Source organism: Bacillus paranthracis, assembly GCF_001883995.1.
GTDB lineage: Bacteria > Bacillota > Bacilli > Bacillales > Bacillaceae_G > Bacillus_A > Bacillus_A paranthracis.
Window position 1 is genome coordinate 1 of the sequence record NZ_MACE01000068.1, and the last position, 57,671, is coordinate 57,671.

Here is a 57,671-nt window from a genome sequence, read left to right on the forward strand (position 1 = left end):
ACCTCTGGTAAATGGAACTGATTTCTTTTATGATGAAATCAAATCATAGTATATCTTTGTTGTTTTGTAGCATTTTAACGTACAATGAAACTTGCTTAGCAAAACGACCTTGTTGACGTCCATCTAGCTCCTTATAAGCTTTTTGGATGTCAGTAAACTTATTATTAATTTTAATAATGAAAAGAAGAGAGCAAAAGCTCTCTTTTTATTTTATCTATAAATTCCAAGTCCAAATATCATCATTGTGATCAGTTACAATAAAGATGTTTAATTCTACCCTTATAATCACACAAAACACCTTCCAGTTAACCTAGACGGTGTTTTTAATAGTTGTTTAATATCTCTGTATTGTGAATTACATTGCTTAAATTGAATAACAAAAAAGTCGTTTAAAATCAGAGTCTTCTTCAACAATCAAGCGCCCGATTATTGAAGTTCGGTTTTAGACTAATCCACTTCACATATTTACTTTATGAAGCTTCAAGATGAAGACCGCTGCCACGATAAGAAGGGACACCGTCTGAAAAGTAACTGCGAACGCGCTTTGCCCACTTGCGTACAAAGCTGCGGGAGCGACGCCTTCGGGGAGAGAAAAATACCCCATAGAGTGGCTATGACTAGTGGCGTGGCAACCGCAAGTATAATTTTGACCGCTGCCCCTGTCTTGATATGATAACCCCAGTAACTGAACGCAGCCATTGCACCAAGCTCCAGTAGAAAGAATCCGGTGAGGACGCTAACACCTATCCATTTTATTTCCATCCGACTCTTCCTCCCAATAAAAAGAATTAAGAAACTAATGTTAATTTTTTTATATACAATATGTTTCGGTCATATTCTAAAATCCTGCCATTTAACTTAATGACAATCATTTCAAAATTCTGTGATTTTAGCAATCGCTTTATTCTAGAAAATGGACCGATTGTTAAATAAAGGAATGCACTACAAACTAGATCTTTTTATCAAACTTTTTTTACAAATTATCAATCTTTATTATAAATGATTAAACTTTATATTAAATCAACACTTAGCATGATTTTTTTCCGGTTTTTGATTTTCACCTCTTTTATTAGATTGCATGATTTCTAAACATTTCTCTAAAACGGCCTCATTATCAATAATAATATGCAATTTTTTTCTAGCTCTTGTTACCATCTGATAGAGCATTTTTATATTACTATAACGGTAATCGTTTTTGCTTGTTAGTAGATTTTTATCGTAAGTAAAGTTAGAATCTATTACAACAATTACATTATCAAATTCCTGTCTAATAACCTCATGTGCACTTTCATCCTGTTCATTTTGAAATGCTTCATATGGATAATTCACACGAAAACCTGGTGTATAATTTATTGCCTTCCATTCCTTATCTGTATCTGTAAGACCTTTAATATAATCTTTTACCTTAGTACCATCCTCAAAATATTGCATACTAATATTTGAATAAATTTGAGCTGCATTACTTTTTGTTAAATCAAACAAGTTAGTTATGAAGGCAGCTATCTCTTTATTGGTTCTAATTTTTTTGTTAATGGATAACGTATTGGTGAAACCTCCTCTTTTAGAAATTGATGTAAAAAGACAATAAAGCTATTAAATTTTAAAGCCTAAAACAAGCATAACCCCGTTCTAAATTTAGGACGGGGTTAAAATATAGTTGTTTAATTTCCGATATAAGATACTTCACTGTACTCAGAAATATAACAATAAAGTCGATTAAAAATCTAAGGTTTATTCAGCAATAGCGCCCGATTGTTGAACATCACATTAGTCTATTGAATAGTATCGTTGTACTGTGCAGTAAAAACTATGATGTCTTAGTTCTCGAAGAAATATTAATATTTTATACCTTGTTAGTGTTTGGAAAGTTGTCGATAAAACATCTACATCATATATCATTAACTTTCACTCGTAAATACTAACTCTTCAAAATTCTAAACATTTCTTCTTGATGTTTACCTGCTTTTTCTTCAGTCCATTTTTCATCGTCGAGATTGACTAATTCTTTCATGATCTTCAGTTTCAAGCTTTGTTCAAAAATGCTTGGGTAAGAGCTGATTTTCCCTGCAGGTGGCAAATTAGAAAACTTAGAGTTTCCTGACACAGTAATTAACGCAAGATTTCCAAAACCATCAAGGTCATCCGATTCCCAATTTACACCCTCAGCTAGATGCTGTGGTTGGAAGTGTTCTATCGAACTTCTAAATTGAAATTGCCATTCATCACTCATTGTCGGGATTATTTCCTTATCCAAGTAAGAATACCCATCTTTGTATAAAAGATAATCAAGGTAAGTAAATACGATTCTTTCAAAACCAAATCCACTAGTATTCTCAAAATTTGATTTTATAACTTTTATTTTGCAGTAATCTTCAAGAATTTCAATGATATCATATGATTCATTCTCTAGTAACCTCGTTAAAACTAGTGAAATCCAATGCATTGTCTTAGGTGACGTGTAGGTTATGCGCAAGCAGGATTGCAGAGTTCTTATTTGTTTATTATTCTGACTATCATCATTGCCGAAAGTACCTACATATTTGGGCTTTTCCCCTTTCAAATCACTATATTTTTCTAAACGTTGTAACGACCATTTTCCAGTTTCTTTATAGTCTCTAGCATATTCGCGTTTCAAAATATATTTATCAAACAACACACGACATTTTAACATATGATATAAAAAGTTCTTTGCTCTATCAGCATCATTCCAAGCCCATGATAGATTATTCAAAAAGTGTTTATCATCAAGTGTTGAATCTTCTTCTCCTAACTTACCAATGACTGCATTTACCTGTAATAAAAAATTTGGGAATGAAATAGTCGATTCAAAGCGTTCATTCTCACCTTCATCCTTACTTCCTCCATTATTGAGTAGCTTCTTACTTTTTAGAATGTCAATCAAAGGAACAGAATGTTTATCATCTTCATCATTCGGAATACATTCTCTAATTGAATCAAAATCGTCAATATGATCCTTGATGCTAGACCAATCTTTTGTAAAAAGAGCCTTTCTAACTTTGGGATCAAAATTCATTTGGATATATGAGTCCATATCAGAGCATTTTTCCCAAATCAATGCTGCAGTTTTTTTATCGTGTTCTGTATCCAAAACTTCTAAAAACTTTGCCTTTGCTATTTCATGAAGTTCTAGTTGCTCACCCCGAGTATTCATGATTTCAAAATAATGATTTAAATCTATACCTTGCGGAACTTGTACACGAACAAGAAAAACCTTTTCAAGTTTTTTCTTTAACTCATTTTTATCTATTTCTTTCGTTTTTTTAAAATAATTTTCAATGATTTGATAACCCGCTAAGATTTCAACTGATACTAATTCCTCCAGTAATTCACCATTGTTCTTATTGTTTATCATGTGAAGTGTACGGTTTGACTTTTCCCGTGCTTCAAATCTCAACGAATCTTTCGCAAAATTCATGCCAAGATAATTTTCTAATAGAAATAATGTCGTCAACCTTTGTTGTCCATCTATTACTTCATAAACATTATTATCAGTTTGATTAACAATAAGATTTCCAAGAAAATAGTTTTTATTAAGATCGTCAATTGAACTATTAATATCTTCTATCAGTTGTTCAATTTGCATCTCTGCCCAAGCATAGTTCCGTTGATAAATTGGAACTACATAACTGATATTAGTAAAAATGTTTGATACCGGTATGATTTTTAAATGATTATCCATCTCCTACCACCTATTCCATTCACAAAGTAAATCATACACTGCTTTGTACTTCTCTTTATTTTTATTCTCAATATCGGGTTGCTCCAAAACAATGAGCTTTAACTCTTCAGCATGGTTCATATCACTAATTTCTGAAAACAGATCCAAATCTTTGTTCAACCGCTCATGTTTTCCTCGTGCATATTTATTAATTGTCTGAGGATACACAGCATGCATAGTAAGTCGCAAAGAATAGCTCCATGAATATAATTGGTGCATCACACCTTTAGATAGGCTTTCAATACCAAAGCGATCAGCAAAAAACAATAACGCACATTCATATAACTGTTTAATGTAAAGATCCCCAGAACGTCTACTCGGAATTTGTTCTTTCGTGTGAGCTTTATTTATTAAATTTTGTATTTGCTCAAGTTGATTTCCATAGTGACGGGTATAATGGAAAAACCGTCTTCCTGCGATTAGTGGCTGTGTTAATTGAAATTGATTTAATGCTTTTGATGCAAGTAATTCATTGCTTCCGTTTGCATTAAACTGTTCTAAGAAAAGGTTACTTGCTTTATGATAGATAGCATAATTAAATACATTTGTGGTTTTAATCCCTTTGAATACATCAATGTTACTTGCAGAATAGCCTAAACCATTCTTTCCTTTATACCATTGCGTCAACGGGAACAGATAACTTTTAAATAAGTCATTTAAATCATCCTGGTTCGTATTTTCCCAATCGTTAATAATTCTTACTTTCTGCTGTTCGTCTTCATCATCCATCTCACGTAAATGATATGACTTCAATAAATCATGTGGGTCTAACTCTTTGCCACGAGAATTTTGCGAATCAAAGAATTGAAAAGCCTCTTGCTCGCTGTCTGTGACAATTTGAACTGTACTACAATGTTCTAGTAAATATTGTTTGTATTTGTTTTGCTCATCTTCTGAAAGTTCACTTATCCTCTTAGATAAAATTTCATAATTAGTCACTATTACATCATTAGATAATTGATTATATTTTTCTCGTAATAGCCCTTGAGTCTCATCACCTAAACAGTATAGAAGAATTGAAATGGTTGTCAGTCGCTGCTGACCATCTACAATGTTGTATTTTTCATTTTCTTTATGTAAAATTACAGAACCAATTCTGTATTCTTGTGTACCTTCTTGATATGCATGATAAGTATCAAGGAATAGCGTATTTGTAGACCTCACACTCCAACTATACGGACGCTGATATGATGGTAAGGCTAATTTTATTCCAAGTAATTCTTGTATCTTTGTTATTTTTAATTCGTTATGAAGTAGAGCCATCCATAAATCCCCCCTCGACAAAAAATTACTGAGTATTCCATAATTTCCTCTTGTTTTGGAATTCAATATATCGTTTAAGTGTGAGGCGATAATGAGAGTCTTCTGGATACTCCCTATCAACAGATACTATCAAAGAAGGAGTAAGCTCTGTTTCTCCATTATATAAACCTTTGTTAAGGATCCCGTTCCACCGACTAATATAATCTTTTACAGATTTGTCTCCCAAATGATAATTCTTTCTTAAAAATTCCCCAAATTCCATACCATATCCCTCACTCACTATTATTTTCTAATATGCCTATTCCCTACCATCTGCTTCTTTTCCTTTTCAAAGGGAGCATAAAAATCATTAATGAAGAACTTTACTGCGCAGTATGTATCTACTATGTATTAAGAATGATGAGTTAATTCTTGAATTAAACTGCCAGTTAGTTCAAGAAGAAGTCCTAACTTAAAAGCTAATAAGATTTCTTATCGAACTTTTTATAAATAATCAAACTTTGTTTTAAATTATCAACTAAAAGTCTATCATTCATGTATATTGTAACTATATAATAAAATAAGAGCACACCTATAAAGGAATGCTCTTATTTTGTATATAAGTGAATCCGATTTTATGAATTTAATATAGCATGTTATACCCCTACAACATTACATTTTAATACCTATATATTATACTAAATCTCCCTATCATTGACAATTGTTGTTTCTATCCTATGATTCCAACCCATATTTTGAACGCTAAAACACTAAATAATAAATAGTCTATAGTGTATTGGAGAATCCTATTTTTTCACAAAAACTAAATCATCAAGGTTTCAATTAAATTACTCAACTTTTCACGATCCCATAGTTTAGTATTAGTCTTGCTAGCTAACTCGACAGCTCCTTTAGTATATGTACTATTTGTAATTACCCATGATTCGTCAGCACCATAAAACGCCTTTCCAGCTACAACTTCTTGTATTGCCGCTGTCCCAACTGTACTTTTATAACGTTTGGCCTGAATTACATATTTTTTATTTTGTTTAAATGCTAAAATATCTGCACCTTGATCCCCACTACCCTTGGTTAATTCTGTTCTGAAACCAAGACACTTTAGTAAGTCCGCTAGATATTGTTCAAACTCCTCTCCACTAAGTAAATCTATATCTCCAATAGTTATATATTTTTGCGTATGTGCAGTTGTTCTATTCTTGTTAAGGGAAGTCTCTAACTGTATAGCTCTAAAACTTTTTATTTCTTTTTTTATATGTGTGTACAATTTTGTTGTTCCTTGAATGTAATTTATAAAACCTTTTTCTTTTAAAAATACTGCTAGAAACCCTAAATATGTTATTTGATTAATGTTACTTTCACCGACCAGACTAATGTATTTATGTATAACACCAACAGTACTGTTATATACTGGGGATAGATTAAACAATGGGATGAAATCATCACTATGTTCACTATAGTTTTTTAATAAAGCCATCTCCTTTAAAATAAGTACAAAATAATCTTCATAACCATTAATTTTATAGTTTTTGCTTTTTAGAACGTGTAAGAATGGATCGAATAATTCCTCGTGAAAGGAAATTACCCAGTTCCAATTTTGATAATGGCATGACCCCGAAATATTATCTTTCCTTTCTTCCCCTTTAATTAGTGCTAGTAAAAGTTCATCTGAATTAGAATGAATAATTCCTGACACATAATGCAGTTCAACAAAATTTTTAAATAGTTCGTTAAACTCATTATCTTCTTTTCTATATTGCTTTTCTTCTAAACGACGTTGTAGTTTTCCTCTTCGCCCCTCTTGTTAACGAGTTTACGAATCACTTCAGCAAAAAATCTAATCTGGGTTGATTTTTCCTCGCCCAGTAAATCAATATTATTATTACTATTAAGTTCTTATGAGACAAAATCAGTTTCCACTTGTCCCTGCCTCTCGAAGTAAACTTCCATTTTTTCTTTTTGTTTTCTACTCAAACGGGTTTGTTTTATTAATTCCCCCTTTTTTTCCTCAATAATAGAATTATATTTTTGAATTTCTATATTCTTTTCCTCAACCTCTAAAACACAGTTTTGAAGTAATTGTTCTTTAATATGCAATTCTTCAGTTACACGTTTAAGTTGTGCTACTTTAGATTCGATTTTGATTGAAATAGAGTCTAATTCTTAATTTTGCTTATTTACTTTTAAATCAATGGATTTTAGATTTTTTTTTACTTTGACAACCTTTGATATGATTGCTTTTAATTCTTCCTCTACTTCTTCTCTTTGTGTTAATATTTTTGTAATATCTTTAATTTTTTTTAGCACTAATTTACGTCTCACTTTCTGATTTATTATCTTTAGACTGTCTAAATAATAGTTACATAAAGGTATAATGTACATTTTAATATAATGATACTCGGTCTGTTTACGCTAGCACTGACATTGCTGGCGGTCATTTCCAAATTGACAGCGGGATCTATGGAAGGAGCGACAGCTTTCTCGTACCCACTGATTTTCTTGCCGTTTATCAGTTCGGCCTTTGTTCCCACTGAAACTATGCCTAAAATTATCCGTGCGTTCGCTGAGAACCAGCCCGTGACTTCAATTGTGAATGCGATTCGTGCCCTTTTGTATGGAGGGGCTGTTAGCAACGATATCTGGATCGCGCTTGCTTGGTGCATCGGCATCATGATCATTGCATACTTCTTCGCAAGTAAAGCATTTAAACGCCAGTTAAGGTAAGTACACCATCGGTTTGGTGTCTCGTGGCAACTGAATCTTACAAAATAAAATATATGTTTAGAAAAGCGTGGGAAGATTTTCCGCGCTTTAATTATTTGTCATGTAACTCAAATTTTAAAATTGAAAGTCAACCTTTTATCCCGCATTAACGGAAGGTAAGCCCCCTATTGGTTCAACTAACCATCAGTGTTAAAGAAAACCACCACTGACGGAGGCTTCACTTTATCAGTATGGTCAAGATAGCAACAATTCTTACGAAAACAGCTTATATTTCATATCTAAAATATAGTGACTTTTCCTTTTTTAAATTATATAATTTTAATATTGTGTTATTTAAAAAATTAAGATAGGAGAATTTCTTTTATGCAACCCGAACTTACGCAAGACAAAGTGTATTCAGTTTCATGGTGGGGGGTTATTTGGGCTGTACTGTTTGCGTTTTTGGGAACGGATATTATCGTAGGAGTATTTATTGGCATTCCGTCTACGATTTATACAGAGTTAATTACTATGCAAGAACCAACTGCCCTTCACGTATCTGTCGAAGATACGGCGTTTAGATTTGGAAGATTAATTGTATTACTGTTATTCATTTACGCATATGAGCCCATTAAGAGCTTAGTCATACCAACTTTTAACTTCCATGTGTTAAAAAAGATCAATATGTATATATATGTACTTCTTTTCCTTGCAGTAAGTTGGATTATATATTTATATGTTCTTGAACCACTATTTCCTCATGCAGGAGAAGAACAATATGTAGCTTTAAAATCAGAAATGCTAGAACAATATCCCATTCTTTTATTTCTCAGTAGTACAATACTTGCACCCATTGTTGAGGAAATAACCTACCGCGGTATCATCTTACGCTTGTTCCAAGAGCGCTTCCCATTTTGGATTGCCGCAATTGGATCAAGTTTTCTTTTCAGTATCGCTCACTCATATTCAGTTGGTGTGATGATAGATACTTTCATTGGTGGGATGCTCATGGCGATATTATGTAAGAAGACGAATTCCATTATTCCAGCTATTTTACTCCACATACTGAATAATGCACTTGGTTAAGCGGTGACTTCTTTTCACATACACCAATAATTTAAATATAAAAAAGGTAAGTGGATACACAAAAAATTGTACATTTTCACCGGGAGATGCCAATTTTATCGTTTTGGGGTATTTGCTTTTCTTAGCTTGATGGCGATGTGGCGGTACCCCTAATAGTAAGGTCTTTCACTCTAGAATTTCCTTCATTAATATGAGTAAAAGCGTCAAGAAAAGGAATCCATTGATGTAATTCGGGAATAAGATTAGGTAAATCGATATGATTCATTAAAGAATGAGCCTGTTTTCTCAATTTTTTTAATGCTTTTAGCTCTTCTAGTCTGTCTAGTGGAGGAAGAACAATCCTATTGTTTTAAATGCGAAACTCTTCATTCTCCACTAACTTTTTTGAGCCTTTTGATATGTCTCATCTAATTTTATAGCTAGATTCTGTAAGGTTTCTTGTGCTGATGAAGACCAACCAAGTGTTCTTAATATATGTGGTTTGATTGATTCCCAATCTTCATCTTGTAATAGTTGAGCTCTAGGATCACAATACCTTTCACTAGGGGCGGTGAAAATATCATGCCGTTTTAATGCTTCTGTAAATTGTTCAATTGTCCAAAATGTATAAGCACATCGGTCTATTCGATGATTTTCCCTTTTCAGAATCAATGGTACGATATAAATACATCCATTGTCCCTTTAACTATATATATTTCATCTACTCTCCATGAGTTATTCGTTTGTTTGAGATGACGCCGAATTTGTTTATCAAACTCTGACCCATATTGATGTACCCATCGCATAATAGTTGTATGAGTCAGGTATAACCCTCGTTCCTCCATCATTTCACGAAAGCATAAGTTGTACGGTAGGTACCAATGTACTGTTAACAAGATGATGTTAGGTCGATAATGTTTCCACTTAAATATATTCTCCTTTTCCATGCTGATCATACACCTTTTATAGAGTAATACTATCAGTATCGCCAGTTTTAGGAGATTACTTGCAAGAGCTTTAGAGTCTTTTTACCAACCCCTTTTATATATGCGCTTTTTATTTGGCAATCATTTTTCTTAAAATAATTATATATACTATACTAAGAACTGCCCACCGGTTCTACTCATCCGCATAAGATTTATGCTACTTATTGAGCACTGTTAAACAGTGACCTTTTTTTGTTTAAATAAATATCTTATCAAACTTCAACTTCCACATAACGTTAATTGATATATATAATCAAATTTTCCTAACACCTGAAGTAATAAAATGAATGACACCTTCCTTTTTTTTGTGTTTTTCATCATAGGAATCCTGATTTTATTTTCATTACCACTAAATATTTTTGCATTTTTTAATCTGTTATATTTATTCATTGCCTATACCATTTTTAGATGTCTTATCTTCAAAAAATACAGAAAAAACTTGCTGCGTTTTTAATTATTTCAGGCATTTTATATGATTGCACATGCATTCTAGATTTTTATTATTGGTTGGGGATAAAGCTAAATTTTTCTCCTAAACAACGATTTTGTTCACTATTTTGTCACACATATAACTATCTTAATATGTTAGGATAATATAGTCCTTTTTTTAGTATTACCCTCAAAAAAGTCCTAGTCCCCTAGGACCTTTTTTATTTTAAATAACTGTTTGGCATTAAAATTACACAAATCCCAAAAGCATACATACCATATCATGTGGTTTTCTTTTTCAATTTTAGTTTTGGTCAAAATACCTAAATAGGCACTATTTAACTGTAGTTGCGACAGGTAAGACTTGAAGTTATCTCCATCTCTCCCCCACTTCAATTAAAATCTCATCATAATACAATAAAATGCATTCGACTGTGTACGGATACTTTTTGCTAGGAAAAATCCTAGCTTTTTTATTTTTCTATTGATTAATGCTCAATATTTCGTCAATACTGTAAACATCAAACCCTCAATCCCCCTTGGAGATGAGCCGTTAGCTTTTGTTAGCTGTTTTTTTCGAATTCTAATTAATTTCCCCAAGCACATTTATGAAATTTTCGAATGATACAATGTATCCTTTTTTCAGGAAACGGAACTCCTTACGAGTGCACTTTTATGAAGCGCTATTTTTATGTGTCATAGTAATACAAAATGAATTATTTATCCAATTCTCGAATACATACTCTTCAAATCTTTCGATGAAAAAAGATTTTGACCCACCACTGTTTTTCTGTCCAACTTTTTTATACTGAAATATTCCACCCACCACCACTTTTAAATTTATTTTCTAAGTATCCGACATGATGAATTATTGGATACGCGAACACAGAAGATCTTTCCATAACTAAATCCCCAATTTCAATTCCTTTCCTTTTTTCAAACCAGTTTTATGTTCTTGCAAATACTATACTTAAAGTATGACTAAAAGCCATTCTTGCGTTCGCATCGATACTTTCTGCTAATTTTTTGATTTCCACTATCTATTCTCTACTGCCACCAAACTAAGACATAATTTAGGTTTTCTATATGCTGAACAGGATCTTTCTGAAGCAGCTATACGAAACCTAACAACAGCTATTGATACTCCAGAAAAGAGTTATAAAGCTATTTTCCTTATTGCAAGAGAAAACTACAAACTCGGAAATACAGAAGAGTCCGAAAGTATAATCACAGAAGGAATTGAGTACTTTGAACAACAAGGTTTATTAGGGTTCGTTCATGACTACTCGAAACAATTGGCTTTAAAATTCTACTCATCTAACCAGCAAGATAAAGCAAACCAATATTTCTTTAAGTCACACGAAGCCGAAGAAAAACTACGTAAAAAGGAGGCATTAAAATAATGAAGAAAGTAATTCAAGTTTTAGGTATCACTCTAGGATTAGTAGCCGTTTTCGGATTTAGCTTCACTTCAAACAGCATTACTCAAAATGCTGAACATGGAGAAACATTTGCACCAAAAGTACAGGATAGCTCTATCCATTACGTAATGAGAGAACACGGAGAAACATTTTAATACTTAAAAAGAGCCATTCATATATGGCTCTTTTTTCATTACATTAATTTGTAATCTTATGTCTTTAAGTTCATATATTCAGCTAAATCCATCAGACTTTTACTTACGATTGATCTCTCGCCTAACTTCTTTGCTTCGCCCAAATTTATGCTAGGAGTTTCACTAATCACAAATCGCGGGATTAACTATTATTTAGAAAGGGTGTAATTTCTTCTATGTTAACTACACTTCCGATCATTATGACTACCAATGGCCAGAAATTAAAATGTTCATTTACTAGCATTACAGAACGATGTGATTTTGATCATATCTCCTTCGACATGGAATTTCACGACATTGTGAATAATTCCAGGGTCGGAACTGCTTCATGTCGTATACAAAAAGATCCATCAGAAAACAAAATTGAAATTACTATTACAAGTTTAGATGCAAAACATATTGGAACTGGGGTTGGAACAGCTATGATATACTCCATATACAGATGGGCATATTTTAGCTATCCTGGTTATGAACTTCTCTTCAATGGAATGATTAGCATGGCCTTCGATGAAGAATATTTAATAGGTTTTTATACAAAAGTTGGATTTAACGTAAAAAATGGTTTCTTTAATCTAAAAATAGAGCAAAATGATTTTCAAAAGTTCTGTATAAATACTGAAAGTAAAATATCTGAGCTATGTTTCACATTTCTAAGTAAACAAAATGAAAGCTATAACAATGAAATAGCTAATTATCCTGTCACATATTGAAAAGAAATATAATTCAATGTCATTAATTTCATTTATTAAACAACGCTATTTTAGACGTAAACAGTCCTATAATGAAAATACTCCTATGTAGATTTAAAATAAAGTTTGATGAAATTATTATAAATAACCTTCATATTAAATCAAGAACAACGCTAATATGCCAAAAGGGAGAAAATGGTCAAATGGACTTTTATGTTCCTTATTATCCGAAGAAGAAATACTAATTACATATTATGAAGGCGGCTATTTACTTACTAACTATATGACCATCATTGATATAGATCCGTTAAATAGCGCTATCATATGTACGGATGCTTTCTATAATAAGTTGACACTACAATTTTCGGATATACTGGATGTAAAATAGAATAGATTTAAACGTTTGGATTGTTATAAAGGAGTGTATAAAATGCAAGGGAATCAGATAAGAAAGAATACAGCAAGAACAGTTATTCATAACAATATAAATAACTATCCCTATTTAAATATACCTATGATTATTAATGAGAATGATGGAATAACTTACGAGGTTTTAAGCACGGGTTTTCATAATAATGATGCAGTAGCAATAATAACAACGGACGGTTTCACTACAACTAGGGTAAATACACCAATCGTAATAGTAAAAAACGATGATAGTAGTATCCAAGTATTCCGTTTACCCTTAGAATTGGATTATTGGGTGCTTTCATGTATGCTCGATGCTTCAAGAGGAAAAAATCCATTCCCATGTAAAGTTGCTTTTGGAATCATTGATACTAAATGTCATGTGGAATTCAAGTAAAAAAGGAGTAAATTAATTTGTTCCTTTTATAATTTGGGGGACATTTATTTTTCTTAAGTTGATGGGCATGTAGCGTTATCCCTCACTATTAAATTTCAAATGCATGAAAATGAGAAAAAGTTTAAAATAATTTATATACAAATGAAATAATCCAGCGAGAGTATCAAACTGTATACAATTTACCTTTTCACACTAAAAAATGATACTAAGGTCATTGAAAGGCACCTCAGAGTGTCTTTTTCTTAATTCTAATCCGCGGTAACAAATTCATATTTTTTATATAAAAAGCGGAAAAAATATTTTATAATTCTATTTAGATTAATATTACGTTTTTAATATAAAACTTATAGAAAAATGGCGGTGATTGATTTTATGTTTAATATTTCAAAGGGTGCGATGATAGATACAATAAACAATATAATTTACAACATTGCTCTTTATGTCTTTGTATTTATTATTTGCATGTGGATTTTAGTATGTATTGTTCGATTATTTGTAAGGGGATTATCTAGAGTAATACCTATAACGTATACACCTTCGTTGCAATCTAAAGGCAATGGAAAAAGAAAACAAAATAAAAAAAGGAATGCGTCTTATAGAGTTCAATCAGTTGGAAAGAAAGCAAATACAAATAAAGTTATAAATTCTGATTTGGATGATGAAGGTGATTTTAACGACTATTATGACGACTACAGTTCCCCTAGCTATTATAGCTCTTCTAATAGTTCAAGTTCTGAAAGTTCATATAGTAACTCCAATTATAACAGCACTTCTAGTTACAAAAATGAAGATTCCTCTAGGTATGATAGTCCTTCTTATAATTCTAGTTATAATATTAACTCAGATGAAAATGATTATCAATAAAATACTAACTTGCATGATAGTGCATAATCTATTTGTCATAGAAATGCACACATCCATGTATTCAAAATATATTAAATTGCAACAATCATTTTGGTTAGGAATCTTATGTTTAACATTAAACTTAAGATGGTTCCATACGGAGAAAGGCGCCTTTGGTGTCTTTTCTTTGTATGGATCAGTACCAAGCTTCTAATATATTACGTAAGAACTTGACGCTATTTTCAATGGCTCAAAAAATAGACAATGATTTTCACTTCCAACTTCACAAAACAATTTTCCCTTTTTGATTTGCTCTATTTGACGATGTTCATGCAAATTGAATCATTCTATCCACTAAACAAGAAATAATTCTCCAAGAGCTGAATATATCAATCAATAAAGCAATTTTTCATATAATTGATTTCTTGTTTCATCTAAACCTATATCCTTAGACTTCTACGCTTGAAGTATCCTTTACGGATAAAACATTCCTTCACTACTACATCAATTAAATCTATTCTTGCTGCAGTAGTTTTCCTAATTCATGAAGAAATGTATGAGTTTTCTCAACATCCTTTAAGATATCCTCTAGGTTCTCATTTGCTACAAAATCTCTAATAGAATGGTTAAAAACCATTAACCTACCATATCTATGCTCTATTTCTTTAAACCACACTTCTTTTTCCAAAAGCTTAAAATTTTTACGAATGACTTTTCCCCTTTTTGAAGGGATGAACATAAAGAGGCCTCCTAATACATCACCAATTACATCTCCCATGTGAAAACCTCCTTTTTCTCTATTTTAACATTTAGAAAAAACGATATATATTAGCATTTCCAATACACTTCAAATAAAGATTTGTTACCAATTAGAGTGAACGGTAGAACTTGCGTTATTGTTTTTTCTTATCTCGACAGAATACGACATCACCATTTACCTTAATTTGGTATAATCATCTGTGGAATTTTACAATTTTCAAAATGGAGGAATTAAACATGTTCAAAAAGTTGAGTACCATTGCATTAGGAAGTGCTTTAGCGATGAGTCTAGTTGCTTGTGATGATTCGTCAAACAAAGCTTCTACAGAAAAGAAAGATGAACCCAAACAAGAGGCTAAGAAAGAAGCAAAACAAGACCAAAAACAAGAAACGAAAAAGGACGATAAAAAGAAGATAACGGTTGCCGATGTGGATACTATTAAAACTGGTGATCCTGTAACTGGTGAAGGCGGAGATAAATACGAGGATCTAGTTGCTAAATATGGCGAACCTGACATCAAATCTGATTCTACAAGTAAAAATGTAAAAACGTATACTGCTAGTTGGAGTAAAAATGCAAAAGGTGGCACAGGAGCTAATTTCACCGTTAGTTTCATTGAAAAAGATGGTCAAAAATTAGCAGTAAGTAAAACTCAAATAGGGATGGAATAAATAAAATATTTTTAAAATCATCCCTAACACAAGGAATATAGATACTTATTTTACTCTCAAAGGCTGAAACATAAACATAACTGCATAACTACTGAAAACAAACATAAGAAAGACGTTCAAATCCATGTGGATAGAACGTCTTTTCACTTTACTTCATACATATATCAATTTTTCACTTATTCATTTTGCATTACAATTAAAAAATCGATAAATTCATCTTCATTTACAGGTTTACTGTAGTAATAGCCCTGAATTAGATAACATGCATTACGTTGTAACACTGTTAATTGTTCCTTCGTTTCTATCCCTTCTGCTATCACTTTCATGTTTAAAGTATGAGCAAGTGAAATAATGGTTTGTATAATTTCATCTCCATCAGTAGAAGTTCCAATCCTATTAACAAATTCTCTTGGAATTTTCAAAGTATCAATTGGATAAAGAGGCAGATACGCTAGTGAAGAATAACCTGTGCCAAAATCGTCAATTGATAAATGTACACCAAATGATTTTAATGCTTTTAACTTTGATAAAGTTTCTCTTTCATCTACCATTGCAATTCGCTCTGTTAATTCCAAATCAATCGAATTAGCAGGTACCCCTATCTCTTCTATGGTAGATATAATGGTTTGAACAAAATCTTTCTGTTCAAACTCTATAGCTGATAAATTTATCCCCATCTTTAGATTTGAAAAGCCCGCAGAATGCCATTCTTTCAGTTGTTGACACGCTTTCTGTAACGTCCACTTCCCAATTGAAATAATCTGCGTTGTTTCTTCTGCGATAGGTATAAACTCAAAAGGAGAAATCAGCCCAAGCTCTGGATGTTGCCAACGTATTAAAGCCTCTGCACCAATAAACTTACCTGCCTTACTATCAATTTGTGGTTGATACAATAAAAACAACTCATTATTTTCAATTGCATTTGGTAAATCCTGTTCTAATCGTAATCGACGAGTTACTTTTTGAGATAATGTCTCGTCATACATACAAACAGCATTGTTACCTTTTTCCTTTGCGCTATACATAGCGATATCAGCGTGTTGTAAAAGTGTAGTAGTATTTATTCCTCCAAATGGATATACCGCTATTCCTATACTAAGAGATAAGTAAAAACTATGCTGATTTACTACAAATGGTTCTTCAGTTATACGAAATAGAGTTTTACACAAATCCAATAGCTGTTGCTCTGTTTGGTTATGGACAATGATCGCAAACTCATCACCGACTATTCTTGCTAGAGGAATAGTCGGTGACAGACATGTCCTAAAACGTTTGGCAACTTCTTTTAAAACCTTGTCACCAATCGAATGACCCAATGTATCATTAATAGTCTTAAAGCGATTTAAATCAATATACAGGAGCCCAAACTTATCCTGTGTTTTTTGTGCACGCTTAATAGATCTATCTAATTCTTGTTGGAAGAATATACGATTTCCAATCTCCGTCACCGTATCATGGAATGCAAGGTAATTTATCTCTTCCTGTTGTTGTTTCATCCTTGTTATGTCTTTTACCATTACATAGCTCCCAAAGGTTTGTCCTTCTATCATAATAGGAACTATAGTGACATACCAAAAGAGTATATCCTTCTCATTGTTATTTTTCACACGTAACTGTAGTGAAGATGAACTACATCGTTTCCCTTTCTTTATAGCTACTTCCAATTCAGATTTATCTTCATCTAAAAAAATAGAGAAGCACTCTTTCCCTATCAATGCAGCACTTTCTTTTCCTAATAACATACTTCCAGCCTGGTTTATATTTAATACGATACCGTTTGAATCAATCGTTAAAATAGGATCCGGATGATACTCATATAATGACTTAAATCTCTCTTGATTTTTTACTAAATCATTAGATTTATTTATTAAATCCCTTGTTCTTTGAGATACTGTTTGTTCTAATTGATTATTAAACACTTTTAATGTTTTAGTTAACTCTTTGTTTTGCATTCGTACGATTGTATGACGAATCAGTACAAATACAAAAGCAATACAATTTCCCGTAATTAATGTAGCTGAAGAAGTTTGCTCTTTCAAAGTAAAGCCAATTAAGACTGCAACTGCAAGATACGGGAATATACCAAGAAGTTTCTCTCCAAATGTCGGATTAATAATAAAATAATTTCTTTTAGAAGACGTATTCTTTGGGATTGTAGCAGCAATAGCGATAAATAATAGTAAAACTCTATACAAACACCTTAAAAATATAACTGAACGCTCTGACAAATCACCCTGTAAGTAGAAATACAAGTAGTCCGTAATAGCCAATCCAGTTAATACTAGGATAAAAATAAACAATTTACTTTTTGCATTGAAAATAGCGGGTCTAAAGATTAGTGTAACTCCAAGTAATAGAAGTAATAAATCTATAATCGGAAAAATAAATGAGAGAAAAACATCTCCAATTGATAAGAATAAGATATTTGCAGATGGTTTATTAAATAGGTACCACTCTAATGTAAAAATAGCAGTAACAACAATGCATAAATCACAAAGTAAATACGCTTTCTCCCATTTGTTACATTCCATCATAATTTTATAAAAGAACGCAAAAAGAAAGAAGAATAAAAAAACAACAAAAATACATCAGAAATATTAAAATTTTGGATTGGTAATTCTACATTAAATACTTGAAAAGCAGATATGAAATTCCCTATCAAGAAACACCCTATCGCAATAGTAATACAAACCCAGAATACTCCTAACTTAATTTTTCTGGATAATATAGAATACAGTAATGAGATAAATACAGTAGTTTCAACAACTAAAGATGATAGCCGGATATTAAAATCTGATACAAAATAAAGATTCGGAAAAACAAATAAAAATATAACGCAAAAACTTATATAAGCTATTAAAGCCAATAGCAATACATAAAATTGCACATATGCATGTTTACGCAATGAGCTCACCTTCTTGAGTTTTTTCTATACTTTTATTAAAAAGGTCTTGATAGTGGCACAGCTCCTACTAATTAAAATGTGTGCAACCTATTATGTATATTATGACCTTTTTTAAAAGGTTTCTTTCTACATATAACAGTCTTGTTAACTTTTTGTAGATGTTTACAATTTTCAATACTGAGGATTCCAAATAAGATACGTTGAAAAATGTAGTTTTTTTAAGTATTTGAGCATCGTAAATTTGGATAGTACAACTTATCCACTCTTTAAATACGAGATAGAATCTAATTCTCTATTGGATTATAGTTAACCCCCTAACTGTAGCCATTATAGTTACAACCTAGATTCATGTCAATTTCATATTCCCTCCTTTTTAACGAATTTCCGGAAAGAATTCTCCTTCCTCAAGCGTGTGAAGGGCGTAGCCCAACGGTAGGTGGGAGATGAATTTCGGTTTGGCGTAGCCAAAAGGTTTTCCTTTTTATTTTGCCTCTGATATAATCAGTCTTATAAATGATAAAGGCTGGTATATAAATGAAATTAGATAGTAATAACCATTCAGTATTCTTGTTATATTATCACCTTGTGTTGGTCGTGAAATACAGAAGAAATGTGTTTGATGATGATATGTCAGACTATGCAAAAGATATGTTTGTTCGACTATCTGAAAACTATAACATCACATTAGTTGAATGGAATCATGATGTAGACCATGTTCATATTTTGTTCAAGGCACACCCTAATACAGAAATGACAAAATTCATCAATGCTTATAAAAGTGCAAGTTCTCGACTTATTAAAAGAGACTTTCCACAAGTGAAAAAGAAACTTTGGAAAGAGATGTTTTGGTCAAGAAGTTTTTGCTTGCTAACTACTGGTGGTTCGCCAATAGACGTAGTAAAAACATATATTGAAAATCAAAGTGAAAAGTGAGGTGAAATGATATGACAAAGCAGAATAAAGCATATAAATTCCGTTTGTATCCAACAGAAGATCAAGCACATCTTATGCGTAAAACTTTCGGTTGTGTACGTTTCGTGTATAACAGAATGTTAGCTGAACGGAAAGAAGCGTATGAAAAACATAAAGATGATAAGGATCAACTAAAGAAACAAAAGCTTCCCACTCCTGCAAAATACAAAGCAGAATTTGAGTGGTTAAAAGAAGTGGATTCATTAGCTTTGGCAAATGCTCAACTAAACTTGCAAACTGCCTATAAAAATTTCTTTCGTGGTCAAAATGACTTCCCAACATTCAAAAGCAAAAAAGACAGAAAGTCTTATACAACGAATGTAGTGAACGGAAATATTATGTTGCTTAACGGTCATATCAAATTGCCAAAACTGAAAATGGTACGTATCAAACAGCATAGAGACATACCACAAGACCATATAATCAAGTCATGTACGATTTCTATGACACCTACTGGTAAATACTATGTGTCCATTTTGACTGAATACGAAAAAGAGATCGTACAAAAAGAGGTAGAAACAGTTGTTGGATTAGACTTTGCGATGGATCAATTATACGTCAGTTCTGAGGATGAGAGAGCCAATTATCCTAAGTTCTATCGTGAAATGTTAGACCGATTAGCAAAGGCGCAACGAGTATTATCAAGACGTACAAAAGGTTCAGGGCGTTGGAATAAACAACGTATCCATGTAGCTAAGTTACATGAAAAAGTAACGAATCAACGTAAGAACTTCCTTCATCATAAGTCTAAAGAGTTAGCTACTCATTTTGATGTTGTAGCTATTGAAGATCTAAATATGAAGGGAATATCGCAAGCACTTCATTTTGGAAAAAGCGTCGCTGATAATGCTTGGGGTATGTTCACTTCTTTCGTAGCTTATAAACTAAATGAACAAGGCAAACAGCTTGTGAAAATAGACAAATGGTTTCCTTCCACAAAAACATGTAGCAGTTGTGGAAATGTGAAAAATATGTCATTGTCTGAGCGAGTCTATTCTTGTATATGCGGTGTAAATCTCAATAGAGATTATAACGCAGCTATCAATATCAAAAATGAAGCAATACGCCTATTGGCGTTAGCATAGATAGCAATAAAATAACCCTTGGAACAAGGGAGTTAGCTCGGCTGCCTTAGGACGAATTCGTTAGCTACCAAAAGTAACGACTAACCGAGAAGCCCCCACTTCAAACAGTCCGCTAGGACGTTAAGTGGTGGGTAGTTCACTGGACAAAAAGCATGACGTATTTATAAATAAAAACAAAACATATTGAGAAATAAATAATTAGATTGAATATTCTAAGTATTACACATAAAATGAGTATGAGTCGAATAGCAACTAATCTCTAACCCTTGTATGGAAAAGAGATTGAGTATCATGATCTCTTTTCCATACGTAATTTTAGCCTGTGCATACAGGCTCTTTTTATTTGATAGAAAAGAAAAATATTTGCTATACTAAATGCGCACAAATATATGCAAAATCACAAATAAAAAAAGGGCAGCCTGGCATAGCTGCCCTTTTTTTATATTTATTCTCATAAACTACTATATAGTTTAAGTTAATTATAAACCTAGTACACTAACAATCTGGCATGCTTTGGAATTTACAATATGATAGTACATCTCTAACCCTCTTCTTTCCGAGCGTAGAATCTTGCCACGCATCTTAGATAAATGCTGAGATACGGTTGATTGAGGCAATTCTAATAGCTCTGTTAACTGTGTTACATTACAAACTTTGCGACGTTCTAGTTCTTTCACGATTTGTAATCTAACTGGATGAGCCATAATCTTTAATAATTCTACATCTTCTTCTGGAATTTTGCACATTTCATTACTTACTTGTATTGTTGTCATTTTTTATTTCTCCTTTTTCATTTCTTTTTTGTTTTTATTATCAATTTATGAGCATTTTTAGTTTGTTTAAATATATATTTCACAACCACTTTGTTGCTCGATCTTTTGTCTCTCTATCAAGTTTAATATATAGAAGGATTATTATGCCTAAAAATCCAACAAAAGATAGCATAGGAATTGAGATGGAGCCAAACAAATTCAAGTAATCTCCTGTACAAGAAACTCCTACTGAACACATCTTCAATTCACTTGTAGGAAAAGCCTGAATCGTGATTTGATAAACGGCTATTAATAGGCCAATACATGCAAGTGGAAATGCATATGTACTTACTACATACCTATACCTAATATTAATACTAATGGCTACATGGCCATCCTTTGATACCAGCACAAATTACATGGAGGCAACTTCATCCATTCATTAAAAACCAAACTTATGAGCATTGCACTAGTAGCTATCATCCAAGCAATTGCAATGTGATACTTTCGAATGATTGACATCCTATATTCCCCTCACCTGTCTTATTAGAATGTAAAACGTTTACTAATATATGACTAGTTTATTTCCATGTTTGGAGTACCCTGTTTCAATAGACAGTATCCAATCATTGATATCTTTCCAATCATAACCCTTATCTTTTAATTCTATAAACAATTCCCATTCCCGCTCTTTTTTCAGAAACTTATAGAAAACGAAAAAAAGGACACACCAATGGCATATGTATGCGTAGGTGTGTCCTTTTGCAAGATAGATTTAGAAGTATTTTGATACTTTTATCATATTATAAATCTTATTAATTTTATATAAGAATTAATAATTTTAAAATATTCGGTAGTTTTCTTATAAAACGGTTGTAGTTAAGGTTGGTTTAATACTTACATTCATATATACAATTTGTTAATCCAATTGATGACCTGCTACTAAAATAATACCTCTTTACCCATTATTTCTTTCACTATACTAAAAAAATTAACATGTTGAGGATTAACAGAAAAATTATTATGCATAGCGCATACTGATAACTTATACTGATCATCAATATCATATTGTTTAACAAAATATGGGTTTTTTTTTATTATTTTTTATTATTTCAATTTGTTTAAAATCATGTTTTTTAACTAAAAAGGAATTAAGAGGAATTGTTAATCCTTCTCCTAAAACTTTTACATAACTTTCCTTTATAGTCCAAAGATCATAAAAATAATCTAGTTTCCTTAGTGGATCTATAGAAAGCAAATCATTATATTCTGCCTCTGCAAAAAAGCTTTTTGCTATTTCAAATTCAATTGGCTTTATCAATTCAACATCTATACCAATTGAAAATTTATCTACAGCACAAACAACCCAATCGCCCGAATGAGAAACATTAAATTCGAAATTAGAAACATTATGTAAATACGGCTTTCCATAAAGATTATTTTTGAATTCAATTTCTTCATTTGAAATACTATATTTTCTTATAATCAAACTTCTAACAAGAAGGTCCGCAATAAGGCCCCTATAACTATCTTCTTTCCTGTGGAAGTTCTCAATCTTTTTTCGCTTTTCATTAGAAACATAACCTAGTAATTGTTTAAATAATCTAGTTTCTATTTTATTAGGAATTCTTACAATATATACTTCTATCATTTAAATTCCACCACCTTTATAAACCTTTTAAGTTTCTTTAATAGATGTGCGAGTACCAACGTGTAAAACTACGAAAAAAATTGGAGAAGAAACAAGAGAAGTCATTCCCTTTTTGGTGTTTTTCTGATAATTCCCCTATAAAAAACATAGAAATATTAAAGTCTCATTTATAATATTTTACTTTGAAAATCGGATGAACTTAATGTTTTATTTATTACTTTAACAACTTCTTCTGTAAAATCATTAATAAAAAAGTGCCCTCCCAGATATCCATAAAAATAGCATTGTTTACTAGTATAATCAGTCCACTCTATCAATCTTTGATTATCTACTAGCTTATCATCGTAACCGTATAGAATAGAAATATTAAATGTAAAAGGACTTATTTTTCCTTTAAGCTCATAAGTTTCAACTAGTTTAAAGTCTGCTCTAATGATCGGGAGAAACATATCTAATATTTCATCATAAGATTGTAATTCTAATGGAATTCCCCCTAAGTCTACTATGTATTTCTTTAGCTCTTGATCTGGTAAAGTGTAACGCTTTTGCTGATCTATAGTATGAACAGGTAGTCGCCCTGAGAAAAATGCATGTATTGGACTTATTCCTTTGACATCATGGATTTTCTGAATCATTTCATATACTAATAAAGCTCCCACACTATGTCCAAATATCGCAAATGGAGAACCATCTAAATTAGGTTTCATCAAATCGTAAATATCTAATACCGCTTCTTCCATACTTGTGTATACGGGCACTTTCAAACGTTTCCCTCTTCCAGCTAATTCAATAGGGATAATCTCAATATCCTTGTTTAAATAATCCTTCCAATTGTAGTAGGCTGACGAAGACCCACCTGCATGATGAAAACAAAAAAGCTTAATTTTTGAAACCATATGTCATTCTCCTATTATTATTTATCTTTAAATATATTAGATTTATCAACATTAATTCATTTAAAAATTTTATACCTGAAATAGGAATATGCATAACTTAAAATTGCTTATAAGTCTGTGTTATGAGGATTTTTTATGTTAAAATACTTTAATTTACCATATCGCTCCCTCCTCCGTTTCAATAATAGAATTAGTACTTCATTTCTTTACCTAGCATCCTATAATATGAAGAAAAGTTTTCAATTTTGCCAACAACTGCTGGATTTATGAGCCTGCATATTTTTATTAATTACGATAAGCCTGCTTTTTAATTTTGTCGATTTTTTGATTAATTTCGTAAATTTTTGCTAAAATCTCCTCTTGCTCTTCTTCATTTACAGGACTATCTGACAAGTAATTCTGCCTCTTGATTTCCAAATAGAAAAGTTCATTTTGCATTTCTACTGTTAATTTTGATTCTTTATTTTGTTTCTCCCGCTCATAATCAGAATAAGAGCCTTCAAATACTCTTTTGCTTGTGCTTCCTAAATCTAGTATTCTATCTGCAATTTTTCTCAAAAAATATTTGTCATGTGAAACAGCAATTATCGTACCTGGAAATTCTTGAAGCGCCTCTTCAATCGTCTCTCTCGTCTCAATATCTAAATAATTATTCGGTTCATCGAGAATGAGTAAGTCGGCGCCGGAGAAATATAATTTTACAAAGGCGACCCTACATTTTTCACCCATGCTTAAATGAGATATTCTTTTGAGCACATTATCTCTTTTAAACAGAAAACAGCCGAGAATTGTCCTTGCCTCTGTCTGAGTTAAATTAGGAATTTTCATAATATGATCCAATATTGTATCGCTTCCGTCCAGATCACTAAGCTCTTGTGAAAAATAACCAACCTTACATCTAGGATGAAGCTGTACCATTCCTTCTTCCGGCTGCTTCCGTCCTAAAATAAGCTGAAGTAGAGTAGTTTTCCCGGAACCATTTGGCCCAATTACAGCTAATCTCTCGGAGCGTTTCACATCTAAGTTAAAATCCTTAAAAATAGGAATACCATCATATCCAAATGTCATTTGACGTATTTGCAAAAGACGTGAGGCTCCAAAATCTGTTTCATGAAAATCAAGCTTCACTCGATCTGCTTCTTTGTACTTTTCTATTTTATTTTTCTCAAGGCGATCTAATGCTTTTTCAAGCGCCTTAAATCGTGAGGCGCTTTTCGTTGCCCTCGATGAGAAATTGTTTTTTTGCGCAGCAGAATCATCTTTTCCAGATGATTTTTGGGCTTGCTGGAACCATTGCTTATAACGGTTAATTGACTCTAATAACTCTTTCTTTTTTTGTTCCTGTTTGGCGTAAAGTTTCTGATGGGTTAATATTTCATGATCCTTCTGTTTTTTATATGCTGAATAACCGCCTTTGTACTTTTTTGTTCCTCCTGCTGTCAACTCATACGTTACATCAGCCACCTGATCAATAAAATGTCTATCATGAGAAACGAACAATACGGTTGTATCACTAGCTTTAATCCAATTCGTAAGCCATTCAATTGCATCTTTGTCCAAATGATTGGTTGGTTCATCTAAAATTAAAAATTTTGGATTTTTGAGCATCGTCCTAGCTAATTGCGCCCTAGTTTTTTCTCCACCACTTAATTGACTATAAGGCATGTACCAGCTTGCTGGGGGCAACTGTAATTGACTCAGGTGCTTTTCAATTTCCGTTTGAAATTGAAAACCATCCATTGCGATAAAACGCTCATAAAATGTCGTGTATTCCTCCATCAAGCCTTCTAGCTCCTCTTTTGTTACAATCGACATCTTTTTTTGAAGCTCATCAATCTTCTTTTGATAAGTTGCCAGCTCAGGACGAACCAAACTAACATATTCATAAAGAGTCACATCCGCTAGTTCCTCCATCTGTTCAACCCATCCCCAAGCATCTGCAGGATACCTTCTCATAATTTTTCCCTTTTCTAATTGCACCTTACCAAATAGTGCTTTAAGCAATGTCGTTTTACCAACACCATTACTGCCAATAATGGCTACTCTCTGCTTTTCTTCTATATCTAAATGAACGTTTTCAAAAATCACCTTTTCATTTCTAGTAGCTTTACACCCTTCTGCTTTTAACATAAGCATTTTATCGTTCCCCCTTAAAACAATCCCCCCACCTTTCATAAGAAAAGTGAGGGTAATACCTATCCTATTAAATGTTTTTTATATGCATTTCTAAAAAATATCCTTTTTCCCTCATCATTGAAAATAGTTTCTTTATATAATCAACTGAAGGCTCTGGCCATTCAAAACCGCACTGTTTTAAATAGTGAACTGTTACATCACATTTACTTTTTACTACGGCACGATACGCCTCATTCTCCTTCACAATATAATAAGTAAACCCTAAAATCTTTTGATAGTTTTTTTCATTAGCATAGGATTCTACTAGCAATTCATACTCATGATCTGGCACCTTATTTATTTCAATGCCTCCTAAATTAAACATTTTCTGTATATTAATTTTATACGGATTATAAATATGAAAAACAGGTTTATTACTATAAGAGGAGGCAAGTTTTAAAATTGCTTCACTACATAAATCCACTGGTGAAACATCTAATAACTGGCCAACAATTTCCTCTGAAACAGCTCCTAGATGATAGATAGTTTCAAGTGTATTTGCGAATGCATTCTTCCTCAAATTCAATTGGACGCATCCATCCACGTGTCGCCCTGTAATCAATCCTATGCGATAAATAGTTGCATTCACCTCTTTACGAGCAACGGCATGCATGACTTCATGCTCAGCTAAAAATTTACTTTTCACATAAACATTGTCATCTATCTCCTGCTCAATGAAAAAGTCTTCTTCAGTAAAAACTCTTTCCTCTTCACCTTTTGCGACATGACCTGCTACACTCATAGTCGAAATATAATGAAGTTTTTTATTGTCGCCTGCAAATTCCAATATTCTTTTTGTACCATTTATATTGAACTCTTTGAATTCGTTAAACTGTCCAAAGTGGTCCGTTTTAGCCGCGGCATGAAAGATATGCTCTGTTCGTTTTTTAATATCTTCGTATATGTCATAGGTTAAGCCGAATCGTTCTTTTGTTAAATCTCCGGCAACAATACTTAATCTGTCTGATGCTTGTTCTATCAAGTCAATATCCTTCGGAAAGTATTGTAAAAAGACTTGTTTGAGCCACTCTTCTGCTGTATATTGCTTATTTCTCCTTACTAAACAGATAATATGACCCTGTGTTGTACGTAGTAACCTTTCCAGCAAATGAATGCCTAAAAATCCTGTTGCCCCGGTCAAAAATACACCACTTTTGCTATGCAGCCTTTTATCATCAATCAAACTAAGCTCTGCTGGACGGACATATACACTATCATCGATTTGATTTTCTTCTATTTCCGTTTGATCACAGATAGCAGCTATCGTTTTTCCGTCAAAAAAGTCTTGAATCGATATCTCCCAGTCCTTATCCATCGTTAAGGCAAGAATCTTTAAAATATTGATAGAATTTCCGCCAAGTTCAAAGAAATCATCATGAATCCCTATAGAAGTAGAAGGTATATTTAGAACTTCTCCCCAGATCTCTCTCATTTCGGTTTCAAGTTTCGTTCTAGGCTCTATTTGCTGCTCTGCATCATTTTTTACTTGTATCGGTTTTGGCAGTGCTATCTTATCTATCTTTCCATTTTCAGTTAAAGGAAAGTAATCCAGCTTTATAAATTGTGAAGGAACCATATAATCTGGAAGCCTTTCTGAAAGCTGACTTTTTATTTCGTCAACGAAAAATGGCTGATCACAAATAATGTAGGCAATTAATCTTTCAGCTGTCGTACCCATATTATGTTGTAAAAGATAGACGTCCTTTATGCCGGGCAACGTTTTTATAGCATGTATAATTTCCTGCAATTCGACACGATATCCGCGTATGTTAATTTGCTCATCCGCTCTTCCAATGTATTCAATTGTTCCATTTGATGTCCATCGCCCATAATCTCCTGTTCTATATAAACGTTCTTTTGTAACCGGATGATGTATGAAACGTTCTTTCGTCTCTTCACGACGATTCCAGTATCCTCTTGCTAATCCAGCTCCTGCAAGACAAATTTCTCCCGTTACTCCTATTGGTTGCTCTTGGAATTGATCATTGACAATGAATACCCGGCAATTATCAATTGGGATTCCAATAGTTATGTTAGAATCGCTTTCAATTACACCACTTGTGGAAACAACTGTATTTTCTGTTGGTCCGTAATTATTGACAAGTTTATAAGAATGCGATTTACAAGTCTTCAACGCTTCACCGCCAGTTAAAAGGATGCGAAGTGAGCTGTTTGTCAAATGAGAAAATTGTTCGTAATAGGCCGTAGGCATAAATGCAATCGTAACTTGGTGACGTTCAATAAAATCATTTAGCTGATATATGTCCTGTCGTACATGAGCATCGACGATGTAAAGAGATGCCCCATAAGACAAACAAGGGAATATCTCCCATACAGAGGCATCAAATCCAAAACCAGCAAATTTCAAACAACGATCAGCCTCTGTTAATTGGAATCTCCTTTGATGCCACTGAACCAAATTCATTAATGAATGATGCTCAATCATGACACCTTTTGGATTTCCTGTAGAGCCGGAAGTGTAAATCATATAAGCTACATCATGCCCTTGTACTGTAATAGAATTGGACAATCCATTTTTCTCAAAATGATGGACATCCAAAAAGACCACTTCCTGTTCAAACCCTGTTAGCAAACTCTTATACTCAGATTCAGTCAGCAAGAAGGTGACTTCACTGTCTTTCAAGATATAGTCAATCCGTTTTTTAGGATATGCTGGGTCTATAGGTACATAAACTGCTCCAGCCTGTAAAATACCGAAAATTCCTGCCAGCATATTGAATGATGGATTTGTCATAATTCCAATCATCTCACCTTTTTTGATCCCTTGCTGCACAAGCCAATCGGCAATTGCATTAGCCTTTTCGTTTAATTCCTTATAGGTTAAAATTTTATCTTGATGCACCGCTGCTACGCTATCAGGGTGATGTTCAGTCCATAATTTCATCATGGTGCACACCGTCTGATTAACCGACAATGGATAAGCAGTATCATTTACACGCTCAATTAATTGTTTTTCTTCATCTAAACGAAAATCAATTTCATATAAGTACTGCTCCGTTCCCGTCAGATATTGCTTAACGAGCTCCACATAGTGTCTAGCCATCCTATCAATATTCTCTACACGGAATAGGTTTGTACTGTATTCAATATTGATGTGAAATTCGTCGTTTAACTGAGTGACCTCAAATGTCAAATCAAATTTCGCTGTCTTTTGATCTGTTTGAAGTTGTGTCCATAAAGAAACTTCCTCTTCTGTATGAAACGAAAAGACTGTGTCAAATAATAAATTCCGATTAAGATTTCTTTTAATCTGTTTACGTTCAATGAATTCATCGAGCGGATAATCAGCATATTTCATCATGCTATATACCTGATTTTTCACCTGCTCCAAAAAGCTAGTTATCGACATCTGTGGTGTTGTAACTGTTCTAATGGGCAGTGTATTCATTAATAGACCTATTGTATTTTCTAGGCCCATTTGACCTCTCCCTGAAACTGGGGTTCCTGTTAGAATGTCATTCTGACCTGAATATCGATGAAGAAGTATCTGATACAATCCCAGGAACAAAACATAAGGTGTCATTTCCTGCTCTTGCAGCTTCTCTAGAAGACCACGTCCCACTTCTCGATTAATTGAAATCGATATATAATCTCCTTCAAACTGTTGAACCTTTGGCCTGCTAAAATCAGTCGGTAGATTCAACACAGGTAGCTGACCATCCAGAATAGATTCCCAATGATTATTCGACTGGCTGTAATCTTGTTTTTGCTTCCATACTGCATAGTCCTTATACTGCACCTGTACAACAGGAAGTTCAGCTTTTTCATCAGCATACAGTGAGGAGAATTCATTTAGTAATATATCTATTGATACACCATCGCAAATTATGTGATGCATATCCAAAAACAGCAAATGCTCTCCATTGTCTACCTTCGCTATTTTTACTCTCATGAGAGGTGCTTTTTTCAAATTAAAAGGCTTAGTCCACGCAGAAATCCGTGAAGGTACCTCATCTGCTTTCAGTACTTCTTCTTCTATATCTAAATCAGAGTTAGCATGAACTACCTGTACTGCTTCGCCATTTTTCACTTGGAAAGAGGTTCGTAAACTTTCATGACGTTCTATTATTCTTTTAATCACTTTTTCTGTCTTTTGTTTTTCCAGCTTAAATGGCACTGTTAGAACAATAGGCATATTATAGGTTGTGTCAGCACCTATTAAATGACTAACTGCATAAATACGTTTTTGTGCAGAGGTCATCAGGTACTCTTCGGCCTCTTTAGCCACTGATATGATTTCTTTTTTTGCTTGACCCGTTTTGTCAATTTTATTAGCAAGCTCTTTTAAGAGTGGATATTCAAAAATATCCTGTAAAGAAATTGTTGTAAATAGTTGCTTTCTGATTTTGTTCATTAAATCTATAGCTTTTAAGGAATGTCCACCAGCTTTAATGAAGTGGCTATTTCTCCCAATTAGATTTGTCTCCAGCACCTCCTGCCAAATGGAAACGAGCGTCTTTTCAGTCTCTGTGCAAGGCGGTACATATTCTTCCTCTATTTCTTTTTCAGGTATTGGAAGCAGCTGTTCATTTACTTTTCCATTTGGCGTTAAAGGCAACTCATCTATTGTCATGAAATGTACAGGAATCATATATTCTGGTAGAGTTTGCGCCAGCTTTCTTCTTATTTTCTGCGGCTCACTCTCTTTCTTCCACACGATATACGCACATAGATTTACTTGTCCTTCCTCATCATGATGAGCCACCACATAGCCATTCTCGATCTCATCCAACTCCAACAGCTTCGCAGTAATTTCACCCGGCTCAATCCTCATGCCTCGGATTTTAATCTGTTTGTCCAGTCTGCCAAGATATTCGATTGTCTGATCTCTATGCCATTTGACAAGGTCACCTGTTTTATAGAGGCGCCCATTTTGTTCGAATGGATCGGGTACAAAAGCACGATCCGTCTGATCTGGACGGTTCAAATAGCCCCTTGCAATACCTGCACCACCAATATACAGTTCACCAGGAATACCTGATGGTACAGGATTTCTTTCTTCATCAAGCACATAGACTTTTGTATTGTCAATGGGCGCTCCCAATTTAATTACCCCTCTGTCAGGTAGACAGGACCATACGAGTGTATCGACCGTCGCTTCGGTTGGACCATAATGATTATATAAATGGTACCCTTGCGATGTAATTTGGTTAGCCAATTGAGGATCCAACTTTTCTCCACCGCAGATGACCACTTCTAAATTCTTAGCTTTTTTCGTTTGTCCAGCTAAAAGTACACGTAAGGTTGCTGGAACAAATTGAGCTATACGGATTTTGTGCTCATTCAAGAAATCGATCAGCGTTTCCTTTTGGAAAACTACTTGTTCTTCCGCAATAATGACAACAGCTCCCGACATAAGCGGAATCAACGTTTCCTCCACACTAACATCAAAGGCAGAATTGGTCATATGGAGAATGGCATCTCCAGGAGCCACATGATACGTCCTTTCAAACCATTGCCATAAATTCAGTACACTGTGCTGTTCAATCAAGACGCCTTTCGGCTCCCCAGTTGATCCAGAAGTATAAATCATATAGGCTAGATGATGCCCTTCTGCCACTGAGGGTGGATTCGTTGTATGCTCTCCTTCCATCCCCTTATCCAAATAAATCACTTTGCCTGAGTATGAGTCTATTCTTTCTTTCAACACCGACTGTGTAAGCAAAAAAGGGACAGCACTGTCTTTCAGCATGTACTCAATACGGCTATCTGGATATTGAGAGTCAATTGGCACATAGGCTCCTCCCGCCTTTAAAATTCCCAGCATCCCGATGAGTAGATCAAATGATGGGCGAACCATGATGCCTACCAACATATCCGTTCCAACACCTTGTTGAATGAGGGCATGTGCTAGCTGATTGGCACGACTGTTCAATTCTCCGTAGGAGAGGGATTTTCCTCTAAAAACAGCCGCTGTTTCCTCCGGACGCACCTTAGCCTGCTTTTCAAATTGAGCCGAGATAGATTGGTAGGAAGGCATCGGTACAAAAGTATCATTCATGCTGGCCAATAGCGTTTGTTCCTCCTGAGAAAGCAACCCGATTTCTCCAATCAATTGATGTGGATCGGCCAACACCGTCTGGATAAGATATTCAAAATTTTGGGCCATTTGTTCAATAGTCTCTTTTCTGAATAAACTTGTACTATATTCAAAATAGATGTCTAAATGGGAACTGTATTCAAACACATCCAATGATAGATCAAATTGTACATTGGGATTGAAAACGTTTTGTATCTCCCATTGTGCAGCAAGTTCTTCCTGCTCATGATGAAACGAAAACATGGTTTGAATAAGAGGAGTACCATTTGTCTTCCGTGTCATACTAGTTCGATTCATAATCCATTCTACAGGATCCACATCACATTCGAAGGCTGCAAAACAATGCTCCTGTACTTTTGAGAAAAATTCATTTACTGGCTGTGCAGACGGTAAATGAGTCCTAATAGGTAATGTTTTAACAAACATCCCAACAGTTTTATCAAAAATCGCATGATTTCTCCCAGCAGAAGGAGTACCGACTACTAAATCTTTCTGCCCTGTATATTTAGAGAGCAAAAGCTGATACATCCCTAATAATAGTGAAAAGAGAGTTTGATTCTGTTGCAGGGCATACTTTTTCAATTGATTTGTTATTTCCTGATTAAGCGTTCTGATATAAAAGCCACCCTCTGGCTTTGTTCCACTTGTCTGCTTCTCATCAAAAGGCAATGTCAAAACTGGAATATCACCCTTAAACTGCTGCTCCCAATAGGAAACATCCGCATCCATCTCATGCTGCTTTTCCCAAACAGCATAATCCTTATATTGGAGCGCAAGAGGAGGTAGCGGCTGATTGTGTTTATACAATTCAATGAATTCCCGTATAAAAATCTCAATTGATTGACCATCTGATATGATGTGATGCATATCAATAAACAGCAGATGATCTCCTTGATACTCAAAAACTCCCGCTCTTAACAGTGGAACCTGATGAAGATCGAATGGTTTTACCAATTTAGACATAAGTTTGTCTAGCCCGCCTTCACATACTCTTTCTCTCATCACTTCTACATTGGCAGAAGAGTGGATTCGCTGTACCAGCTCATCCCCAACCATATCAAAGGAAGTTCTTAGACTTTCGTGGCGCTCAACAAGCATATTAAGTGTGTTCTGAACACGCTCAATGTGTAAAGTATGCGGAGCCTTTAAAAGGAACGGCATGTTATAACTCTGCTCCCCGCCCGGTAAGTGGCTGATTGCATATATCCGTTGCTGATTTGCAGAAGCTGGATAATGGTCCTGAGATGGAGCTGGGAGAATACCAAGCACTTCCCTATTTTTTTCCTGTTCAATCATTATTGCCATTTCCTCTAAATAAGGATGTTCAAAAATCTTTTTAATCGACAATTTAACCGATAACTCCCTCTCAATGGCCGCTATCAGAGAAACAGCTTTGAGTGAATGACCTCCCACTTCAAAGAAATGGGTACCAATACTAACAGGAGTTACCCCTAAAATCTGCTCCCACAATTCTGCTAGTTTCTTTTCTACCGTTGTTCTAGGTGCAATATACTCCTCCTCTTGATTTAACATAAGTTCAGGAGCTGGCAGTTCTTTTTCATTGGTTTTTCCATTCGGTGTGATTGGAAGGTCGTTTAATGGAATGAAAAAGGAAGGCAGCATGTAATCAGGTAGCCGTTTAGCCAAAGCGTTCCTTATCTCCTTTGACTCTTTCTTGGTATCAGACACATAATAAGCGCATAGATATGTTTCATCTTGCTCGTTTTTTCTTTCCATAACATACGATTTTTTTATGTTATGGACGAGTAATAATTCGGCCGCTACTTCTTCTGGTTCAATACGGAAACCTCGGATTTTCACCTGACGATCAATTCGCCCCATAAATTCAATAGCTCCATCAGGAAGCCATCTTACCAAATCACCAGTTTTATACATTCTCTCCTGTTCTTTAAACGGATGTGTGACAAACTTCTCGTCGGTTAAATCAGGACGATTCAGATATCCTTTGGCAAGAGCTTTCCCAGCTATGCATAGTTCACCAGGCAGACCGATTGCTTGAAGTTGCCCATATTGGTTTAAAATTATGAGCTCTGTATCATTCAGCGGCTTTCCAATTGGAATAGTTCCTAATCTTTTATCAATAGATTGAATTTGATAAAAAGCGGCAAAAACAGTGCTTTCCGTCGGCCCATACACATGAATGAATTTGTTAGATCCAGATTCCTTTAAGGCTTGCTCGACAAAAGAAACCGTTACCTTTTCACCGCCGAACAAAACGGTATGAAGTCCATTAAAAGCTGCTGGATTTTCAGCTATGATTGCATTGAATAAAGCAGTAGTCAAAAACATGGTTGTAATCTTCTGTTCTACTAAGAACGTAGAAAGTTCTCTTGGCGACAGAATGATGTTTGGGTCAATAAGGATTAATTCTGCTCCGTTCAGTAATGCTGCGAAAATGTCAAATACCGAGCCATCAAAAGATGGGTTAGATAATTGTAGAATACGATCCTCATGTTTCACATCTACATAATTTGTATTTACAGCCACTCTCATTACATTTTCATGTTTGGTGAGAATTCCTTTTGGCTTTCCTGTCGATCCTGATGTATAAATGACATAGGCAAGGTCTTGTAAAGAGGAAATAGAAGGAAGATTTTCACAATAGTCACCGTTATACATGTCATCTATAAACAGTACTTTTCCTGTATATATAATAGTAGGAAATATATCCGCATGCTTTTTTTGATCCGTGATAAGAATGGATATTCTCGAATCTTGAATCATATAATTTATCCGTTCCAGCGGATAATTTGGATCAATTGGAACATATGCTGCTCCTGCTTTTAAAATACCAAGAATGCCTATGATAAATGAGTGAGAGCGTTCCAGCATAACACCTACTAAGTCATTTGATTGTACTCCAAGCCCTCGAAGCTTTTTAGCAAGCTCGTTAGCGCGACTGTTTAGTATTTCATATGTAAGAGATTCTCCATTGAATGAAACAGCTGTTTTATTAGGAAAGCAAGCGGCCTGCTGTTCAAAGCGTTCATGAAGGGTGAGATTGTCTTCACCCCTATTGTAATTAGACGTTTGAAATGTTTCAGTTATAAGCCTTTTTTCTTTCTCATCAATTAGCTCTATTTCACACATCCTCATATCAGGTGCCTCAATAATCTGTTCTAATATACGGATAAATCGTCTGCTTATGTTACGGATTTCATCATTTTCATATACGTTTTGATTAAAATGAAAAATAATGTATTGTTCCTTTGGAGCAACAGTTAAATGAAAATCATAATTTGTTTGCTCGGTATCATGAAATTCTTCTATGCGAAAACCAAAAAGTTCTTCTTCCTCTTCTGTTGAAGTATCATTAGACGGATAATTCTGAAAAACAAGCAAATGACTGAACAAATCTGTCTTAAATTCTGTCATTTTCTGAAGTTCAGCCAGAGAGCAATATGAATAGCGCTCAGACTCCAAGTTTGAATCTTGTACATTCTGCAGGAGCTGTGCAAAAGACATTTCAGGCTTCATCTTTATTCTGACTGGAATGGTATTGATAAACAATCCCACAGCATGCTCAATGCCTTCTAATTCAGGTGGTCTTCCAGATACAACTGATCCAAATACAACATCTTTCGATTGGTTGTAATGACTGAGCAACAAAGCCCAAGCTGTCTGACATATAGTATGGACAGTGACTTTGTATTGCTTTGATAGTCGTTCAAGACTTTGAAGCAAGTCATCATTTATTTTTTGATAAAACTCCCCTTTTTGAAAGCCCTTTTTTGTTGCTTTCTTGTAGAATCTCGGCATTTCTGTATTTGTCTCAAGTCCTTTTAAATATTCCCTCCAGTAGGCATGAGCCTTATCTTTGTCCTGATTTTCAATCCATTGAATATATTTACTAAAAGAAAATGATTTCTTCTCTCTCACCGGCTCCTGGTGCAATAACGTAGCATATATCTCAAAGAATTCCTCTAAAACAGCTCTAGAGCACCAGCCATCCAAAATAATATGATGATTCGTAAAAACAAGTATATGCTCAAAATCGCTTAATCTCAGTACCTGTACCCGAAATAGAGGGCCAGTTACCAAATCAAACCCTTCCTTTAAATCCGATGCCAAGAACTTTTCGATAGCTTGCTCTTTATGAATCCCTTGTAAATGAGTATAATCATGCATTTGGATGAACATCTCTCTATTTTTGAATACAACTTGTCGAGGACGGCTTAACTTAGAATGAATAAAAACTGTCCGTAACAAATCATGACGTCTTACAAGAATATTCAGGCTATTTTCTGCAATATCAAAATTAAACGTACCGGAAATTTTCAGAGCGGATTGGACACAGTACGCTTGAAAATCTTGATCTTTATCGCTTAAATGATGAAACAACATACCTTCTTGCATAGGCGATAGCGGGTAAATGTTTTGGAAATTTTGTTTATTTTTCATTTTTCCACTCCTTTTTCTATCATAGAGAGAGGAAGACCTCTCTCTACATGTCTTCAAGCAGCTCATAAATATGATCCAGTTCTTCGTCCGTCAATCGTTGATCATCAAAATCACTTAACGTTTTTTCTCCGTCATCTTCCTTATCTATACAATGATCGACCATTTTTTCAAGTGTTTCCGTGTAAACATTCAAAAGTTGTTCGATTTCATTTCTATCAAACTCACGCTCATGATATTCCAAATTGATTTCTAACACGCCATTTATGACTGCAAGATTCAAATCAAGCATGTGTGTTCTTTCATTTTCCAAGCTGTTTGAATTACCTAAGTGCAAAGATTGGCCCTCATTTTCATGCAACTCAAACTGACCCAAATAGTTAAAACTCACTGGAGGAGACGGTCTTTCTTCAATAGTGTGCAGTTCCTTACAATAAAGCAATCCATATCCCATTCCCTTTTGAGGAATACGGCGAAGCTGGTCTTTAACCGATTTTATTGCGGTTCCTAGTTTTTCTTCTCTTCCCGCCTCTAGTACAACTGGAAATACAGACGTAAACCACCCAATCGTTCTTGAAACGTCGACATCTTCCGAAAATGTCTCTCTTCCATGCCCTTCTAAATCAAGTGGTAGTTCTTCTATTCCAAATTGTTCCTTCATAGCTAACGCAAACGCCGCCAACAGAATTTCGTTTATTTCTGTGTTATATGCCCGATGCGCCTGTTTTAAAAGCAAATCCGTTTTTTCTTTGTTAAGTTGCCGAACAAGCTGTTTACTGTACCATCTCTTTTGATTGATCGATTGACGTACGGCTAAAGAAGAAGGTACTACCAGCCTGTTTTCAACATCTTCCCAATAAGCTTTTTCATTTACTACTTCCTCTTTGGCGTAATTCCACAATTCTGTTGTCCATTCTTTATAAGAATTCGTTTTCTCAGGTAATTTTATTTTTTCTCCAGAAACAGCTTGTTCATAAGCTGTTTCTAGATCCTCAAGCAAGATCCCCCAAGAAACACCGTCTATGATGAGATGATGTATAACTATAACAAGGTGGCCCCCTTTATTGGTTTGAAAGATACTCGCTTTGATAAGAGGTCCATTTTCTATATCGAGCTCCCCTTGAATACTATCAATATGGTTTTCTGCAAGCTCTCGCCAGTTATTTTTATTTCTAAGGTTCATAACTTCCAATGTATAAAAATCAGCTGTATACGCTTTTCGGTTGATTTGAACCATCTGTTGCGGATTCTTTACAAAAACAGCTCTTAGTACATCATGGTGCTCTATGAGTTTGTCCAACGCCAATTCAACCGCTTCAGGGTCAAATCCTTCTGCTTTGTAGAGTGTCTCAGCCTGATTATAGTGGTGTGGATTAACAAAGTTTTTTGAAAAAAACCAATTTTGTATAGGAGAAAGTAGAATTTCCCCAGATATCTGCCGTTGATCAATCTGTTTCTTTAAAGGCTCGATATAGATAGCCACTTCTTGTATTGTTGCATGTGTAAATAAATACTTTGTTTCAAGTTTCAATCGATACTTTCTTAATTGAGAAGAAATTTGAATGGCTTTGATCGAATCTCCTCCATAGTCAAAAAAGCTTCCTTTTATGCTGACACGTTCTATACCAAGCACCTCCTGCCAAATGTCAGTGAGCAATTTTTCAATCTCTGTACAAGGCGGCACATATGCTTCTACTGTTTCTGTTTCTTTTTCAGGTATTGGAAGCAGCTGTTCACTCACTTTTCCGTTTGGCGTTAAAGGCAACTCATCTATTGTCATGAAATGCACAGGAATCATATATTCTGGTAGAGCTTGCGCCAGCTTTCTTCTTATTTTCTGCGGCTCACTCTCTTTCTTCCACACGATATACGCACATAGATTTACTTGTCCTTCCTCATCATGATGAGCCATCACATAGCCATTCTCGATCTCATCCAACTCCAACAGCTTCGCTGTAATTTCACCAGGCTCAATCCTCATACCCCGGATTTTGACCTGTTTGTCCAGTCTGCCAAGATATTCGATTGTCTGATCGCTGTGCCATTTGACAAGGTCACCTGTTTTATAAAGGCGCCCGTTTTGTTCGAATGGATCGGGTACAAAAGCACAATCCGTCTGATCTGGACGGTTCAAATAGCCCCTTGCAATACCTGCACCACCAATATACAGTTCACCAGGAATGCCTGATGGTACAGGATTTCCTTCTTCATCAAGCACATAGACTTTTGTATTGTCAATGGGCGCTCCCAATTTAATTACCCCTCTGTTCGGTGGACAGGACCATACGAGTGTATCGACCGTCGCTTCGGTTGGACCATAATGATTGTATAAGTGGTACCCTTGCGATGTAATTTGGTTAGCCAATTGAGGATCCAACTTTTCTCCACCACAGATGACCACTTCTAAATTCTTAGCTTTTTTCGTTTGTCCAGCTAAAAGTGCACGTAAGGTTGCCGGAACGAATTGAGCAATGCGGACTTTGTGCTCATTCAAGAAGTCAATTAGCATTTCCTTTTGGAACACCACTTGTTTTTCCGCAATAACAACAACAGCTCCCGACATGAGTGGAATCAACGTTTCCTCCACACTAACATCAAAGGCAGAATTGGTCATATGAAGAATAGCATCTCCAGGAGCCACATGATACGTCCTTTCAAACCATTGCCATAAATTCAGTACACTGTGCTGTTCAATCAAGACGCCTTTCGGCTCCCCAGTTGATCCAGACGTATAAATCATATAGGCTAGATGATGCCCTTCTGCCACTGAAGGTGGATTCGTTGTACGCTCTCCTTCCATCCCCTCATCCAAATAAATCACTTTGCCTGAGTATGAGTCTGTTCTTTCTTTCAGCACCGACTGTGTAAGTAAAAGAGGGACCGCGCTATCTTTCAGCATGTACTCAATACGGCTATCTGGATATTGAGGGTCAATTGGTACATAGGCTCCCCCCGCCTTTAAAATTCCCAGCATCCCGATGAGTAGATCAAATGATGGGCGAACCATGATGCCTACCAACATATCCGTTCCAACACCTTGTTGAATGAGAGCATGTGCTAGCTGATTGGCACGACTGTTCAATTCTCCGTAGGAGATGGAGCTTCCTCTAAAGACAGCCGCTGTTTCCTCCGGACGCATCTCAGCCTGCTTTTCAAATTGAGCCGAGATAGATTGGTAGGAAGGTATCGGTACAAAAGTATCATTCATACCGGCCAATAGCTCTTGTTCCTCCTGGGAAAGCAACCCGATTTCACTGATTATTTGATGTGGATCGGCCACCATCGTCTCGATAAGATGTTCAAAATGTTTTGCCATCTGTTCGATAGTTTCTTTTCTGAATAAACTTGTACTATATTCAAACCGGCACCCAAGGCAATCATTAAGAACTGCAGCCTCCAATGTTAAATCAACTTTAGAAGTATTATAGTCTGTATCGACAATAGACATTTTGACACCTTCAGACAGCTCATAACTCTCTTTGACATCTTGTAGAGCAAATACAGTCTGATAAATAGGATTTCTGCTTGGATCACGATTGAGTTTCAGTTGCTTGGCTAGTTCATCAATAGGGTATTGCTGATGATTCAGCATACCAAGCATATCGCGTTTGACTTCTTGGCAAAATTGAGCGAAACTAACTGTTCTGCCAACTACCTTCCTAATAGGAAGAGTGTTGACAAATAATCCTGTAATCCTTTCTATATTTGAATGAATGCGTCCTGATATAGGCGTACCAACGATCAAGTCATCTTGACCCGTGTATTTTGATAACAAGACAAAATATACTGATAAGAGACTCATATAAAGCGTCAGGCCGTGCTTCATAGAATAATCTTTTAGTTTGTTTAGTAGATTTATATTTAATTCAAATTCAAATGTTTTTCCATCAAAAGATTGCACATCTGGCCTTGGGAAATCAGCAGGCAAATTGAGCTGTTCTGTATGGTCAACAAGAATGTCCCTCCAAAAATCTCGGTGTGCAGAAAACCGATCTGCTTCTAATTGGCGATTCTCCCATACAGCGTAATCTTTGTACCCAAGTTCCAATTGTGGCAAAGTTCTCCCCTGATATATCAATGCCAATTCTTCCATAAATACTTGGAGAGACATACCATCGAAAATAATATGATGAAAGTCTAATAATAAAACATGTTTTTGAAGAGATTGTATTTTAATCAACCGTGCCTGCATCAAGGGAGGCTTGTCCAATGAAAACGAATGAGGCGAAGCGCAAATAATCTCCTCTATTTCAGATTCCTTGTATACATCATAATCCACATGCAAGGAAACGTTTGTATGAACTTTCTGCTTAATGACGCCATCTTCTTTTATAAAAGCGGTTCTAAGCGATTCATGTCGATTGACTAACTTTTGCATTGCATCTATAAGCGCACCCGCGCCAAGTGGCCCATCTATTTGGAATACACAAGGTATGTTAAACAGATTAGCGTCTGTAATTAATGATCTTGTGTATACCCCTTCTTGCGCAGCTGTCACAGGATAAGAATCACTCTTCTTAGCAGGTAGCAGCTGTTCAAAATTGCCTATCTTCATTTTTTCTTCAATGACATCTGCCATTGCAAACAAAAGTGTATTAGAAAAAATATCCCCTAGCGTCAGTCGAATCCCGAACTCATTCTCAATCTCATTCAAAAGTTTTAATGCTTGCAATGAATGAAAACCTAGCTGGATAAAATCAGAAGTTGCATGTAAATTGTCTACCTTTAGCGTTTTCTTCCAAACTTCGGCTAATTTCGCCTCAACTGCTTTATGAAACAAACCTGTCTCTTCCTTTTCCTTGAAAAAGACTTCAGGCTCTGGCAGCTCTCTCCGATTGACTTTGTGGTTTTCAGTTAAAGGCAATCGGTCTAATTGAATAAAATATGTCGGGACCATATAGTCCGGCAGCTCTCTAAATAAAAATGCTTTTATTTGATTTGTGATATCTACTTCATCTGATTCAAAGTAAGCAGCCAATACGGTTTGATGGGAGTTAGGTTTAACAGTCTTTACAACCGCTCTCCTCACCAAAGAGTGCTGAATCATTTTTGCCTCAATCTCTCCAATTTCAATTCGATGCCCTCTAATTTTGACTTGAAAGTCATTGCGCCCAAGAAACTGAATATTTCCATCAGGCAGCATTTTCGCTTGATCCCCTGTCTTATACAGCCTTTCAGAGGGATCATAAGGGTTTAAGATGAATTTTTCCTCTGTCAGCTCTGCATTGTTCAAATAGCCTCTGGCGACGCCTTTTCCACCAATGTACAACTCCCCTATATAATGAGGTGGAAGAAGCTCCATGTTTTCACTAAAAATGTACATTGACATATTTGATAACGGTTTACCGATTGGCGTAATACCCTCATAATCTGCAAACGCCTGCTCAGAACAATAAATGCTCGATTCAATTGTCGCTTCAGTGACACCATATGTATTAAAAATTCGTATACTCTCACCATAACGTTCTAAGAGACGTTCATAGTCTTCTTTCAAACAAGAATCAGCACCCAGCACAACCAATTCAAGAGAAGTATGCTTAATCCCTTTTTCATACATGTCATCTAAAAGAGGAACAATTAAAGCTGGTGTTGATTCCAGCATTGTAATCTGATGTGTCTCAATCAAATTTTGAATACGTACTAAATCACGCTTTGCTTCTGACGAACAAATGACAAGGGTTCCTTGATTCAATAAAGCTCTTGCCATATCCCCAGAAAAGACATCAAACGAAAAGCTGGCCATCTGTAAGATACAAGGCTTTATTTCTTGAAAACCGTATGCTTCGTTATAGGCTTTCCACATATTTAGATAATTCCGATGTTCAATCATAACCCCCTTTGGCGTGCCTGTTGTTCCAGACGTATATATGATATAGCATAAATCTTCAGGCTTCGTCAGGTTTTCAATAGAAGATGTCGGCTGTTGCTGAATTGCTTCATCTTGAAAGTGGATGCATTCAATAGAAGCATCTTGTTCTACTCTATTTACTTGATCCGTCAGCAAAATCACAGAACTGCTGTCTTTTAGAATAAATTGGATTCTCTGCTCTGGAAATTCGGCATCGATTGGGACATAAGCTCCACCTGCTTTCATCACCGCTATCGATCCAACGATCATATCTTCTGTACGATTAGTAAGAATAGCAACTGTTTTTTCTCGTGTTATCCCCTTTTGTCGAAGGAGTCGTGCAAGCTGATTCGACCGCTCATCCAGTTCCTTATACGTCAGTGTGCGCTCCTCACAAACAACCGCTATCTTTTCAGGTATTTTTTTTGCAATTCTTTGAAAAATCTGTTGGAAATATTCCTCCGGTTCATGACAGACTATTTCCATTTGCTCCCTAAAATATAAGGATTGATCAGTAACTGTTAATAAATCTAAATTTCCAATCTGCTGCTGCGGAGCCAATAATGCTTTAGAAAGTAAAAGCATTATTCTATTAAACATGTCGCGGATCTCTGTCTCTTCAAATAAATCAACTCTATAGTCGATTTCAAATGCAATGTCTTCCCCATTTTTTACAATATGAAAGGCGAGATCATTGATTTCATAACCGTTATATAAAAAATCAACATTATATCTAATCCCATCTGTCTTAGGGAAATCCACCTCCAAATATTGTAAGGAAGTTGTATACAAATAATCATGCGTGCTGTGCTTTTTTCGCCAATCATTTAAAATACGATTATATGGATATTTTTGATGCCTCATTGTTCTAATCTGCTGCTGATTTAAATTTCTTACGAATGAAGAAAAAGTGAGAGCTGGATTAACCTCTACACGAAAAGGAACAGTGCTAACAAGCATGCCAAACAATTCCTTTTCACGAAGCGTTGTCCGATTGGAAAACATTGTACCGATTACAATATCCTTTTTCTGACTCATTTTGGACATATACAAGAAAACGCCTGACAAGAACAAATTAAATAAACTAATATGATTCTTAGTCGAATATTCTTTCAACTTTTCCGCAAGAGATTTCGGAACTGCTTTAGACAGCCGTATTGCTTTCGCACTGCTGCAATAATCGTTGCTAGGCTTAAGAGATGTTAATTCTGGCCTACTTTGGAAAATCTGTTCCCAATAAAGACGATCCTTTTCATAACGCGGACTTTTCTCGTATGTCTGCTCCGCTTCAATTTGCTCGATAAACGATGGACTTTTCACCATATCGATGACCGCACCACTTGCTAAATCAGTGTAAATGGAAATAATGCTCTCTATGCAACTCATGACAGACACAGCATCTGAAATAATATGATGAATATTCACATAAAGAAAGCACTGATGCCTGCTTTCTTTAAACACTTTAAAATCAAAAAGATCCTCGTCCTCTAGTGGTAAAGGTTGCTGAAAGTGGGCAAGTGCAGCCTCTTTTACACTTTCAGTGCCTGCATCTTTTAACTCGATAATTTCTATTTCTTTTTCAATATATTCAGCTACGTACTGAACTGGTTCGCCTTCTTTTCTAGAAATCATACGTAAACGGATATTGTCTGTTCGTTTTATATACTCATTTATAGCAATAGAAATTAGATTATAAAGAAGGGGCTGCTCTGTAGCCAATTGTATAAGTGCCCCGTTGTTTGAAATACTTGTATTAGGATACATTTTTTCAACATACCAAATGCCCAGCTGTCCATTACTTAATGGAAAATAACGACTCATCTACATGTACCTCCTCATATATCCTTATTTTCTACAAACTGGCCTTGCTCCATTTTGATAAGATGATCAGCCTTATGGAAGTATTGATCGTCATGTGTAATTGCAATGACACACTTCCCTTCATCTCTTAACATAGGAAGCAAATTGTAGTAGAAGAATTTGCGATATTCTGGATCTTGATCTGCCGCCCATTCATCAAATAAACAAATAGGTCGATCCTCTAAATATGAAACTAGCAAAGCCAAACGCTTCTTTTGACCTGTCGACAGTTTAGTCGTGCTGAATTCACCATCTTTGATTGTGACCTTATCCTGAATTCTAAGAAGCTCAAGCAAGCTTTGAATTTCCTGCTCTCTTCCATCAATATCTATACCATAGAGACGGTCAAAAAGATAAAAGTCGCTAAAAATTGCAGAATAGTATTCTTGGATTTGTTCTGGTGTTTTAGAAACGCCGTTAATGAGAGTTTCTCCTCGATCAGCCGGATAAAGGCCGGTAACAAGCTTAGCAAAGGTTGATTTCCCACTTCCATTCCCTCCAGTAATAAAGGTAATTTCTCCAGCCTTAAATTCATAATCAATTGGTCCAACTGAAAAATCTTCTCCGCTTGTACCTTTATATTGGAATTGGACTCCCTTTAAAGTGAGAATCACTTTCTTTTCAGGCGACGGTTCGACAGAAATACGGTCTTCTTTTTCTAATTCAGCGACCTCTTCCATTAAACTATTAATACGTTTCCAGCTTACTTGAATCTGCATAATTTGCGGAAAAGAATGCAGCAGATAGGTGACAGGGCCAATCATATAAAGGAAAATAAAAACATAATTGTACAGCAATTCACCTTGCATTTTGAAAATCAATGGAAAGAGAAACGCCACAAATCCAACAACCGACAATAGAATCATGTCTTCCATAATAAAAGCGTTAGCGAACTTTAGGTCAACCTTTGTTCCCTTTTTACGATAGTCGCTGCAAGCTTCTTCAAAATTTTGTTGGAATGCCAGTTTTCTTGCTCTATTTAGCTTCAACTCTTTGAATCCTGCCAACATGTCATTAATAAAACCAAAAAACTTATTTTGAATGTCCCTTGTCTCTTCATACAGTCTAGTTGCTTCCCCTGCAACAAATAGATTGATTAGAATAGTGACCACAACAACGCCCAAAGACAAAACAAGGCCCCAAAAGCTCAACATACCCAAATAAATTAGACAGAAAAACAAAGTAATTAAATTGGTCGCACCAGTAACTGCTAAATGCATGCCTTCACTAATTTTTTCTGTATCATTATTTAAACAAGCACTGATTTTTCCTTTCTCAAAACGCTCCATTCGTTCAAATGGAATTTGCAACGTTTTATCAATCAGCTTAACCCTTTTTTCATAAACTACTCGATTGGTAATTACAGCAATCCTTGTACGAATGTATCGTTCTGCAATGATATGAACAACCAACCCAATTAAAAAGGCATAGAATAAACCATTCGTAAAGTTGTCTTTCGTATTTAACGATTGATTAATGATGTATATGACAAACGTATTGCTCAACCCACTTACAGCCCCACTGATAATCATTAGCAGAAACTGTTCCTGCCCTTCTTTTTTATAAAATAAAGTAAGCGTATAGTAGAGAATATACAGACCTATCAATCCAATCGATAACCAATATACAATTGACATTTGTGTACTAACTGCTTGTAAATCGACAAACTCATATTTTAGCCACTTATAAGATTCATGAAGAACGTAAATTAAGGCCCCATATATAACAACTGCCACACCCAAAAGCAATCTATTCTTTGCCGATACAACAAGTGAACGCTCTTTTCTCAGAGCCTGTACAATGACTCTGTATAAAATAAATAAATTGATGCAAATAAACACGCCGATGACAAACGAAGCCCCTGTCAAGGCACGTCCAATATCTGCTAGTGATTGCTCACTGCTAAAATTCAACGTTATTCCCCCTTCAAAAACTCTAACTCTTTGTATTTTATTTCCTCTTTATTTCTCTCTACATATACAATGAAGGTTCCTTTTATTAATGCAAACACGCCTTGCTTTCTCACCACTTCCACCATTCAAAATGACAAGATTACCTGCTTAGATAATTTGAGAAATTGTATATATTGTAGCAAGCAAAAAACAAGTGCATTTTGATTGTTTCTGCAATTTTCATTTCCAAAATGGGGCTTAACTATACAAGATCCCTTACAACGAGTAAACTCCAAGATTATTTTTCTCTATCTATATTAATTAAATAAACAATTTTTCATAGTTCACTTGATATTTCCATTCCATTCAATTGTAGGGTGTTGAATCAAATAGGATGCATAATTCCCACAAAACCCAAAGTTATTGACAAGCACGCTAGATATGTTCGCAAATGCCTTTTCTTTCATAATATTTGCGGTAATTTTCGGATCAAGCTGATCTAAACCTGTTGTCGGCGGAATACATTGCAGCTTCAAGGCCAATAAAGCAGCTGCTGTTCCCAAAAAACCTGAACAACGCAACAAATGCCCACATGCTCCTTTATGAGAACTCACCGGTATACTGCTTCCATCTTCAATGGTTTCCACCAATGCTTCTGATTCGATCACATCTCCTTGCGGCGTTCCAGTTGCATGAGCATGTATATAATCTGGCTTATTGACCCCTGCCAGTTGGAGCGCTGTTTGAATAGATTTGACTACCTTTCCCTTATCTAGCTCAATCATATTTTGCTTTTCTCCACCTAATACACAACTGGCACCGTCAAGCCATGCCAACGGCTTATGTTTACGTTCTTTCAAACTATCCGCCGACTCTAATATAATGACTCCTGCCCCCTCACCGATCGTAATGCCATTTCTCTTGAGATCAAAGGGCTTTGCTTCAGTTTTTGTTATGGCTCTGACAATATCAAGTGAAGCAAAGTCATACTTATTAAATACTTCTGCACGTGCGATAAAGACCCTATCCAACTGGCCATGTCGAATCATGCTGTAGCCAATTGAAAGTGCTGTACCAATTGACGCACAAGCAGACGTCGGTCTAATGATGTTTCTTGTCTGAAATAAAGAAGTTGGAAGATGATGTTCAGGATCCATGATCCATTCATTAGCTTCATTTTCCATTGTGTCATTGTCCGGCCCTGTTACAACCGGAAGAATCAATCCCGTCCTGTGATGTTCTATCTTTTTTTCACTTAAACCAGCGATTTCTACAGCCTCTTTCATGGCAAATGATAAAAATTGTTTAGCGATACTTTCCTTAGAATGAAGAACATTCCCCTTTACCTGGCCAGCTATTTGACTCCTAAAACCACTTGCATCAAAACGGGTAATAGGCGACATAGCACATTCCCCTGAATATAACCCTTCTTCAAATGAATTCATTCCAAGCCCAAATGGAGAAACAAGCCCCATTCCACTAATGCCAATCCTATTCATATTTACAGCTCCTTCCACTGCCTTTATGTTAAACGACTTACACCTTGTCCTTTATTACTCTCGACGCAATGGTGAATCCATTCACTAAAACTTAAGTGTTCATCATGTTCGTTTTCCCATTCCCAGTTCCGTATTTCAAACAGAGGTTGGTAGTTTTGAAGACGGCATGCATTTGTTAAAGCGGCAATTGTAATCCGACCGGTGAAATTTTCATAGTCAGTTTCAGGTGCTCGATAAATTTCTGCCACTAACATTAGACCGGCCAGTCGGTCTACTAAAGCGTTATGCGCTAATCCAATTCCATACATTTTGCCACAGTAATCTGCAAACGTTGTAGAGGGTCCATTGAGACCAAGTTGTATGGCTGCTTGAGCAGTTGGAAGACTATTTTCAAAAGATATCGTCATGTGAGGCCTAACAGCCTTTTTTCCTTTTTCCAAAGCTTTTACGTATCGTTCAATATCAGGCCAAATCGCATTTGAAACATTGACAAACAGGCCAATATCATCATTAGAATGGACAAATCCTTGATGTGATAATTCAGTAATAATTTTATACAGTCCTTCACATAACGGTTCTACAGTCTCATCGTTAAATTTACTTTTTTGATATTGAAAGGGTTCTCTTTCAATTGGTATCTCATTTTTTGTGATCCATTGATAGCTCGGAACCCCGTTTATAACGTCGACTTCAATACCAATAAGAACAACTGAAGGTTCATTCTTCACTCAATCACACCCTTTGCTTGTTTTGTAAAACACATTTCCCTTAAAGCATTCCGGTCAATTTTTCCATTTGCCAGCATCGGAAATTCATCCAGTTGTTTGTAATAAAAAGGAACTTGTTCTTTTTCTAAATGCTTTTGTGCATAGCATTTTACATTTTTTGAGTTGATTTCACTTTTGTTTTTGCTAATGTATATGGCAGCGAGACGCACACCGTTGTTTTCATTATAAACACCAATAACGACAACGTCTTGAATTTCTTGAAAGTGGCGCAGCTTATTCTCGATATATTCAGGACTAATATTTTTTTCTTTAATCACAATAATATTTTTCGTCCGGCCTATAATTTTTACATAACCTTCCTCATTGATCTCTGCTAAATCTCCAGTATTAAGCCATCCTTCAGAATCGAGTGGATTTTCCTGTGAATTTGGACCAAAATAGCCCATCATATTGCTAGGGCTCCTAACAAGTAGCTCTCCCTTTTCGTTCAGTTTTAATTCCGTCCCTTCCAGTGGCCTTCCCACCGTTCCTATACAAAAATCATTCCATGCATTCAACGCCACATTGGGTCCAGCTTCTGAAAGCCCATATCCGTCGAGAATAGGACGTTTTATTAGTTCAAACCATTTTTCTGCGACAGTTTCAGGTAAGATTTCTCCTCCACATCCCCAGCTCCGCATGTTGGAAACTGCCTTTCGTTCATCCATGTCCTTACTGAAATGCTCAAGCATGATTTTGTAGAATGAAGGTGTTCCCTCAAACAAAGTAGCACCACTTTCTTTCATTAATTGCAAAACATACCGAGGCCGCAAATGTTCTGGAATAACCAGGTTCATTTTGCATGTTTCAATGATATTAATCAGAGTCAAGCCATAAGCTCCCCACAAAGGAACAGCCGCAAACATAATATCTCTTTCAATAAAGCCCATTCTTGTGATTGTTTGTTCACTTTGATATTTGATTCCCTTTTTAGACCAGATGACAAATTTAGGCATACCAGTAACCGATCCTGTCGTTCTGATAATAGCCCCGATTCCTTCTGGAAGAAGTGCCTTTTCAATGCCATCATAACGTTCAACACAAAAACCATGATCCGCCTCATAGCAGAAAAGCGGCACTTGAATCCGCGCAAGCTCTTTTTGAGGATTTTTCATCGCACCTGTCACGACTGGAATAATTCCCAGTTCACTACACCCTTTATAGGCTGCGTAAAATAGCAGCGGATCTCTTATTGAAAGAGCGACAGCCTCTTTCGACTCTATATGGTTAGCCTTCATTAAGAGGATGAATTTATTTGTTAAATATTGAATTTTATCTGTTTGATCTTGATGGCCGACACTCACTTTGTTTTTTAATCCTATCATGCCCTACACCCCATACTCCTGTTGTACTGTATATGGAATATCCGTTTTCCAGTCTATGCATATTTCAATTAAGGACAGTTTCCCCTGTTTACATTGCTCTTTAGCTTCACAAATAGCATTTTTGAATTCTTCTTCATTAGTTGGAGAATAAAAAGCTCCTTGAAGAGATTGAATCGCATGAGCCCATTGATGCTCTCTAAAATCACATCCAATAGAAACATTCATTTTTTGTTGATTAAATCGCGGCCACGAATAGCCTCCATTATTAATAACGATATAAATCATACCCAAACCCAGCTCGTATGCTGCATCTAATGCCCCTTTTCCCATTTCAAATGAGCCATCTCCAATAAACGTAATAATGGTGGATTCAGGCTGAGCTAATTTAGCTCCGATGCTTGCCCCCATTGGCACACCAAGGGCAGTTTGTTCGCCAGGTACAAGAGTTCTTCCCAATTGATTAATAAAAATAGGATAGGAATAGCCCCATATATCATGAAGTCCGTTATCCTGAACCAAAATGTTATTTCCTTCCATATTCTGTGACAATATATGATAAGCAGCTCTGACAGGGTGCTTTGAAAAATCGGATTTAGTCCATTCGCTAGTGAGCTGATATTTGACCCGCCTCTGTCTCTCTAGCCATGAATGTCGCTTTGATCCTTCATTCTCCTCATGTTCCAGCAGCTGCTGCACAGTTAAGGAAACGTCACCTAAGATGCTCACATCTTCATCAACGGACTTTCTCAAACTTTGGTAATCACAATCGATATGTATAAACAAATTTTCATCTGCAATATCTTTCCATCCCATTAAAGCTGTTTCTTCAAGTTGCGTGCCAAAAGCCAGAAAGACATCCCCTTCCCTCAATAATTCCTTTGCTTCTGGCAAAGCATAAAGACCTATATTGCCAAATACATGTGGATGCTGCTCATTCACAATCCCCCTACCAGAAGCAGTGGTAAACACGGCGGCCTGAAATTTTTCAGCCAAGGTCAAAAGAGATTGGCCTAACAAAGAATTATTTTGACAACCTCCTCCTGCGATAAACACCGGTCGTTTTGATCTCGTTAAAATCTCTGCAGTCAAGCTTATCTGTCTTGGATTTGGGCACATGACAATCGGCTCTTTTTGAATCAATGAAGAGGGCTGCTCATACCGCTGTTGCTCCAGATCATTTGGTATTTCTAAATAAACCGGTCCAGGCCTTCCATTTATAGCCATATGTACCGCTCTTTTTAGCGCCCACTCTGCTTGATCTTCGTGTTCAACCCTATACTGCCATTTTGTGATAGCTTTCATCAATTCGATACTGTTGAGTTCTTGAAAAGCTCCTGTTCCAATGGATGTTCTCGATGTCCCTGCAGAAATGATAATCAGAGGAACACACGCAGAAAAAGACTCCAACACTGCCGTTAATCCATTCACAAGTCCTGGACCCGGGCTTGTCGCATAAACGACCGGTTCACCTGAGGCTTGAGAATACCCCATAGCCATACTTGCTGCAATTCTTTGGTCTTTCGATGTATACACATCCATATTGGCTAAGTGTGCAGATTCTAGAAGACCTTCGCCTTCTCCCACCATAGCAAAGACCTTTTTAATATTTGAATTTTTTAATAAATATGCATAAAAATCCCATATAGAAGTGAACAAAAACAACTCCCCCTAATTTTTAATTAACCTGCATTATATATTGATTAAATACTCGGTTGACTTCTTTAGAAATTAAAATTGGCCTGCTTTCCATGCAGTCGTTGTATTTCACATAACTTGCCTTTGGACCATAACCACCAAAAGGCTGATGGCCACATTCCATATCAAAAAGTGTTTTGTTAAGGGCAACTGTATAATGTTTTTTTAATGGCCCGATTAAATCTGTATTCCCAAAAACAGATACACCAAATGACGATTCCAAGCGTTTTGCATCCATAAGCCAATTGAGTACCTCAGACGCATCATGATAGGAAACAACATTAAAAATCGGGGTAAAGTGCTCCTCATATCGCGGCATATCATCCATATCGGAAACCAAAACAGTAGGTTCAATCCAACTCTTATCTATATCCACTTGGCCTCCATATACAATTTTTTCTTGATAATCAGTAAGAAATATCTCAGCCTGCAGCACTAGCTCTTTATAATTACTGTTTTTGACCTTGTCACTCATTCGTCCAGACATTTTCATCTCATTTAACTGCTGCAACAAGCATTTGACGAACCTTTTTTTTTGACTTCTGTGGATAAAAAATAAATCCGGACACATGCAATCCTGACCAGAATTGAACACTCGAGCCTCTACAGCTTTTCCAGCAGCATATTCGATATCAGCTTCAGCGCCTATGAAAAAAGGATTCAAGCCGGAACCAAAAAATAGAAAGAGCGCGCCAGGATAGTCCTTTTGAACAGATAGGCTATTATGATAATTACCTGTAAATACCACCACTTCTGCATCAGATGTTTTCTTTTTAAATTCTGCATATCCAATAGGTTCAATTTTTACATTCAAATTAGAATATTTATTAAAAAAATTATGAATTTTTAACGTAGTAGAATGAGATAATGTGGACGGTCTTAAGAAAATATTTTTACAGTAATAGCTTGGAATAATTGCATATAAAATATAAGAATATAGAATAGAGTTAGTTGGATAGAAGATTGCTACTTTTTCAACTATATCTCTTTTCATATATTTCAGTTCCTTTGTTGCTTGCTCCAGAACATTAATGCTAGAACTAATTTCATACTCAGCACTTTCAATCGTGCTGACTTCCATAAGGATTGATCTTAATTCATCTTTATACTTTTTCATGTTACATATAATAAAACTCAGCTCTTCAAAAAACACATGATCCATAAGTATTTATACCTGCCCTTCGTTAGATTTTATAAGAATATACAGACATTAAATAGTAATAAATTCATGCTTTTAGGCTTGATACTAGACTAAAAGGCAGCCCTATATTGTTTTACTAAAAAATATAACAATAATGTGGTGTTTATATGGAAAAAGCAAATGGAAAATGTCATAATGCAACATAAAAAAGAAACAGTAAAGTATATTCTAGAGAACAATAAACCCGTGGCACAATTAATTCGAGAAACTGGATTAATTGTGAATCCCTTATATAGTTGAATTAAAAAGAATAGCGAACAACTTGAAGTAAATTTCTACCTCAGGTACTGAACTAAGAGCATTACAAAAGTAATTAAATAATCTCAAAGAGGAAAATAGAATTCTAAAAAAGGCGATGCACTAATTATGACATAGTACTCGATTAATTTAGAATTTATTCACCATCTTCGCTCCCAATATTGAGTGAAGAAGATCTGCAAAGTCTGAGAATTTCTAAATGTAGTTATTCCAAATGGCTATACCGACCAAAAACTTATGCGCAAAACATTTCAAGCCCCCAAGAATTCAACCAAATATATAGAAATATCAAAATTGAAAAAGAACAAGTGAGTATAGTATTCAGTATGCTTCCAGTGATTATCAAAACTATTAAAACAATATAAATTGATAGGCAACTTGAACCGCAAAAGAAACTATTACAATTAATGCTTGTATCACATACCTTCACCGCATTCTTAATCAAGAACTTGTTTATCAAACGAAGTATAAAACAATGAGTAAAGTAAAAAATCACTTTTTGAGTATATTGTATTCTTCTATAATTCAAAGAGAATCAACTCAGTATTTGGCAATCACACACCAATTGAATATGCAAAATGTATAGTCAGTTTTTCGTGATATAGAATTCCCTTCATAAAAAAGTTTAAAAATGGCATTTCTTTAAACTTTTTTATAAATGCCGTTAAGCGAAACAACGGTAGAATATCTGTGTTATCTCATTTTTATTATAACTAACTATAGAACCACCTTCCTCTACTTCAATAGAGTCTCCTTTTTGAAAACCAACGTACATACTAACGTTTAATAATTCAATTTCTACAGTTTGCTCTATCTATTTTCTACTTTTGTAATTTTTGATACTAATTCTTTTTGCTTTGAGAAACTATTAAATTATAGATTTTCATTTTAAGAATTAAGATTTTGAATTTCATCAATTCTAATAATTCATCTTTCAATAGTAGAAAATCCTACTCAGAATTTATACCTTGACTCAATACATTTTTATACGGGGTATTATTCAATGTATCGTTTGATTATACAGATACACCATTCATGACACCAACGATAGTTTCTAACATAGTTCCCAAATAATTTACTTCATTTTTCAATTCAGAGTTACTACATCACTATTTTTCCATATTATTACTTCAGCTCCATTAAATTAGCATATGTAGGTAATTTTGTAAACGAATTAATTGGAAATGAAGATTGAGAAACTTTTTCTAAACATCACATTTGTTTATATACATAATGACTTTATTTCAAAGCTAGATTTATGACACTATACAACTTTTTTATGATGTAATTTAAATAATGTTAGCAATCTTGTATCCCATTTATAATAGAAAACTACAAGACTATTAAATTATTTAACACTTATTATGAAATCTTTCGCAATATACTCTAAAATACCGGATGTATAAGTAATTCTGCCACTGTCACTTCTGTACAATGCTGTACGTTAAACCAACTTATAATTTTATCTTTAACCGTAGCTGCCCTTTTTCGATTAGCTAGAATGCCCCGCTGTAGATATTTATTTAATAATGCTAGATTAAATCGTGTATTTTCCTTAATAAGATGCTGCTTTGTAATTTCTTAATAACATGATTTATCTATTTCTTTCATGATACATAGCACAAGTAAATGTAATATTTTCAAGTAAACCTTCACTTGTTAATAACCTAAAAGAATTAGACATCTAACAAATTAAACATAAAAAGATCATTATAATTCCTTCATCGCGATCTCCTTTAATTTTTCAACAATACGCTCTAATTCATCTACATCTTTTGATGTAAGTCTGCTGTAAATTTTATCTGAGACTTGCTGTTTTACATAATCTTGCTTTGAAAAATACTCCACTCCTTTTTCATCTAACGTTATAAATATTTCACGTCGATTTTGTAGATTAATTTCTCGTTTGATATATTGATTCTTTTCTAATTTTGCAATCAGTTGGCTAACTGCACTAGAGCTTATATTCATTTCCATCGCAATTTCGCCGACCGTACTGCGCTTAGCCACGTACACAATATCTAATACAACCGCCTGTTGTGTTGTAATACCGATATTTAAATATTGTTTATAATGTTTAAATATCAGACGGTCTATTGTATATGTAGCTTCATTAATACGCTTAACTTGTTCATATAAAGACAAAAAATCACCCGCTAATACGTTAGATAACTAATATATTAAGCAACTAATATGTTAGATAACTAATATGTTAGCAGGTGACTTATAAACCGTCAATCTTTATTATTTCCCTTAAAAGAGTTTTATCATTTTTGTACCATATTTACTTATAATAATGGATTTTGGTGCAAATACATGAAAAAGATTACAAATGCTAGTAGATTCCTAATGGTATCGAAACCTATACTGTAAGTTCAAACTTTTAATGAATGAACACCTCCCACTTTTGGATAGACTAATCCTGCAAATCCATCTGTTCTTTTTTGATCATATGGATAACTTTGAAAATTCTGTTGAAAAGTTGTCTAACTGAGGCAACACTCTAGAAAAAGGCAAAAGGAGAATTATACATGTGATATTTTACTTATTCCCCGAAAGAACTCTCCTTCCTCAAGCGTGTGAAGGGCGTAACCCAACGATAGATGGGAGCTGAATTTCGTTTTGGCAAAGCCAAAAACTTTTGATAAACAAGCTATATAAAGTTCTTTAATAACTTGATATAAGAGGTTATAGGAAGAAAATAGAGTGCTAAAACTAAGCCATGTGGTTCCTTTGTAAAATATCAACCTTACCACAAGAGCGTCCATGCATTGGAAATCTAGGTGTAATACCCCGAAGTATCGCTCAGGGAATCGAAAGGTTAATTTCTTTGTAGAACTGAGAAGCTCCCACTTCAAGCTTTGCTAAGTGGCGAGTAGTTCACAACAGAACCTTCCTGACCAAATCAATTAACTTTTTGATATGGTATTTCAATACCTTCATCGATAAATAAATGCTTCGCATCATCTACATAACTCATCGTATTACGTATCCAATAATATGACTCATCTATTTTAAAAAGTGGGACAGACAACTGATGTTCAAATGAAATCATAAATTGTACATCCTTTTTAATTGTAAATCTTGTGCCAAGTCCATCTGCTAATTCATAGCAACCCGTAATATCATCTTTAATAGTGAGCGGTAAAGTCATCACATATTTTGGTGCTTCTACAGCATATTGTATTCCCATTAAGTAATTCATAATTTCTTGTTCATATTGAGGAAACACTTCTTGATTCGTCGCTAACACAATTACTTCCCCTGTAGATATATTTATAAAAGCTTGTGCTGAGCAACCAAGCCATCCACCTGTATGACCAACCCACTCATTTTGAATGATAAAGCCATAACTATAATTATTAGTGACTTCTGTCGGTGTTAACATAAATTGAACAATCTCTTTGCTAATGTACTGCCCTTGCCAAAATGCTTTTAAAAACTTCGCTACCTCTGCGACTGTTGCATAAATACCACCGTCACCATATTGATCATTATATTTTTCGATTTCGTGTAAATATGGGTCATCAAGCACATTTTTATATTGTTGCTTCTCATAATTAAACGTTTGACCTTGCGCTACAGATTGCTTTATAGGTTGTGTGGTCATATGAGTAAGATTTAATGGCTCTGCAATATATTGTTGCAAATACGTTTCATACGATAAACCACTCACTTTTTCAATTATTTTGGCAAGTAAAACATAATTTGTATTACTATAAGACCAATGCTCATTTGATGTATTTTGTGGTAGCACTCCTTCGATAAATGTTTCAACACTTATTGTTAAATCGTCTGTGATATACTCTGGAATACCAGATGTGTGTGTAAGTAATTCTGCAACTGTTACTTCTGTAAAATATGGTACGTTAAACCAACATGTAATTTTATCTTCTAACTGTAGCTGTCCTTTTTCGATTAGCTGAAACGTCATTACCGCTGTAAACATTTTACTTAATGATGCTAGATTAAATTGTGTATTTTTGTTAATAAGGTGCTTCTTTTCGAGTTCTTGACAACCATGAAAATACTGCTTGATTTGACCGTTTTTTTCATAATAAACTGCACCGTTAAAAGCGATAGTTTCAAGTAAACCCCTCATACTTTAGCCCCCTAAACAAATTAGATATCTAACATATTAGGCATGAAGGGATTTTTATAATTCCTTCATCACAATCCCCCTTAATTTATCAACAATTCTTTCAAATTCGTCTAGCTCTTTTGATGAAAGTTTGCTGTAAATTTTATCTGCAATTTGCTGTTCTACATAATCTTGTTTCGAAAAATACTCTAATCCTTTTTCATCTAACGTTATATATATTTCACGTCGATTTTGAAGATTAATTTCCCTTTTAATATATTGATTCTTTTCCAATTTCGCTATTAATTGGCTAACTGCGCTGGAGCTTATATTCATTTCAATCGCAATTTCACCGACCGTAATACGTTTCGCTAAATATACAATATCTAATACAACTGCTTGTTGTGTTGTAATGCCAATATTTAAATATTGCTTGTAATGTTTATATATCAAACGGTTTATTGTATATTCAGCTTCATTAATGCGTTTAACTTGTTCATATAAAGACAAAAAATCACCCACTAACATGTTAGATACCTAATATATTATCAAGTGATTTGTTAAACGTCAATCATATGTCAACCTTTTTGCGTTTCTTTGCATGCGTGAGCCTATAGGGATAGGAAATGATTGAATACAAAGCGAAAACAACCGATCGTTTTATTGATTAGAATAGCTTGTGCTTAATTTGGATAGATACGAAACTTATAGGCTTTATTAATCATCAGTTAATTCACATCCATTTCGGTGTATGACTATTATGC

33 protein-coding genes and 9 pseudogenes are annotated in these 57,671 nt (G+C 34.9%); 11 read left to right on the forward strand and 31 right to left on the reverse strand.

Features of this window, described 5'->3' with window-relative positions:
* Positions 1-43 precede the first annotated feature (43 nt).
* The 9 genes and pseudogenes from BAQ46_RS31190 to BAQ46_RS30445 form a co-directional block, all read right to left on the reverse strand.
* A pseudogene (locus BAQ46_RS31190) lies at positions 44-157 on the reverse strand (XRE family transcriptional regulator); the annotation flags it as partial.
* Positions 158-480: 323 nt separating this feature from the next.
* Positions 481-762, reverse strand: a complete 282-nt coding sequence (locus BAQ46_RS23765) for a YrdB family protein (RefSeq protein WP_226809518.1) — start codon at positions 760-762, stop codon at positions 481-483.
* Positions 763-1,020: 258 nt separating this feature from the next.
* Positions 1,021-1,482, reverse strand: coding sequence for an ATP-binding domain-containing protein (locus tag BAQ46_RS23770; protein ID WP_228746220.1), 462 nt, complete (start codon positions 1,480-1,482; stop codon positions 1,021-1,023).
* A 436-nt stretch (positions 1,483-1,918) separates the two neighbouring features.
* A complete protein-coding gene (locus tag BAQ46_RS23775; RefSeq protein ID WP_071742919.1) occupies positions 1,919-3,700 on the reverse strand; it encodes a DUF262 domain-containing protein in 1,782 nt (593 codons plus the stop codon).
* A 3-nt stretch (positions 3,701-3,703) separates the two neighbouring features.
* The gene (locus BAQ46_RS23780) at positions 3,704-5,002 is read right to left on the reverse strand and encodes a DUF262 domain-containing protein (protein WP_071742921.1); all 1,299 of its coding nucleotides are present in this window, start codon (positions 5,000-5,002) and stop codon (positions 3,704-3,706) included.
* A gap of 25 nt (positions 5,003-5,027) precedes the next feature.
* Positions 5,028-5,264: a hypothetical protein gene (locus BAQ46_RS23785; protein WP_071742923.1), complete on the reverse strand. Its 237-nt coding sequence runs from the start codon at positions 5,262-5,264 to the stop codon at positions 5,028-5,030.
* A gap of 540 nt (positions 5,265-5,804) precedes the next feature.
* Positions 5,805-6,695, reverse strand: a complete 891-nt coding sequence (locus BAQ46_RS29810; protein ID WP_086405068.1) for a restriction endonuclease — start codon at positions 6,693-6,695, stop codon at positions 5,805-5,807.
* A 200-nt stretch (positions 6,696-6,895) separates the two neighbouring features.
* Positions 6,896-7,096, reverse strand: a complete 201-nt coding sequence (locus BAQ46_RS23795; protein WP_071742924.1) for a hypothetical protein — start codon at positions 7,094-7,096, stop codon at positions 6,896-6,898.
* A 66-nt stretch (positions 7,097-7,162) separates the two neighbouring features.
* Positions 7,163-7,306, reverse strand: coding sequence for a hypothetical protein (locus tag BAQ46_RS30445; protein WP_161491002.1), 144 nt, complete (start codon positions 7,304-7,306; stop codon positions 7,163-7,165).
* An 87-nt stretch (positions 7,307-7,393) separates the two neighbouring features.
* Here BAQ46_RS30445 and BAQ46_RS23800 point away from each other — a divergent pair.
* A pseudogene (locus tag BAQ46_RS23800) lies at positions 7,394-7,723 on the forward strand (ABC transporter permease); the annotation flags it as partial.
* Positions 7,724-8,086: 363 nt separating this feature from the next.
* The gene (locus BAQ46_RS23805) at positions 8,087-8,788 is read left to right on the forward strand and encodes a CPBP family intramembrane glutamic endopeptidase (RefSeq protein WP_071742927.1); all 702 of its coding nucleotides are present in this window, start codon (positions 8,087-8,089) and stop codon (positions 8,786-8,788) included.
* 151 nt (positions 8,789-8,939) lie between these two features.
* Here BAQ46_RS23805 and BAQ46_RS31605 read toward each other — a convergent pair.
* Positions 8,940-9,439: pseudogene (locus tag BAQ46_RS31605) on the reverse strand (Tn3 family transposase); the annotation flags it as partial.
* A pseudogene (locus tag BAQ46_RS23815) lies at positions 9,429-9,714 on the reverse strand (DDE-type integrase/transposase/recombinase); the annotation flags it as partial. The pseudogenes BAQ46_RS23815 and BAQ46_RS31605, both read right to left, overlap by 11 nt.
* Before the next feature lie 1,870 nt (positions 9,715-11,584).
* Between BAQ46_RS23815 and BAQ46_RS30805 the strand changes: the two are divergent.
* From BAQ46_RS30805 to BAQ46_RS23845, 5 genes and pseudogenes are all read left to right on the forward strand, one after another.
* Positions 11,585-11,758: a hypothetical protein gene (locus BAQ46_RS30805; protein WP_000755961.1), complete on the forward strand. Its 174-nt coding sequence runs from the start codon at positions 11,585-11,587 to the stop codon at positions 11,756-11,758.
* Between the two features lie 215 nt (positions 11,759-11,973).
* Positions 11,974-12,598, forward strand: a pseudogene (locus BAQ46_RS23830) (GNAT family protein).
* Positions 12,599-12,664: 66 nt separating this feature from the next.
* The gene (locus BAQ46_RS23835; protein WP_071742931.1) at positions 12,665-12,874 is read left to right on the forward strand and encodes a YolD-like family protein; all 210 of its coding nucleotides are present in this window, start codon (positions 12,665-12,667) and stop codon (positions 12,872-12,874) included.
* A 42-nt stretch (positions 12,875-12,916) separates the two neighbouring features.
* A complete protein-coding gene (locus BAQ46_RS23840; protein WP_001161896.1) occupies positions 12,917-13,291 on the forward strand; it encodes a hypothetical protein in 375 nt (124 codons plus the stop codon).
* Positions 13,292-13,645: 354 nt separating this feature from the next.
* Positions 13,646-14,155, forward strand: a complete 510-nt coding sequence (locus BAQ46_RS23845; protein WP_249024563.1) for a hypothetical protein — start codon at positions 13,646-13,648, stop codon at positions 14,153-14,155.
* 493 nt (positions 14,156-14,648) lie between these two features.
* On the opposite strand, the gene BAQ46_RS23850 is transcribed toward BAQ46_RS23845, so the two are convergent.
* The gene (locus BAQ46_RS23850; protein ID WP_000503054.1) at positions 14,649-14,912 is read right to left on the reverse strand and encodes a hypothetical protein; all 264 of its coding nucleotides are present in this window, start codon (positions 14,910-14,912) and stop codon (positions 14,649-14,651) included.
* A 218-nt stretch (positions 14,913-15,130) separates the two neighbouring features.
* Here BAQ46_RS23850 and BAQ46_RS23855 point away from each other — a divergent pair, with 218 nt between their 5' ends.
* A complete protein-coding gene (locus BAQ46_RS23855; protein WP_000473787.1) occupies positions 15,131-15,565 on the forward strand; it encodes a hypothetical protein in 435 nt (144 codons plus the stop codon).
* Between the two features lie 176 nt (positions 15,566-15,741).
* Here BAQ46_RS23855 and BAQ46_RS23860 read toward each other — a convergent pair.
* A pseudogene (locus tag BAQ46_RS23860) lies at positions 15,742-18,470 on the reverse strand (putative bifunctional diguanylate cyclase/phosphodiesterase).
* A 534-nt stretch (positions 18,471-19,004) separates the two neighbouring features.
* On the opposite strand from BAQ46_RS23860, the gene tnpA reads away from it, so the two are divergent.
* Complete coding sequence (gene tnpA, locus BAQ46_RS23870) at positions 19,005-19,403, forward strand: IS200/IS605-like element ISBth16 family transposase (protein WP_000762752.1); 399 nt, start codon at positions 19,005-19,007, stop codon at positions 19,401-19,403.
* A gap of 11 nt (positions 19,404-19,414) precedes the next feature.
* The gene (locus BAQ46_RS23875; protein WP_000166220.1) at positions 19,415-20,527 is read left to right on the forward strand and encodes an RNA-guided endonuclease TnpB family protein; all 1,113 of its coding nucleotides are present in this window, start codon (positions 19,415-19,417) and stop codon (positions 20,525-20,527) included.
* A 479-nt stretch (positions 20,528-21,006) separates the two neighbouring features.
* Here BAQ46_RS23875 and BAQ46_RS23880 read toward each other — a convergent pair whose 3' ends face one another.
* The 14 genes and pseudogenes from BAQ46_RS23880 to BAQ46_RS23940 all read right to left on the reverse strand — a co-directional run bounded on the left by BAQ46_RS23880 (position 21,007) and on the right by BAQ46_RS23940 (position 52,529).
* A complete protein-coding gene (locus tag BAQ46_RS23880; RefSeq protein ID WP_000207875.1) occupies positions 21,007-21,300 on the reverse strand; it encodes an ArsR/SmtB family transcription factor in 294 nt (97 codons plus the stop codon).
* A gap of 79 nt (positions 21,301-21,379) precedes the next feature.
* Positions 21,380-21,801, reverse strand: a pseudogene (locus BAQ46_RS23885) (disulfide bond formation protein B).
* Positions 21,802-21,844: 43 nt separating this feature from the next.
* Positions 21,845-22,054, reverse strand: coding sequence for a hypothetical protein (locus tag BAQ46_RS31760; RefSeq protein WP_370624736.1), 210 nt, complete (start codon positions 22,052-22,054; stop codon positions 21,845-21,847).
* A gap of 297 nt (positions 22,055-22,351) precedes the next feature.
* A complete protein-coding gene (locus BAQ46_RS23890; protein ID WP_249024564.1) occupies positions 22,352-22,930 on the reverse strand; it encodes a 4'-phosphopantetheinyl transferase family protein in 579 nt (192 codons plus the stop codon).
* A gap of 167 nt (positions 22,931-23,097) precedes the next feature.
* Positions 23,098-23,826 (reverse strand): thioesterase II family protein, encoded by a 729-nt coding sequence (locus BAQ46_RS23895; protein ID WP_000253753.1) that lies wholly within the window; start codon positions 23,824-23,826, stop codon positions 23,098-23,100.
* Between the two features lie 285 nt (positions 23,827-24,111).
* A complete protein-coding gene (abc-f, locus tag BAQ46_RS23900; RefSeq protein ID WP_000928863.1) occupies positions 24,112-25,962 on the reverse strand; it encodes a ribosomal protection-like ABC-F family protein in 1,851 nt (616 codons plus the stop codon).
* Between the two features lie 67 nt (positions 25,963-26,029).
* Positions 26,030-36,484, reverse strand: a complete 10,455-nt coding sequence (locus BAQ46_RS23905; RefSeq protein WP_071742935.1) for a non-ribosomal peptide synthetase — start codon at positions 36,482-36,484, stop codon at positions 26,030-26,032.
* Positions 36,485-36,527: 43 nt separating this feature from the next.
* On the reverse strand, positions 36,528-44,150 hold the full coding sequence (locus BAQ46_RS23910; RefSeq protein WP_013142334.1) for a non-ribosomal peptide synthetase: 7,623 nt from the start codon (positions 44,148-44,150) through the stop codon (positions 36,528-36,530).
* 14 nt (positions 44,151-44,164) lie between these two features.
* Entirely contained in the window at positions 44,165-46,102 is a 1,938-nt protein-coding gene (locus tag BAQ46_RS23915; protein WP_001011810.1) for a cyclic peptide export ABC transporter, read from the reverse strand.
* Positions 46,103-46,425: 323 nt separating this feature from the next.
* Positions 46,426-47,580 carry a beta-ketoacyl-[acyl-carrier-protein] synthase family protein gene (locus BAQ46_RS23920; RefSeq protein WP_001079735.1) on the reverse strand — a complete coding sequence of 385 codons (1,155 nt, stop codon included), beginning with the start codon at positions 47,578-47,580 and terminating at the stop codon, positions 46,426-46,428.
* A 23-nt stretch (positions 47,581-47,603) separates the two neighbouring features.
* Entirely contained in the window at positions 47,604-48,308 is a 705-nt protein-coding gene (locus tag BAQ46_RS23925) for a hypothetical protein (RefSeq protein ID WP_000787316.1), read from the reverse strand.
* The gene (locus BAQ46_RS23930) at positions 48,305-49,672 is read right to left on the reverse strand and encodes a class I adenylate-forming enzyme family protein (RefSeq protein ID WP_000579674.1); all 1,368 of its coding nucleotides are present in this window, start codon (positions 49,670-49,672) and stop codon (positions 48,305-48,307) included. Before BAQ46_RS23930 ends, BAQ46_RS23925 begins: the two co-directional genes overlap by 4 nt.
* 3 nt (positions 49,673-49,675) lie before the next feature.
* Entirely contained in the window at positions 49,676-51,328 is a 1,653-nt protein-coding gene (locus BAQ46_RS23935; RefSeq protein WP_000495213.1) for a thiamine pyrophosphate-binding protein, read from the reverse strand.
* Positions 51,329-51,347: 19 nt separating this feature from the next.
* A complete protein-coding gene (locus BAQ46_RS23940) occupies positions 51,348-52,529 on the reverse strand; it encodes an aldehyde dehydrogenase family protein (RefSeq protein ID WP_000350127.1) in 1,182 nt (393 codons plus the stop codon).
* A gap of 792 nt (positions 52,530-53,321) precedes the next feature.
* Between BAQ46_RS23940 and BAQ46_RS31765 the strand changes: the two are divergent.
* Positions 53,322-53,426: pseudogene (locus BAQ46_RS31765) on the forward strand (hypothetical protein); the annotation flags it as partial.
* Between the two features lie 1,110 nt (positions 53,427-54,536).
* Here BAQ46_RS31765 and BAQ46_RS23945 read toward each other — a convergent pair.
* The 4 genes and pseudogenes from BAQ46_RS23945 to BAQ46_RS23965 all read right to left on the reverse strand — a co-directional run.
* Positions 54,537-54,971, reverse strand: a complete 435-nt coding sequence (locus tag BAQ46_RS23945) for a MarR family winged helix-turn-helix transcriptional regulator (protein WP_000061085.1) — start codon at positions 54,969-54,971, stop codon at positions 54,537-54,539.
* Between the two features lie 760 nt (positions 54,972-55,731).
* The gene (locus tag BAQ46_RS23955) at positions 55,732-56,928 is read right to left on the reverse strand and encodes a serine hydrolase domain-containing protein (protein ID WP_001214684.1); all 1,197 of its coding nucleotides are present in this window, start codon (positions 56,926-56,928) and stop codon (positions 55,732-55,734) included.
* Positions 56,929-56,982: 54 nt separating this feature from the next.
* Entirely contained in the window at positions 56,983-57,417 is a 435-nt protein-coding gene (locus tag BAQ46_RS23960; RefSeq protein WP_000061082.1) for a MarR family winged helix-turn-helix transcriptional regulator, read from the reverse strand.
* Between the two features lie 104 nt (positions 57,418-57,521).
* A pseudogene (locus tag BAQ46_RS23965) lies at positions 57,522-57,632 on the reverse strand (helix-turn-helix domain-containing protein); the annotation flags it as partial.
* Positions 57,633-57,671: the final 39 nt, after the last annotated feature.

Coding starts and splice junctions, on each gene's coding strand:
- BAQ46_RS23765 (WP_226809518.1), bottom strand. CDS start 762: ATGGAAATAAAATGGATAGGTGTTAGCGTCCTCACCGGATTCTTTCTA.
- BAQ46_RS23775 (WP_071742919.1), bottom strand. CDS start 3,700: ATGGATAATCATTTAAAAATCATACCGGTATCAAACATTTTTACTAAT.
- BAQ46_RS23780 (WP_071742921.1), bottom strand. CDS start 5,002: ATGGCTCTACTTCATAACGAATTAAAAATAACAAAGATACAAGAATTA.
- BAQ46_RS23785 (WP_071742923.1), bottom strand. CDS start 5,264: ATGGAATTTGGGGAATTTTTAAGAAAGAATTATCATTTGGGAGACAAA.
- BAQ46_RS23805 (WP_071742927.1), top strand. CDS start 8,087: ATGCAACCCGAACTTACGCAAGACAAAGTGTATTCAGTTTCATGGTGG.
- BAQ46_RS30805 (WP_000755961.1), top strand. CDS start 11,585: ATGAAGAAAGTAATTCAAGTTTTAGGTATCACTCTAGGATTAGTAGCC.
- BAQ46_RS23835 (WP_071742931.1), top strand. CDS start 12,665: ATGCCAAAAGGGAGAAAATGGTCAAATGGACTTTTATGTTCCTTATTA.
- BAQ46_RS23840 (WP_001161896.1), top strand. CDS start 12,917: ATGCAAGGGAATCAGATAAGAAAGAATACAGCAAGAACAGTTATTCAT.
- BAQ46_RS23845 (WP_249024563.1), top strand. CDS start 13,646: ATGGCGGTGATTGATTTTATGTTTAATATTTCAAAGGGTGCGATGATA.
- BAQ46_RS23850 (WP_000503054.1), bottom strand. CDS start 14,912: ATGGGAGATGTAATTGGTGATGTATTAGGAGGCCTCTTTATGTTCATC.
- BAQ46_RS23855 (WP_000473787.1), top strand. CDS start 15,131: ATGTTCAAAAAGTTGAGTACCATTGCATTAGGAAGTGCTTTAGCGATG.
- tnpA (WP_000762752.1), top strand. CDS start 19,005: ATGAAATTAGATAGTAATAACCATTCAGTATTCTTGTTATATTATCAC.
- BAQ46_RS23875 (WP_000166220.1), top strand. CDS start 19,415: ATGACAAAGCAGAATAAAGCATATAAATTCCGTTTGTATCCAACAGAA.
- BAQ46_RS23880 (WP_000207875.1), bottom strand. CDS start 21,300: ATGACAACAATACAAGTAAGTAATGAAATGTGCAAAATTCCAGAAGAA.
- BAQ46_RS23890 (WP_249024564.1), bottom strand. CDS start 22,930: ATGATAGAAGTATATATTGTAAGAATTCCTAATAAAATAGAAACTAGA.
- BAQ46_RS23895 (WP_000253753.1), bottom strand. CDS start 23,826: ATGGTTTCAAAAATTAAGCTTTTTTGTTTTCATCATGCAGGTGGGTCT.
- abc-f (WP_000928863.1), bottom strand. CDS start 25,962: ATGCTTATGTTAAAAGCAGAAGGGTGTAAAGCTACTAGAAATGAAAAG.
- BAQ46_RS23905 (WP_071742935.1), bottom strand. CDS start 36,484: ATGAAAAATAAACAAAATTTCCAAAACATTTACCCGCTATCGCCTATG.
- BAQ46_RS23910 (WP_013142334.1), bottom strand. CDS start 44,150: ATGAGTCGTTATTTTCCATTAAGTAATGGACAGCTGGGCATTTGGTAT.
- BAQ46_RS23920 (WP_001079735.1), bottom strand. CDS start 47,580: ATGAATAGGATTGGCATTAGTGGAATGGGGCTTGTTTCTCCATTTGGG.
- BAQ46_RS23930 (WP_000579674.1), bottom strand. CDS start 49,672: ATGATAGGATTAAAAAACAAAGTGAGTGTCGGCCATCAAGATCAAACA.
- BAQ46_RS23940 (WP_000350127.1), bottom strand. CDS start 52,529: ATGGATCATGTGTTTTTTGAAGAGCTGAGTTTTATTATATGTAACATG.
- BAQ46_RS23955 (WP_001214684.1), bottom strand. CDS start 56,928: ATGAGGGGTTTACTTGAAACTATCGCTTTTAACGGTGCAGTTTATTAT.